This window comes from Natronococcus sp. CG52 (assembly GCF_023913515.1).
Classification (GTDB): domain Archaea; phylum Halobacteriota; class Halobacteria; order Halobacteriales; family Natrialbaceae; genus Natronococcus; species Natronococcus zhouii.
The window spans coordinates 3,546,728-3,601,766 of record NZ_CP099391.1; the positions used below are offsets into that span (position 1 = coordinate 3,546,728).

The 55,039-nt window shown below is 64.7% G+C and carries 59 protein-coding genes (2 of these 59 cut by a window edge); 32 read left to right on the plus strand and 27 right to left on the minus strand.

Annotated elements, in window-relative coordinates; all coding sequences use genetic code 11:
* The 7 genes from NED97_RS17770 to NED97_RS17800 all read left to right on the plus strand — a co-directional run.
* Positions 1-213, plus strand: the 3' portion of a protein-coding gene (locus NED97_RS17770; protein WP_252488349.1) for a PIN domain-containing protein. It extends 174 nt beyond the left edge of the window; 213 of the gene's 387 nt are visible here — the last part of the coding sequence; its start codon lies beyond the left edge, outside the window; the stop codon is at positions 211-213.
* Entirely contained in the window at positions 214-783 is a 570-nt protein-coding gene (locus NED97_RS17775) for a DNA-directed RNA polymerase (protein WP_252488350.1), read from the plus strand. It begins immediately after the preceding gene.
* A 2-nt stretch (positions 784-785) separates the two neighbouring features.
* Positions 786-983, plus strand: coding sequence for a transcription elongation factor subunit Spt4 (gene spt4, locus NED97_RS17780; protein WP_252488351.1), 198 nt, complete (start codon positions 786-788; stop codon positions 981-983).
* A 2-nt stretch (positions 984-985) separates the two neighbouring features.
* A complete protein-coding gene (locus NED97_RS17785; protein ID WP_252488352.1) occupies positions 986-1,570 on the plus strand; it encodes a GTP-dependent dephospho-CoA kinase family protein in 585 nt (194 codons plus the stop codon).
* 143 nt (positions 1,571-1,713) lie between these two features.
* Complete coding sequence (locus NED97_RS17790; protein ID WP_252488353.1) at positions 1,714-2,430, plus strand: DUF5828 family protein; 717 nt, start codon at positions 1,714-1,716, stop codon at positions 2,428-2,430.
* A gap of 137 nt (positions 2,431-2,567) precedes the next feature.
* Entirely contained in the window at positions 2,568-3,659 is a 1,092-nt protein-coding gene (locus tag NED97_RS17795; protein WP_252488354.1) for a geranylgeranyl reductase family protein, read from the plus strand.
* A gap of 94 nt (positions 3,660-3,753) precedes the next feature.
* Positions 3,754-5,184 (plus strand): MATE family efflux transporter, encoded by a 1,431-nt coding sequence (locus NED97_RS17800; protein WP_252488355.1) that lies wholly within the window; start codon positions 3,754-3,756, stop codon positions 5,182-5,184.
* Between the two features lie 17 nt (positions 5,185-5,201).
* On the opposite strand, the gene NED97_RS17805 is transcribed toward NED97_RS17800, so the two are convergent.
* Positions 5,202-6,626 (minus strand): FAD-binding oxidoreductase, encoded by a 1,425-nt coding sequence (locus NED97_RS17805; protein WP_252488356.1) that lies wholly within the window; start codon positions 6,624-6,626, stop codon positions 5,202-5,204.
* Positions 6,627-6,816: 190 nt separating this feature from the next.
* Between NED97_RS17805 and NED97_RS17810 the strand changes: the two genes are divergently transcribed.
* Positions 6,817-8,214, plus strand: a complete 1,398-nt coding sequence (locus NED97_RS17810) for an FAD-binding oxidoreductase (RefSeq protein WP_252488357.1) — start codon at positions 6,817-6,819, stop codon at positions 8,212-8,214.
* A gap of 71 nt (positions 8,215-8,285) precedes the next feature.
* On the opposite strand, the gene NED97_RS17815 is transcribed toward NED97_RS17810, so the two are convergent.
* The 4 genes from NED97_RS17815 to NED97_RS17830 all read right to left on the minus strand — a co-directional run bounded on the left by NED97_RS17815 (position 8,286) and on the right by NED97_RS17830 (position 11,917).
* On the minus strand, positions 8,286-9,650 hold the full coding sequence (locus NED97_RS17815) for a TIGR00341 family protein (RefSeq protein ID WP_252488358.1): 1,365 nt from the start codon (positions 9,648-9,650) through the stop codon (positions 8,286-8,288).
* A 126-nt stretch (positions 9,651-9,776) separates the two neighbouring features.
* Positions 9,777-10,202, minus strand: a complete 426-nt coding sequence (locus tag NED97_RS17820) for a hypothetical protein (protein ID WP_252488359.1) — start codon at positions 10,200-10,202, stop codon at positions 9,777-9,779.
* Positions 10,203-10,447: 245 nt separating this feature from the next.
* Positions 10,448-11,575 (minus strand): CAF17-like 4Fe-4S cluster assembly/insertion protein YgfZ, encoded by a 1,128-nt coding sequence (ygfZ, locus tag NED97_RS17825; RefSeq protein WP_252488360.1) that lies wholly within the window; start codon positions 11,573-11,575, stop codon positions 10,448-10,450.
* A 39-nt stretch (positions 11,576-11,614) separates the two neighbouring features.
* On the minus strand, positions 11,615-11,917 hold the full coding sequence (locus NED97_RS17830) for a DUF6432 family protein (protein ID WP_252488361.1): 303 nt from the start codon (positions 11,915-11,917) through the stop codon (positions 11,615-11,617).
* 173 nt (positions 11,918-12,090) lie between these two features.
* Between NED97_RS17830 and NED97_RS17835 the strand changes: the two genes are divergently transcribed.
* From NED97_RS17835 to NED97_RS17845, 3 genes are all read left to right on the plus strand, one after another.
* The gene (locus NED97_RS17835; RefSeq protein WP_252488362.1) at positions 12,091-12,993 is read left to right on the plus strand and encodes a DUF7093 family protein; all 903 of its coding nucleotides are present in this window, start codon (positions 12,091-12,093) and stop codon (positions 12,991-12,993) included.
* 185 nt (positions 12,994-13,178) lie between these two features.
* The gene (locus NED97_RS17840; RefSeq protein WP_252488363.1) at positions 13,179-13,562 is read left to right on the plus strand and encodes a DUF5611 family protein; all 384 of its coding nucleotides are present in this window, start codon (positions 13,179-13,181) and stop codon (positions 13,560-13,562) included.
* Positions 13,563-14,130: 568 nt separating this feature from the next.
* Positions 14,131-14,334: a hypothetical protein gene (locus NED97_RS17845; RefSeq protein ID WP_252488364.1), complete on the plus strand. Its 204-nt coding sequence runs from the start codon at positions 14,131-14,133 to the stop codon at positions 14,332-14,334.
* On the opposite strand, the gene NED97_RS17850 is transcribed toward NED97_RS17845, so the two are convergent.
* Complete coding sequence (locus NED97_RS17850; protein WP_252488365.1) at positions 14,318-15,646, minus strand: dicarboxylate/amino acid:cation symporter; 1,329 nt, start codon at positions 15,644-15,646, stop codon at positions 14,318-14,320. The two genes, NED97_RS17845 and NED97_RS17850, sit on opposite strands and share 17 nt — an antisense overlap.
* Before the next feature lie 80 nt (positions 15,647-15,726).
* Positions 15,727-17,232, minus strand: coding sequence for a heme-binding protein (locus NED97_RS17855; RefSeq protein ID WP_252488366.1), 1,506 nt, complete (start codon positions 17,230-17,232; stop codon positions 15,727-15,729).
* 105 nt (positions 17,233-17,337) lie between these two features.
* On the opposite strand from NED97_RS17855, the gene NED97_RS17860 reads away from it, so the two are divergent.
* Complete coding sequence (locus NED97_RS17860) at positions 17,338-17,862, plus strand: PadR family transcriptional regulator (RefSeq protein WP_252488367.1); 525 nt, start codon at positions 17,338-17,340, stop codon at positions 17,860-17,862.
* Positions 17,863-18,169: 307 nt separating this feature from the next.
* On the opposite strand, the gene NED97_RS17865 is transcribed toward NED97_RS17860, so the two are convergent.
* Complete coding sequence (locus NED97_RS17865) at positions 18,170-18,439, minus strand: DUF7571 family protein (RefSeq protein ID WP_252488368.1); 270 nt, start codon at positions 18,437-18,439, stop codon at positions 18,170-18,172.
* 181 nt (positions 18,440-18,620) lie between these two features.
* Between NED97_RS17865 and NED97_RS17870 the strand changes: the two genes are divergently transcribed.
* A complete protein-coding gene (locus NED97_RS17870) occupies positions 18,621-18,827 on the plus strand; it encodes a cold-shock protein (protein WP_121822023.1) in 207 nt (68 codons plus the stop codon).
* Positions 18,828-19,121: 294 nt separating this feature from the next.
* On the opposite strand, the gene NED97_RS17875 is transcribed toward NED97_RS17870, so the two are convergent.
* The 4 genes from NED97_RS17875 to NED97_RS17890 form a co-directional block, all read right to left on the minus strand.
* Positions 19,122-20,954 (minus strand): site-2 protease family protein, encoded by a 1,833-nt coding sequence (locus tag NED97_RS17875; protein WP_252488369.1) that lies wholly within the window; start codon positions 20,952-20,954, stop codon positions 19,122-19,124.
* Between the two features lie 61 nt (positions 20,955-21,015).
* The gene (gene lysS / locus NED97_RS17880; protein ID WP_252488370.1) at positions 21,016-22,713 is read right to left on the minus strand and encodes a lysine--tRNA ligase; all 1,698 of its coding nucleotides are present in this window, start codon (positions 22,711-22,713) and stop codon (positions 21,016-21,018) included.
* On the minus strand, positions 22,710-23,435 hold the full coding sequence (gene pyrH / locus NED97_RS17885) for a UMP kinase (RefSeq protein WP_252488371.1): 726 nt from the start codon (positions 23,433-23,435) through the stop codon (positions 22,710-22,712). Before pyrH ends, lysS begins: the two co-directional genes overlap by 4 nt.
* Before the next feature lie 90 nt (positions 23,436-23,525).
* Positions 23,526-24,566, minus strand: coding sequence for a CapA family protein (locus tag NED97_RS17890; protein ID WP_252488372.1), 1,041 nt, complete (start codon positions 24,564-24,566; stop codon positions 23,526-23,528).
* 82 nt (positions 24,567-24,648) lie between these two features.
* Here NED97_RS17890 and NED97_RS17895 point away from each other — a divergent pair, with 82 nt between their 5' ends.
* The 3 genes from NED97_RS17895 (at position 24,649) to NED97_RS17905 (ending at position 27,504) form a co-directional block, all read left to right on the plus strand.
* On the plus strand, positions 24,649-25,467 hold the full coding sequence (locus NED97_RS17895; RefSeq protein ID WP_252488373.1) for a molybdopterin synthase: 819 nt from the start codon (positions 24,649-24,651) through the stop codon (positions 25,465-25,467).
* A gap of 320 nt (positions 25,468-25,787) precedes the next feature.
* A complete protein-coding gene (locus tag NED97_RS17900) occupies positions 25,788-26,033 on the plus strand; it encodes a DUF7123 family protein (protein WP_252488374.1) in 246 nt (81 codons plus the stop codon).
* Positions 26,034-26,346: 313 nt separating this feature from the next.
* Positions 26,347-27,504: a site-2 protease family protein gene (locus tag NED97_RS17905; RefSeq protein ID WP_252488375.1), complete on the plus strand. Its 1,158-nt coding sequence runs from the start codon at positions 26,347-26,349 to the stop codon at positions 27,502-27,504.
* Between the two features lie 30 nt (positions 27,505-27,534).
* Here NED97_RS17905 and thiL read toward each other — a convergent pair whose 3' ends face one another.
* Positions 27,535-28,434 carry a thiamine-phosphate kinase gene (gene thiL / locus NED97_RS17910; RefSeq protein WP_252488376.1) on the minus strand — a complete coding sequence of 300 codons (900 nt, stop codon included), beginning with the start codon at positions 28,432-28,434 and terminating at the stop codon, positions 27,535-27,537.
* Positions 28,435-28,557: 123 nt separating this feature from the next.
* On the opposite strand from thiL, the gene NED97_RS17915 reads away from it, so the two are divergent.
* The 4 genes from NED97_RS17915 (at position 28,558) to hisS (ending at position 31,475) form a co-directional block, all read left to right on the plus strand.
* Positions 28,558-29,013 carry a 30S ribosomal protein S19e gene (locus NED97_RS17915; protein ID WP_252488377.1) on the plus strand — a complete coding sequence of 152 codons (456 nt, stop codon included), beginning with the start codon at positions 28,558-28,560 and terminating at the stop codon, positions 29,011-29,013.
* Between the two features lie 105 nt (positions 29,014-29,118).
* Positions 29,119-29,469, plus strand: coding sequence for a DNA-binding protein (locus NED97_RS17920; protein WP_252488378.1), 351 nt, complete (start codon positions 29,119-29,121; stop codon positions 29,467-29,469).
* Positions 29,469-30,059 (plus strand): DUF7411 family protein, encoded by a 591-nt coding sequence (locus NED97_RS17925; RefSeq protein ID WP_252488379.1) that lies wholly within the window; start codon positions 29,469-29,471, stop codon positions 30,057-30,059. The genes NED97_RS17920 and NED97_RS17925 overlap by 1 nt, the downstream gene beginning before the upstream one ends.
* Before the next feature lie 117 nt (positions 30,060-30,176).
* Positions 30,177-31,475, plus strand: coding sequence for a histidine--tRNA ligase (gene hisS, locus NED97_RS17930; protein WP_252488380.1), 1,299 nt, complete (start codon positions 30,177-30,179; stop codon positions 31,473-31,475).
* A 315-nt stretch (positions 31,476-31,790) separates the two neighbouring features.
* Here hisS and NED97_RS17935 read toward each other — a convergent pair whose 3' ends face one another.
* The gene (locus NED97_RS17935) at positions 31,791-31,955 is read right to left on the minus strand and encodes a hypothetical protein (protein WP_252488381.1); all 165 of its coding nucleotides are present in this window, start codon (positions 31,953-31,955) and stop codon (positions 31,791-31,793) included.
* Positions 31,956-32,070: 115 nt separating this feature from the next.
* Between NED97_RS17935 and NED97_RS17940 the strand changes: the two genes are divergently transcribed.
* Together NED97_RS17940 and NED97_RS17945 are read left to right on the plus strand one after the other, a co-directional pair.
* Positions 32,071-33,525: a sulfatase-like hydrolase/transferase gene (locus NED97_RS17940; protein ID WP_252488382.1), complete on the plus strand. Its 1,455-nt coding sequence runs from the start codon at positions 32,071-32,073 to the stop codon at positions 33,523-33,525.
* 101 nt (positions 33,526-33,626) lie between these two features.
* Positions 33,627-34,076, plus strand: a complete 450-nt coding sequence (locus NED97_RS17945; RefSeq protein ID WP_252488383.1) for a hypothetical protein — start codon at positions 33,627-33,629, stop codon at positions 34,074-34,076.
* A 22-nt stretch (positions 34,077-34,098) separates the two neighbouring features.
* Here NED97_RS17945 and NED97_RS17950 read toward each other — a convergent pair whose 3' ends face one another.
* The 5 genes from NED97_RS17950 to NED97_RS17970 all read right to left on the minus strand — a co-directional run bounded on the left by NED97_RS17950 (position 34,099) and on the right by NED97_RS17970 (position 38,567).
* Positions 34,099-34,521, minus strand: coding sequence for a desampylase (locus tag NED97_RS17950; protein ID WP_252488384.1), 423 nt, complete (start codon positions 34,519-34,521; stop codon positions 34,099-34,101).
* Positions 34,522-34,523: 2 nt separating this feature from the next.
* On the minus strand, positions 34,524-35,495 hold the full coding sequence (locus NED97_RS17955; RefSeq protein WP_252488385.1) for an ABC transporter substrate-binding protein: 972 nt from the start codon (positions 35,493-35,495) through the stop codon (positions 34,524-34,526).
* Between the two features lie 54 nt (positions 35,496-35,549).
* Positions 35,550-36,155 (minus strand): hypothetical protein, encoded by a 606-nt coding sequence (locus tag NED97_RS17960; RefSeq protein ID WP_252488386.1) that lies wholly within the window; start codon positions 36,153-36,155, stop codon positions 35,550-35,552.
* Positions 36,156-36,222: 67 nt separating this feature from the next.
* Positions 36,223-36,963 (minus strand): SDR family oxidoreductase, encoded by a 741-nt coding sequence (locus tag NED97_RS17965; RefSeq protein ID WP_252488387.1) that lies wholly within the window; start codon positions 36,961-36,963, stop codon positions 36,223-36,225.
* Positions 36,964-37,037: 74 nt separating this feature from the next.
* The gene (locus tag NED97_RS17970) at positions 37,038-38,567 is read right to left on the minus strand and encodes a carboxypeptidase M32 (protein WP_252488388.1); all 1,530 of its coding nucleotides are present in this window, start codon (positions 38,565-38,567) and stop codon (positions 37,038-37,040) included.
* Positions 38,568-38,895: 328 nt separating this feature from the next.
* Between NED97_RS17970 and NED97_RS17975 the strand changes: the two genes are divergently transcribed.
* The gene (locus NED97_RS17975) at positions 38,896-39,654 is read left to right on the plus strand and encodes a DUF7344 domain-containing protein (RefSeq protein WP_455429863.1); all 759 of its coding nucleotides are present in this window, start codon (positions 38,896-38,898) and stop codon (positions 39,652-39,654) included.
* The gene (locus NED97_RS17980; protein ID WP_252488390.1) at positions 39,647-40,036 is read left to right on the plus strand and encodes a DUF7521 family protein; all 390 of its coding nucleotides are present in this window, start codon (positions 39,647-39,649) and stop codon (positions 40,034-40,036) included. Before NED97_RS17975 ends, NED97_RS17980 begins: the two co-directional genes overlap by 8 nt.
* Before the next feature lie 200 nt (positions 40,037-40,236).
* On the opposite strand, the gene NED97_RS17985 is transcribed toward NED97_RS17980, so the two are convergent.
* A complete protein-coding gene (locus tag NED97_RS17985; RefSeq protein ID WP_252488391.1) occupies positions 40,237-41,766 on the minus strand; it encodes a carboxypeptidase M32 in 1,530 nt (509 codons plus the stop codon).
* 203 nt (positions 41,767-41,969) lie between these two features.
* Here NED97_RS17985 and NED97_RS17990 point away from each other — a divergent pair, with 203 nt between their 5' ends.
* From NED97_RS17990 to NED97_RS18000, 3 genes are all read left to right on the plus strand, one after another.
* Positions 41,970-42,326 carry a hypothetical protein gene (locus NED97_RS17990; protein ID WP_252488392.1) on the plus strand — a complete coding sequence of 119 codons (357 nt, stop codon included), beginning with the start codon at positions 41,970-41,972 and terminating at the stop codon, positions 42,324-42,326.
* Between the two features lie 263 nt (positions 42,327-42,589).
* Positions 42,590-42,946 carry a hypothetical protein gene (locus NED97_RS17995; RefSeq protein WP_252488393.1) on the plus strand — a complete coding sequence of 119 codons (357 nt, stop codon included), beginning with the start codon at positions 42,590-42,592 and terminating at the stop codon, positions 42,944-42,946.
* Positions 42,947-43,138: 192 nt separating this feature from the next.
* Positions 43,139-43,453, plus strand: coding sequence for a zinc ribbon domain-containing protein (locus tag NED97_RS18000; RefSeq protein WP_252488394.1), 315 nt, complete (start codon positions 43,139-43,141; stop codon positions 43,451-43,453).
* A 7-nt stretch (positions 43,454-43,460) separates the two neighbouring features.
* On the opposite strand, the gene NED97_RS18005 is transcribed toward NED97_RS18000, so the two are convergent.
* Positions 43,461-44,582, minus strand: a complete 1,122-nt coding sequence (locus tag NED97_RS18005; protein ID WP_252488395.1) for a M20 family metallopeptidase — start codon at positions 44,580-44,582, stop codon at positions 43,461-43,463.
* Positions 44,583-44,695: 113 nt separating this feature from the next.
* Between NED97_RS18005 and NED97_RS18010 the strand changes: the two genes are divergently transcribed.
* A complete protein-coding gene (locus NED97_RS18010; protein WP_252488396.1) occupies positions 44,696-46,579 on the plus strand; it encodes a PINc/VapC family ATPase in 1,884 nt (627 codons plus the stop codon).
* Positions 46,580-46,839: 260 nt separating this feature from the next.
* Positions 46,840-47,745: an NAD+ synthase gene (locus tag NED97_RS18015; protein WP_252488397.1), complete on the plus strand. Its 906-nt coding sequence runs from the start codon at positions 46,840-46,842 to the stop codon at positions 47,743-47,745.
* 15 nt (positions 47,746-47,760) lie between these two features.
* Here the strand turns inward: NED97_RS18015 and NED97_RS18020 are convergent, their stop codons facing one another.
* From NED97_RS18020 to NED97_RS18045, 6 genes are all read right to left on the minus strand, one after another.
* Positions 47,761-48,168: a hypothetical protein gene (locus tag NED97_RS18020; RefSeq protein WP_252488398.1), complete on the minus strand. Its 408-nt coding sequence runs from the start codon at positions 48,166-48,168 to the stop codon at positions 47,761-47,763.
* A 46-nt stretch (positions 48,169-48,214) separates the two neighbouring features.
* On the minus strand, positions 48,215-48,508 hold the full coding sequence (locus tag NED97_RS18025) for a MarR family transcriptional regulator (RefSeq protein ID WP_252488399.1): 294 nt from the start codon (positions 48,506-48,508) through the stop codon (positions 48,215-48,217).
* 267 nt (positions 48,509-48,775) lie between these two features.
* Positions 48,776-49,909 (minus strand): DUF5305 domain-containing protein, encoded by a 1,134-nt coding sequence (locus NED97_RS18030; protein ID WP_252488400.1) that lies wholly within the window; start codon positions 49,907-49,909, stop codon positions 48,776-48,778.
* 165 nt (positions 49,910-50,074) lie between these two features.
* Entirely contained in the window at positions 50,075-51,244 is a 1,170-nt protein-coding gene (locus tag NED97_RS18035) for a S26 family signal peptidase (protein ID WP_252488401.1), read from the minus strand.
* Positions 51,245-51,307: 63 nt separating this feature from the next.
* Entirely contained in the window at positions 51,308-52,477 is a 1,170-nt protein-coding gene (locus NED97_RS18040; protein ID WP_252488402.1) for a CARDB domain-containing protein, read from the minus strand.
* An 88-nt stretch (positions 52,478-52,565) separates the two neighbouring features.
* A complete protein-coding gene (locus NED97_RS18045; protein WP_252488403.1) occupies positions 52,566-53,162 on the minus strand; it encodes a hypothetical protein in 597 nt (198 codons plus the stop codon).
* 272 nt (positions 53,163-53,434) lie between these two features.
* Here NED97_RS18045 and NED97_RS18050 point away from each other — a divergent pair, with 272 nt between their 5' ends.
* The 3 genes from NED97_RS18050 to NED97_RS18060 form a co-directional block, all read left to right on the plus strand.
* Complete coding sequence (locus NED97_RS18050; protein ID WP_252488404.1) at positions 53,435-54,028, plus strand: DUF7344 domain-containing protein; 594 nt, start codon at positions 53,435-53,437, stop codon at positions 54,026-54,028.
* 6 nt (positions 54,029-54,034) lie between these two features.
* Positions 54,035-54,901 carry a hypothetical protein gene (locus tag NED97_RS18055; RefSeq protein ID WP_252488405.1) on the plus strand — a complete coding sequence of 289 codons (867 nt, stop codon included), beginning with the start codon at positions 54,035-54,037 and terminating at the stop codon, positions 54,899-54,901.
* A 98-nt stretch (positions 54,902-54,999) separates the two neighbouring features.
* Positions 55,000-55,039: the 5' portion of an EMC6-like membrane protein gene (locus NED97_RS18060; protein ID WP_252488406.1), read on the plus strand. 287 nt of this gene lie beyond the right edge of the window; only the first 40 of its 327 coding nucleotides appear in the window; it begins with the start codon at positions 55,000-55,002; the stop codon falls past the right edge of the window.

Here is a 55,039-nt window from a genome sequence, read left to right on the forward strand (position 1 = left end):
GCGAACGTCGGCCACGACTTGGCGACCGAACGCTGTCTCGTCGTCGACACGGAGGAATCGTACGCCGACGACGCGCTGGTCGAACTCGCCCGCGAGGGCGTCGTCGACTACGTCGTCACGAACGACCGCCCGCTGCGCGACCGGGTGCTCGAGACGAGCATACCGGTAATTGCATTACGCGGGAGAAACAAGTTGGCAATCACTCAACCATAGATGTACAAACGGGTCAGACTAAAGGATACGGTCGAAGTACCGCCGGAAGCGCTCGGCGACGTCTCGCCGAAGCTCGTCAAGCAACTGCTGCAGGACAAACTCGAGGGACGCATGGACGAGGAGGTCGGCAGCATCGTCTCCGTCACCGAGGTCCACGACATCGGTGACGGGGCGGTCCTCCCGAACCGTCCGGGTGTCTACTACGAGGCAGATTTCGACGCCGTCACGTTCGATCCGGAGATGCAGGAGGTCATCGACGGCACGATCGTCGAGGTCGTCGAGTTCGGTGCCTTCGTCGGAATCGGCCCCGTCGACGGGCTGCTCCACGTCTCGCAGATCAGCGACGAATACCTCGCCTTCGACGGCGAAAACCAGCAACTCGCCTCGAACGAGTCCAATCGGACCCTCGGCGTCGACGACGCCGTCCGGGCCCGCATCGTCACCAAGAGTATCGACGAACGGAACCCGCGCGACTCGAAGATCGGCCTGACGGCCAAACAGCCGGGACTCGGCAAGCACGGCTGGCTCGAGGACGAACACGAGAAGCGCGAAGCCGCTACGGGTGAATAACCATGGCCTCCGATCGCCTCGTCTGTCGCGAGTGTCACCGCGTCAACGAACCGACCGCCGACACCTGCGACTCCTGTAACTCCTCGTCGCTGACCGAGGACTGGGCCGGCTACGTCGTCATCGCCCACCCCGAGGACAGCGAGATCGCCACGGAGATGCAGGTCACAGAACCGGGTGCGTACGCGCTGAAGGTCCGGTAGACGTGACTCGCGACGACGTTCGAGACGCCGAAATCGGAGACGACCAGCTACTGATTCTGCCCGACGAACTCCGTCACGAACTCAAGGAGCCGATGGGCCCGATCGAAACCGACGCCGAGCGGTTGCTCGAGACCGTCGAGGGACCGCTGATCGCCGTCGGCGACGTCGTTACCTACCACTTTCTGCAGGCGGGACGAGCGCCCGACGTCGCGCTCGTCGACGAGCGAACCAAACGGCAGACGGTCGAGGAGGAGATCCGCGAGACCGTCGCGAAGCGGGCCAACGTTGGGGTGACGAACCCGCCCGCGGAGCTCACGACCGACGTCGTCCGCACGCTCAAGGACGCACTCGAGCGCGACGAGCCGACGACGATCCTGGTCGACGGCGAGGAGGATCTTGTCGCGCTGCCGGCGATCGTCGTCGCGCCCGACGGCGCGAGCGTCGTCTACGGCCAGCCCGACGAGGGGATGGTCCACGTCGTCGTCGACGAGGAGGTGCGCGCGGAGGTCCGCGCGCTGCTCGAGCGCTTCGAGGGCGATCAGGACCGGTTCTGGGAGCTCCTCGAGGCGTCCGACGGCGACGAATAACGCGCACCGCGGTCCGGTCTTCGATCGCGGCCGGATCGACCGGGCGGGTCGTCCGGCCGACAGTCCCGCCTCGATACCAGTATCGTCCGGTCCTACGCTCTTTGGCGGCGAGATCATATACGCGCTAGCGCCTATTCTTGTCAATGGAAGAACAAATTTCCGGATTCAAGGAAGTCGGTGACTGGGGGACGATCGTCGAGCACGGCGAGCGAATCACCGAGGCGCTCCGAGAGCTCGGCGTCCGGAGCGACGACGAGTATCGAGACCGGTTCGCCGGCGCGTTCGACGAGTGGGACGAGTGGCGCCCGAAAGCCCACGAGAGCTTCGAGCGAGACGTCAAGGAGAAGACCGCCGAAAAGGCGGTCGAGAACGGAAACGAGGACGAACGGGACGAAGCGAAACCGAGCGAAAACCTGCACGCTACCGGCGAGAAACTCTCGGAATCGTACGGCGCGCTCGAGGACCGCGACGTCGAAGAGGCGGTCGAGAACGGAACGGAGGCCCTCGACCACGCGGCTCGAGCGGTCGACTCCGCGAGCCGAAAGGCGTTACAAACCGTCGAGAAGGGCGTCTATCGGCACGTGATGACGCAGCTCGCACCGTGTTACTTCGACAACGAACTCGTCAGCGCGAACGTCGAGCGACCGCTGACCGAGGACGACGACGATCGGTTCAGCTTCGAGGTGAACGTCAACGACGATCACCTCAAGGCGGACGTTTCGACCGTACTCTCGCGGTACGAGGACGAGATCGACCGCTGGCACGTCGACACCGAGAAGAACACCGCCCCCGTCGAAACGATCGAGGGCGTCGAGGTGCCGCCGGAACTCGACGACGAGTCGCGCCCGACGAAAACGTGAACCGTCGCCGTACCGCCGTCTCCCGGAGAACTGATTCGAACTCTCGTCTCCTTTCGGGCTCCCGTCGACCGGTACGCGCCGGCTGATCGACGCTACCGTTCGCAGTATATTTACCGAACCGCGCGAACCTGTGTGATATGTACGACTTCGTCGTCGTCGGCGTCGGTCCCGCCGGCGCGCGGTTCTCCCGTCGGGCCGCCGAGAACGGCTACGACGTGCTCGCACTCGAGCAGGGAACCATCGGCACGCCGCTGGCCTGCTCGGGCCACGTCAGCACGGATATCTGGAGCTTTACCGGCGACGGCGCCCGCGACGAACTCTTTCAGAACGAGATCTACGGCGCGCGGTTTCACGTCGGCGGGCCCCGTAGCGACGCCTACCCCTTCTACAAGCGGGAGGTCGCCTCGAACGTCATCGACCGCGTCGGGCTGGACCGCCACCTCGCCGACCTCGCCCGCGGGGCCGGCGCCGACGTTCGCGAACGACACACCGTCACCGGCGTCACCGAACGCCGTGACCGCGTCGAGGTCGTCGCCAGCGGTCCCGACGGTCCCGTCACGCACGAGGCGAAGATGATCGCCGGCTGCGACGGGCCGCGATCCCGGGTTCGCGACGAACTCGGGCTGCCGGAGCCCGACGAACTCTTACACGGCGTCCTCGCGTTCTCCGAGGAGGAGGACCACCAGAACTTCGTCGACGTCCACCTTACGGCGCCGACGTTCTTCGCGTGGCGCATCCCCCGCGGCGACGCCGGCGTCGAGTACGGCCTCGCGGCCCCGCCGGGCGTCGAAGTGAACAAGCACTTCGAGGAACTGATCGACGGCTACGAGGTCGACGTCTCCCGCCGCTGTTCGGGGGCGATTCCGATCGGCCCCGCAGATCGCGTGACGAGCCGTCGCGGCTTTCTTCTCGGGGACGCGGCCGCTCAAACCAAGCCCTTCACCGGCGGCGGCATCCTCTACGGGATGACCAGCGCCGACCACGCCGCCCGCGAGATCGACCCCGACCGGCCGACCAGCCTCGCGGCGTACGAACGCGCCTGGCGCGAGGACCTCGAGCGCGAACAGCAACTCGGCCACTACCTGCGACGAGCGTACTCCCTGCCCGAACCCGTTCAACGGATCGGCCTGAGTTCGGTGTCGGGAGAGATCGGCGTCCACATGGACCGGCCGACGTCGGTGATTTCGCCCGCCCACCTCAAGGCGATGCTCTCGCGGCTTCGTCCGTGAGAACCCCCTCGAGGCCGCACAGTCGCGCGGACCGCAGCGCGTTTCGTGAGCCCAGACGACAGACCGAAGGCGCGGTACGCGAAACGACCGGTAGATGACGGATCGACTGACGACAGCAGTGAGGGTCGTCGCGAGCGCGTTCGAGCGCGCGGGAATCATCGACGCCGAGCGGTTCCGCCCGACGATGGATCTCGCCTGGCCCCGGATCGTCACCGGATTCGCGATCATGTCAAAACAGACGGCCGACCTCGCGATGGTCGGGATCGCCGTCGGCACGGCGGGAACTGCGGGGCTCGCGTTCGCGCTGGCGTACTGGGAGGTCGTGACGATGCTGGGGCTGGGTCTGGCGGGCGGAACCGTCAGCCTCGTCTCGCAGAACTACGGCGGCGAGGAGACCGAGCGCGCGTCGCTCGTCGTCACCCAGAGCGTCCTGCTCGCGGTCGCGTTCGCGATCCCGCTCGTGATCGGCTTCGTCGCGTTCGCCGACCGGTTGATCGGCGTGTTCGGCGCCGGATCGACGTCGCTCGAGCACGGGAGCACCTACCTCGTCTTCGTCGCGCCGGCCGTCCTCTTCGAGCTGCTCAATCTCATCGCCAGCCGAACGTACACGGGCGTCGGCGACACCTTCACCGAGATGATGGCCCGGGCCGGCGGCGCGGTCCTCAACGTCCTGCTCAGCGCGCTCCTCATCTTCGGGTTCGGGCTGGGCGTCGCCGGGGCGGCGATCGGCACGACCCTCTCGACCGGCTTCGTGACGCTCGTCCTGGCGTGGGGGATGGTCGGTCGGTCGTACGGACGGCTGGGCATGGAGCCGAGTCCGGTGCCGATCACCCGCGGGGGAACGCGGCTCGAGCCGACGGTGATCCGACAGTTGATCGAGATCTCGACTCCGGAGATCGGCCGACGGCTCGCTCAAGGGATCGTCGTCTTCCCGCTGCTGTGGATCGCCGCCTCGTTCGGACCGGTGATCGTCACGGCACTCGAGGTCGGTCGACGGGTCCGCAGTCTGATCAACAGCGTCAACTGGGGGCTGTCGCTGGCCTCGAGTTCGCTCGTCGGACAACACCTCGGCGCGAACGAGGAAGCCGAAGCGAGCGCCTACGGTGCGGCGATCATCCGGCTGTCGACCGTGCTCTACGCCGGTATCGCCGTCCTGGTCGTGGCGTTCGCCGAACCGATCGCGAGCCTGTTCGTGAGCGATTCCGCCGAGGTCGCCCGGGCCGCGCCGTTCGTCGCCGTCGGCGCCGTCAGCGCGATCGGCTTCGGTCTCGACGGGGCCGCGACCGGCGCGCTCCTGGGCGCCGGCGACACCCGCTGGCCGTTCGTCGCCGCGCTGGTCGGACGGTACGGGTTCGCGCTGCCGGCCGCCGCCCTGGGGCTCGTCACGCCGCTCGGGATCGGCGGTCTCTACCTCGCGCTTCTGCTCGAGACGTACGTCCCGGGCGGGATCAACTACTGGCTGTTCAGGCGGGGGCGCTGGAAGGTCGTGAGTCGGCGCTATCGACCCGACGCTGACCCCGGCTGAATCCGTTCACGATCGGTTCAGTCGCCGGTTCGTGGCGCAACCGTCCCCCGGAACAGGTTCTCCGGGTCGTACTGCGTCTTCAGATCGACCAGGCGCTCGTAGTTGCCTCCGTAGAGGAGTTTCGCGGGATCTTCGTTCATGCCGGGGAAGTTACCGTACCGGCCCGACGCGACCGACAGCTCCTGCGCTTCGGCGATTCCGTCGCGGGCCCAGTTCACGTTCGCGTCGTCGTCGGCCGGGCCCTCCCAGTTCGCTTCGAAGGTGAGCATGTGCGGCTTGTCGCGGTGCCAGAACGCGGTCGCGTCCTTCGGGACCTCGGCGACCGCGCCGCCGAGGTGCCAGAGGTCGATCGTCGAGAGGACCGAGGGCGCCGATTCGTTGTGTCGGATCATGAGGTCGACGACCTCGTCGGTCAGTTCCTCGAGGTAGATCGACTTCCAGTAGTACCGGAGCCCGTCCGGGTAGTCCTCGTCGAGCATCGACTGCAGGTCGACGTAGCCCATCGAACCGCTGAGATCGGCGATCGGCGTCGCGCTCGCGAGCAGCGGACGGAAGACGTCGCCGGCATCCTCGAGGTCGCCCCGGTAGGAGCCGAGGAAGGCGAGGGCCGGCTCACCCCACGACTCCTCGGGGAACTCCTCGAGTTCGGGGACGCGGGCCGTAAACGCGAGGACGCCCGCGTCTCGAGGGGGGTCGACGGTCCACTCGCGGAACCGGTCCATCACCGCGGCCGCGTCGTCAGCGTGGAACCACGCGAAAAACGCGTACACTTCCGGCCCGACGTCGCGGAGGCGGTACTCGAAGGACGTGACGATCCCGAGAGCGCCACCGCCGCCGCGGATCCCCCAGAAGAGGTCCGCGTTCTCGTCGCTGCTCGCGGTGTGGACCTGACCGTCGGCCGTCACGACGTCGACGCTGACGAGGTTGTCCAGTGCCAGTCCGTACCGGCGACTCAGGTGGCCGTAGCCGCCGTTGAGCGTCAGTCCGGCGATCCCGGTCTGCGAGACGGCGCCGAGCGCCGTCGCGAGGCCGAACAGCTGCGTCTCGCGGTCGACGTCGCCCAGCGTCGCGCCGCCCTCAGCGCGAACCGTCCGCGCCCTTCGATCGACGCGCACACTGTTCATTTCCGAGAGATCGACGACGATACCGGCGTCGCAGACGGCCGTCCCGGCGACGTTGTGTCCGCCACCCCGGACCGCGAGCCGCAGGTTCTGTTCGCGGGCAAACGTTACCGCCGCGACGACGTCTGCGACGCCGGAGCAACGGGCAATGATCGCGGGATACCTGTCTATCATGCCGTTCCAGAGCCCTCGAGCATCGTCGTACGCCGGATCGGACGGGAATAGTACGTCGCCGTCGAATCCGTCCGAGAAGGAGCGAACGGCGTCGCTCGAGAGTTCATCGAACGATTTCTCACCTGGTGACCGACCTGTCGTTCCCATACAGAGCGTACACCCCCGGACGAGATATGGTCGTAGTACGCCTACCCTTGACGATCACTCGTCCGGAGATGTCGGTTCGCGAGACGCCGGAAACTTCCGGATCTCGAGTGCGTCCCGGAACGGAACACATCTTAACTATTAATTGTGGATAATTATATCGCGGATCGCGACCTACGATCACCGAGGAACAATGTCAGTGACAACCACGCCCACGGACGACGGAGCAGTACGCGAACTCGAAGAACAGCTCCGTGGTAAGCTGGTGCGCCCCGACGATCCGGGGTACGACGAGGCGCGATCGGTCTGGAACGGAATGATCGATCGATCGCCGGCGATCGTCGTTCGCTCGCGGGGCGTCTCGGACGTGATCGCCGCGGTGACCTTCGCCCGCGAGCACGACCTGTTATTCGCGGTGCAGGGCGGCGGGCACAACATCGCCGGGAACGGGGTCTGCGACGGCGGGCTCCTGCTCGACCTCTCGGCGATGCGGTCCGTTCGGGTCGAGCCGGAGCGGAAGATCGCCCACGTCGAACCCGGCGCGACGCTCGCCGACGTCGACCACGAGACCCAGTCGTTCGGCCTCGCGACCCCGCTCGGCATCAACTCGACGACCGGCGTCGCGGGCCTGACGCTCGGCGGCGGCTTCGGGTGGCTCACGCGCAAATACGGCATGACCGTTGACAACCTGCGCTCGGTCGACGTCGTCACCGCGGACGGAGAGCTCCGCCACGCGAGCGAGACGGAGAACCCGGAGCTCTTCTGGGGGATCCGCGGCGGAGGCGGCAACTTCGGCGTCGTCACGTCCTTCGAGTTCGATCTCCACGAGGTCGGTCCGGAGGTGCTGGCGGGACCGATCGTCTACCCCGGCGAGGACGCGACCGAGGTACTCCGACGCGTCCGGGACTTCAACGAGGACGCGCCGGACGAATCCTCCGTCTGGGTCGTCCTCCGCAAGGCGCCGCCGCTCCCGTTCCTTCCCGAGAGCGTCCACGGCGTCGGCGTCGCCATCGTCGTCGCGTTCTACGCCGGCGAGATGGACGTAGGCGAGGAGGTCCTGGCGCCGATCCGAGAGTTCGGCGACCCCATCGCCGACGGCGTGGGTCCGCACCCGTACGCGGAGTTCCAGCAGGCGTTCGATCCCCTGCTCACCGAAGGCGCCCGGAACTACTGGAAGTCGCACAACTTCCGGGAGCTCCCGGACGAGGCCATCGACACCGCCGTCGAGTACGCGGAAACGCTTCCGTCACCGCTGTCGGAAATCTTCTTCGGGCAGGTTGGCGGCGCGATGGCACGCGTGCCGGCGGACGCGACGGCGTACCCGCACCGCGATCCCGAGTACGTGATGAACGTCCACACCCGGTGGGAGGACCCCGAGATGGACGACCGGTGCATCTCCTGGGCCCGGAAGTTCTACGACGAGATGGGGCAGTACGCGACCGGCGACGTCTACGTGAACTTCATCAGCGAACGCGAAGGAGAGGAGATCCTCGCCTACGGCGAGAACTACGAGCGCCTCGTCGAACTCAAGACCGAGTACGATCCGGAGAACCTGTTCCGGATAAACCAGAACGTCGAGCCGACGGCCTGATCCGGTATTTTCGAGCCATCCGCCGAAAAGCGAGCCCCGAGACGAAGCCAGCGTGACGATCTCCCGGTTGGTCAGGGGCCGGCATCGGCAAGGGTTGCATCGCCGCTCGAGGCACGAACACTCCCCCGCGGATCGTCGGCGTCGCCCCGTCGTTCGGACACGACGTACTGGACTTCGACGACCAGCGACTCGTCGCCGTGGGGCCGGATCTCGTCGTAGAGCCGATCGGCAAGGCCCGGTTCGGGACCCGTCTCTCGTCCGGAGACCGTGACGACGACTCGCTCGACCGACTGGATCGGGTAGTCGCCGTCGAGTTCGACCACGACGTCCTCCGCCTCGAGGTGGTCGTACCGTGACTCCGCGAGCACCGTTTCGACCTCGTCCTCGGCGGACGACTCGAGTTCCGTCGTGTGGAAGTCGAGCAGCGTGACGCCAGCGAGCGGCGCGGCCAGCACCAGCAGCGCAACGCTGAAGATCGCCGCGTAGGTGTACGTCGGCTTCCGGGTCGGCGACACCTCGAATAGTCCCTGCGGGCGATAGCCGGCGACCCACAGCGTCGCCAGCGCAGCGAGGTTGATCGACAGGACGTTCACGATCACGAGGATGGTCGCACCGATCGCCGCACCGTACATCCCCCAGGCGACCGTGATCCCGACCGCGGCCGACGGCGGAATGAGCGCCGCGGCGATCATCACGCCGACGATGGCCTCCGAGAACCCCCGCGTGAGACTCAGGATACCGGCGATCCCGGCACCGAGTGCGACGGCGAGCGAGAACAGGTTCGGAGCGACCCGCTCCTGGAGTTCGGTGGCGACGACGATGTCGACCCCCGCGGGTTCGAGCCCCGCCAGTCGGGCGAGGGTGGCGAGCCCGATAGAGGCGACGATGACTATCGTGACACCGACGACCTGGTAGGTGAACCCGGTCGACTTGAGACGGTCGTCGCCGGTGACGATGCCGACGTTGGCGGCGAGCGCGGGCCCGATCAGCGGGGCGATAACCATCGCCCCGATCACGACCGCCGGCGAGTCGGCCAGCAGCCCGGCGGTGGCGACGACGGCACTGATGAGCAACATCGCCGTGTAGATTGGAAACGGGGGCGTGAGTTCGTCAGCCTTCGTGCGGAGAACCTGTCTCGAGGTTCGCGACCCCTTCTTCCCACCCTGGCTGTACTGGTCTCTGAGCGTCGCGAACTCCTCCGAGATGACCGTCTCCGCGTTGATGACGACGACGCTGGCGTCGTCGCTGAGCCCGGCTCGCCGCAGCCGGTCGAGAACCGGCTCGACGGCCCGGGTCGGGATCGGAAACCGGACGACTGCGGTGTAGCCCCTACCGCTGGTTTCGTCGCTGACGACGTAGTCGATCCCTTCCTCCTCGAGGATGTCGAGAACGGGCCGCCGCTTCCCCTCCGGCACCGTAATCTCCAGATAGCGCATACTGGGGCCACACCCGACCGCTGGATAGTATCAGGGGGTGGCGTGGACAAGGTCTGCGACGGTCGGGCGAAAACGGGCGCACGACTGGCACGTTAGCCGAGCAACGGCCCTGCCGCAACGGAACCGTCAGTGGTCGGCGCCGACGATTCCACACGCGATCGCTTCCGGCTCGAGCAGTTCCTCGCCGTCGACCGCGTCCGGATCCAGCAGCAGAATCGTATCGTCCGGCATCCCCTCTTCGACCCGCACCTCGCGGCCGAGTTCGTCCTCGAGTTCGGCGACGTCCTCGAGATCGTACTCGCGCTCGAGCAGAAGCTCGGCGTTGGCCCGGGAGAGCACGAAGACGAGCGAGCCCGGTTCGTCGGCCCCGGTCTCGGCGGCCTCGAGCAGTTCTGACAGCGCGTCGGGGTTGAGCTCCTGGAACGAGCGGATCGTCACTCGGTCGGTATCCGATCCGGCGGCGTCTTTCGACTGCGTGCGAACGCGTGAAGCCAACTCCTCGAAATCAGTGCTCGTGTCCATGGTGGAGGGACCGTCGGCGGCGTCCTTCATGCTGTGCCCGGCCAGTTCCGGCCGATACCAATTGGCCTGCGTATCGGCCGGCGTGGCTGCGACGGCTGCGTTCTGAACAGCGTCTTCGAGGGGGAACGACTGAAGCGGCGCGTCCTGCTATCGCGGCAACGCGGAGTCGCCACGTCCACCCGCGCCACCGTGTGTTGGAGGCCAGCTCGAAGTGGGCGTCGTTCTCCCCGGCCGTCGTGGCTTCAGAAGCGGGGGGAACGATAGAACGACGACTGCTACTGGTACTCCGGCAGTCGATCCGAGCGGTCCGACCCGTCGACGAACGGCAGGTCCGTGCGCGTCGCCGGCACCTCCTCGCCCTCGACGCGGACGGTCACCGAAGCAGCCTCGAGACCGTAGTCGACGACCGCGAGCGCGATCACGTCCTCTAGCAGCGGGCTGGTATCGGCGCGGGTCACCTCGCCGACCGAGGCGTCGCCGTCGAAGACCGCGGCACCGGCGTCGGGAATCGCTCGCTCCGCGTCCCCATTCCCGTCCCCGTCCTCGTCCGTCCCCTCGAGCGTGATCCCCACGAGCTGCCGGCTCGGCTGGCCCCGGTTCTCGACGCGGGAGACGACCTCCTGGCCGACGTAACAGCCCTTCTCGAAGTCGAGCGCGTTGCGAAGGCCGAGCACGTTCGGAATACGTCCCTCGAGTTCGGTCTCGAACAGCGGCGATCCCGCCTCGAGGCAGAGCGTGTCCCAGGTCCGGTAGCCGAAGGGTGCGGCGTTCAGCCCCTGGTTCAGGAGCACGTCGTAGACGTCCTCGGCGGCGTCGACGGCGCAGATAACCTCGTAGCTCTCCTCGCCGGTGAGCGCGTCGGTCCGGATGACGGTGACGCCCGCGTCGCCCATCGTGCCGCGAACGAAGGAGAACCGTTCGTCGGGAGAGGCGGCGCCGTTGAGGACGCTCGCGATCTTCTCCGTCGCGTGCGGACCGTGAACCCCGAAGATCGCGTAGTCGTCGGTCGCGACGCTGATCTCGACGTCCTGGATGAAGACCTTCTCTGACCAGTCCTCGGCGAGCGGGTCGGCGTGGGCCGGCGGCGTAAAGAGCAGCAGTCGCTCGCCGGCGTTGTAGACGTAGAGTTCGACTTCGATCCCGCCCTGGGGGTCGAGCACCAGCGCGTAACAGCCCCGTTCGTCCTCGGCCGGGACGCGGTTCGAGACGACGTTGTCGACGTACTCGAGTCGGTCGTCGCCCTCGACGACGATCACGCCGTAGGCGGCCTCGAACAGACCGACGCCGTTGCGGACGGCGCGGTGGGCGCGCTCGGGTCGCCCGTAGTGTTCGGCGACCGTTCTGCCGGCGCGCTCGCCGAACGTCGCGCCGAGATCCGTATGAATGGCCTCGATAACGCTCATGACTACGCTCAGGAGCCAGATCCCCTCAGGCGTTTCGATTCAAAAGGGCATTCGCTCGCGAATCCAGTCGCCGATCGACTGCTCGTCCTCGTCGTCGACCGGGGCGTCGGGGACGACGCGCTCGTCGGGCTTGATTACCGCACCGTCGCTGCCGCCCGTCTCGACGACGATCAGGTCGTCCTCCTTGAGCGTCGAGAGGGCCCGCTCGAGTTCGTCGATCTCGACCTCGACCGCGGCCCGGAGTTCGAAGACCGTCATCCCGTCGTCGATCCGGTCGACGAGCGCGTCGAGTACCGCCACCTCCGTCTCCGCGCGGTCCCGGTACTCCCGCTTTGCTTTCATCCGTCTCCCTATTCGTCGACCCGGGATTTGACGTTTGTCGTTCGCCATCGCCGGCTCACCTTCGGATCCGAGGACGGGCGCCCCCCGGACGGGAGGTTCGCCGAGGAGACGTCACAGTGCGGACACAACCCAGGCAGTACGTTTTTTATGGCGTGAATTGATACGGTGAGACAATGGTCCTGCGATGTTCGCTGCTCGGACACGACTACGGTGACACCGATGTCGAACGCGAGCGCGAAGAACGGGGCAGCGAAGTCGTCGTAACCGTCCGAGAGTACGAAGAGTGTGCCCGCTGTGGCGAGAGACACGTCATCAGCGAGAACACCGAAGTGCGGAGTATCTCGACCGAGACGGGCGTCGACCCGCGTCCCGACGAACCCGAACCGACGCCGGCACGCGAACCAGCATCCGAACCGGACGGAACGGACGCTACGTTTATCGATGCCGACGAGACCGAACCGGGCGCGGCCGCGGGCGGTGCATCGCCGGCCGAAGTCGAGACACCGACGGCTGACACACCGGCCGACGACATCGAGATCCCGACCGACGAGAACGGCGATCCGGTCACTGACGACGGAGAGATCCTCGAAGACGACGGGACGACTACGCGCGACCGCGAACACGGCGAGTGGCCCGACTCCGACGACGTCGGCCCGCCGGTCGAAGCCGAGCGCGGGCCGACCGACTGGCCGGACGACGAGTCCGAGCCGATCGAAGACGACGACTCCGAACTGATCGACGGCTCCGAACCGATCGACGACGACGCCGTCTTACTCGACACCGGAACGACCGACGACGCCGCGACCGCGATCGAGACGGAACCCGCACCCGAAGCGGCGGCTGGCGGCCCTCCCTCGGCCGAGGAGACGTCCGCCGACCCCGGAAGCGGCATCGAGCGCGCCGGATCGGCACCGACACCCGGCAGCGAGGGCGGAACGCGGGCGGACGACGGCTCGTCGGAACTGTACTGTCCGCGCTGCGAGTTCGCCGCGGGGAGCGACCGGAGCTCGCTTCGCACCGGCGACATCTGTCCCGACTGCCGGAAGGGGTATCTCAGCGAACGAGGATATCAGTAGCGTCCGACGGAGTGTCCCCGCAGCAGCGTCGCTTCTCGAGTGCGTCGAAGTCTTCCTCACTCGTAGATCGACCGCCCTCGGTAGTGGCCGGACAGCGCGCTGTTCCGCTCACCGGCGTTCCCACTCGTTCTACGGCGACGACGTCTATGAAAAGAGGTAAACACTCCCCCGTGTATCACCAATTCATGAAGGAGTACAAGATGCGCCGCGGTGAGTATCTCGAGGAGCGAATCCCCGACATGGAGGCCACTGTCGAGGAGTACTTCGGCCCCATTACGGAGACCGAGGAGTACAAGGGAAGTGACCTGTTCGTCATCGGCGAGCCGGACAACCCCGTCTTCGAGAAAGTCGTCGTCGGTACCATCGAGTACTCGGGCAAGAAGGACAAACTCGGCGTCGAGTTCTACGAGCGCGACCCCACCGAACTCGGCCCCGACGAACTCGAGGCCGCCGGTGACGCCGTCGACGCGAAGAACGACTTCCTGCTCGAGGCGACCGGCCGCGACGCCAAATCCCGTCGCGAATCGATGAAGCGGACCGTCGAGGACGACCCGGACCACGACTTCTGAAGAACGAACTTTTACGCTGTCGTTCGGAAGACGCTCGGCGTCTTCCGTGACTGAGCAAATCGGAGATTTGCGAGGTCCGCGAAACCTTCGGTTTCGCTTGATGACGAGACGCCTTCGGCGTCTCGAACCACGTGCGGTCGCTTCGCGACCGCACTCGGTGAAATCTCGAGAGAGCGCAAAGCGCTCTTTTCGACTGGGAGATTCCGGAGGAATCGCTTGCAGTCGGCGCGAAGTCGTTCGAAACGGCTTCGCCGTTTCGTGATGCCAAAAACCGGAGATTTTTGAGCACGCCGACGACCTCGCGGGATCTTCGATCCCGCTCAGCTTCGATGAAAAGCACACCTCCCTCCGTTCCGAACGCGTAACGTTCTCCACACCGATCGTCGGCTCGCTCGCGGTAAGTATCGTATAGCCGCCTGCCCTTCCCCGGGTCAGGCGGCTCACCGCATTTCTCGGTGAGCCGCCTCCCGGCCATAGCGGATGTCCGGTTACCGATTCTTGAGCGAGTTCGAGCAGCCGGCGGCGAGGTTCGAAACGGCTATTGGAGGGTCGTCGAACTAGACAGGTAATGGATCTCTACGCGTTTCTGCTCGCGACCGCGGTAGCGCACGTCGGGTTCTCGATCTTCATCGCCGGGCACGCGTTCCTGACGGACCGGGAGGCCGGCAACTGGCCCTACATCACCCTCGCGTTCGGACTCGCGGGCATCGCCGGCTACTTCTTCTACGACGAGGCGGACGACGGCCCGATTCGACTCAGTCGTCCGCGGTGATGCCCTCGTCACCGCCCTCCGGCGCCGGTGCGTCCGTCCAGACTCCCTCGGTGAAGTCGATTGCATCGGTCCACTTGCCGACGACTGAAGACACCGCGAGATCGCCGGTGACGTTGTTCATCGTCGCGATGCGACCCAGGATCGGATCGACGCCGGCGACGAAGCCGACGATCGCGAGCGGCAAGCCGAGCGCGCTCAGGATGACCGTGAGCATGATGAGTCCGGCCCCAGGGACGCCGGCGGTGCCGATACTGATCAGGATCACGGTGAAGAGGACGAGGACCTGCTCGCCGAGTCCCAGCGAGACCCCGACCAAGTTAGCGGCAAACACTGCCGTCACCGCCTGCCGAATCGCCGCCCCGTCCATGTTGATCGTCGCGCCGAGAGGGAGCCCGAAGCCGTAAACCGACTCGTCGATCCGGAGGTTCTCCTCCGCGTTCGTCACCGTCACCGGAAGGGTGCCGCTCGAGGAGCGGATCGTGAACGCCGTCAGCATAGCGTCTTTCGCGCCGTTCAGGAACGCGATCGGGGACTGACCGAGAATGCCGACGGTCATCACGCCGAGGTAGGTGACGGTCATGTGGATCGCGATCCCGATCGCGATGACGGCGACGAGCGAACCGAGCTGGACGATCGCCCCGAGCCCTTCGGTGCCGATCGAAGCGGCCATCAGCGCGAAGACGCCGATCACGCCGTACTCCATCACGCCCCAGACGATCTTGAACAGCGCTTCCGTGCCGGCGTCGACGAACGCGAAGAAGCCGTCGATCGCGTCCTCGATCGACTCCTCGCTCGTCGCCTCGCGGACCATCGTGAGCGCCAGTCCGAACACGATCACGAAGAAAATCGTCGCGAGGATATCGCCCTCGACCATCGCCGCGAGCGGATTCTCGGGGACGATCCCCAGCAGAACTTCCGCGACCGTCGGCGGTTCGGCTTCCTGGGCCTCGCCGCCGGTAAACTCGACGGCGCTCCCGGGATCGAACAGGTTCGCGACCGCGAGTCCGATGACGGCCGCGATGGTCGTCGTCACGATGTAGAGTCCGACCGTGAGTCCGCCGACCTTCCCCAGTCTCGAGGGCGTCAGCTTGCGCATTCCGCCGAGCAAGGTGAAGACGATGATCGGGATGATCAGCATCTCGAGCAGTCGCAAGAAGAGGTCCCCGAACGGGCTGAGAACCGCCGCTTGTTCGCCGATCGTTGCACCGAGCGCGGTCCCCAGAACGAACGCCGCCGCGATACGGTAGATGATCGGTACCGACCGGTATCGACGCCACGTTCGCCCCGGAATCGACCCCTCTGTCTCGTTCATCGATTGATGTGTAGAACGGAGGGTATCAACCGGTGTCGATATCGGAGAGGCTAACCGTCACCCGCGACGGGCGGGCGGCCTCAGGCGAGGAAGACGTGTCGCGGACGGTCCTCGAGCACGTCGCGACCGAATTCGACGGCGTCGGCGAAGGCGTCGCTGCGGAAGAACGCCATCGCGTCCTCGCGGGAGTCCCAGCGGCTGGCGATGAACATGTCGTTTTCGTCCTCGCGGTTGACGAGCAGGTCGGTCTTGCGGTGGCCATCCATATCCGCGAGCAGCGATGCGGCGTCGCCGAACGTATCGACGAAGTCCTCGCGGTGTTCCGGCTTGACCGTGTAGAACATCCCCATCGTCCCCCAGGAACCGTCGTCATTATCGCCCGCCTGTCGAACGATATCCGGCAGGTCGGCGAGGAAGCCGGCGGCCGTGTTGGCGGCGCGCTCGGTCTCCCAGAGGCTGACGACCGCGTTTTCGCTGTCGTCGTCTCGGGTGCCGTACACCGCCGTCTTCACGTGCGTGTCGTAGTGGTCGAAGTTCGTCCGCAGTCCATCGACCTCGTCGAAGAGTTCGTCTTCGTCGGCCGCGGAGTAGAGCACGACGGCGTGGACGTCCTCGCCGTGGGGCTGGCCCGCGTAGACGCCCATCTCCTCGAGTTCGCTGCGGACCTCCTCGCCCTCGTCTTCGTCGTCGCCGTGCGGGTCGTCCGAGCCGCTGGAGTCGCCGTGGTGGCGGCTTCCCGAATCGCCGTGTGCGGACTCGCCGTCTCCGTGGGGGTGTCCGCCGTGAGGGTCGGCGTCGTCCTGCGGAATCGGCTCGCCGGCGAGGAAGGCGCCGAGTTGCTCGGGCGGGAACCGCCGCGCGGAGAGAAACCGGCCGAACTCCGCGAAGCGGGAGCTCGAGGGGTCGAACCGCATCTCGTAGAGCAGTTCCTTCACGTCGGTCGGATCGTCGGCGAACAGCGTCACGCCCCACTCGAAGTCGTCGAGGCCGATACTGCCGGAGATAATCTGGGTGACGCGCCCGGCGTAGTCGCGGCCGATGTCGCCGTGACTCGAGAGGTGCTCCGCGCGCTCGTCGAACGGCAGATCGTACCAGTTGTCCTCGGGACCGCGGCGCTTGTCCATCGGGTAGAAGCTGACGAACTCGCTGTCGGGGATCTCCGGTTTGAGCCGGGACTCGATGTAGCGTTTCATCCCGGTGTCCTCGACCTCCGCGTCGTCGTCGAAGAACTCCTCGGACATGTAGCCCGAGACCTCCGTTACCGAGAGGTAGGAGTCCGCCCGTTCGGTGAACTCGGCGAGCGCCGTCTGCTCGAACCGGCGCTCGAGGGCGTCGATCTCGGCCAGCGTCGGCCGCAGGTGGAGGACCAGCAGGTCCGCCTTGTGGCCGAGCACCGCGAACGTCGCGGAGTCGCCGGCCTCGGCGTCGTCGACGCGCTCGGCGGCGGACAGATACTCGATACCCTCGTCGATCGCCCGCGAGCGACGCCGCTCGGGGGCGTCCCGCCAGGCATCCCAGTCGATCGACCGGAAATCGTGCAGGACGTACCACCCCTCCTCGGTCTGTGGCGGTTTCCGTCGTTCCATGAGCGCGGGTTGGACCGGCGTCGCCAAGAAGGAACGGGTTTCGCGACGAACGGGCGGTCGTCCGACCGAAACCCTTTACGCGCGTCCGTTTAAATCTCGGGCCACATGCGGAAGAGTGGACCGCCGAAGGGTGTGATCGCCTATCTCGTTCTCGAACTCCTCGAGGAGAAGCCCCGATACGGCTACGAGATACTGAAAGAGATCCGCGACATCAGCGGCGGCCACTGGGAACCGTCCTACGGCTCCGTCTACCCGATACTCTACAAGTTCGAGGAGAAGGGGTGGACCGAGCGCATCGAACGCGAGGACGAACCCGACCGGAAGTACTTCGAACTCACCGACGACGGTCACGAGGAACTCGGAGAGCGCAGAGCGTCCGGCGCGGAGAAGGCCAGGGACTTCGGCGACGTCATCCTCGGCTTCTTCCACGTCTACGCCGCGTTCTCGACGGACGAGCGCTTCGAGATCCCCGAACAGGAGGGCGAGTGGCACTTCAACGAGGAGTTCAGCGCCTGGATCGTCGAACAGGTCGTTCGTCACCACGAGCACTACTTCGACACCGACTTCGAGCGCATCGAGGAGACGCCCGAGGAGTTCTACGAGCGCCACGGGATCGACGAAGAGAACTAGCGCCGCGGACGGATCGGATCTCGAGCGCGTGCGACTACTCGAGACGCGTTCGGTCCACAGTTGCCGTTTGGAATCACCACTTTTGTCGGTGATACGTATCCGTAAGCCGCGTTACGTACAGGTCAAGCAGGTAACGGAGAGACGATCAATCTCTCCGATAGCTGTCAAAAACCGCCTGCTGAATACCGAGAGTGTAGTCAGCACGACGACTCCATTTCTTTCAGACGTTCCTCGCTGAACCGACGCTCAGCATGCGTGCCTATCGAAGGGCTACCTTGACGAAATATTGTTCGAGAGCGACTACCGTTCAGGTAGACACGTGGCCATGCGTCCAGCCAGGGTCGTGGCCGGTGCGGTCTATGAAATCGGACCGACACGCCGGACAGTAATCAGGGGTGACGGATTCGCTTCGGGGAACGTACACCGCGCCGCCACACTTTACGCACGCATCCGCGACGATGGTCGCGCAGTCCGCACAGACGCTGAAGTCGTCAGCCGTGAGTTCGCGCAGAGGTTCGAGCTGTTTATCGAGGAGATACTCGTCGATGACCGTCTGGCAGTTATGGCACGGTTTCATGGCGATGCATGCTACACTCGTGACCGCCCGGTAAATATCTGGCCTCCGAAACCGAACTGATTGCCGAAATCTGAACGAACCGTACGCGCGACCAACCGTTCCACGTGTGTAATAAAACAGGGGCCGTGGTACCGCGACGCTCGGAAGTGTTATCCGTCACTGGAGACAACGTTTGTTTGTAATGGCAAACGGAAAGGTTGATTTCTTCAACGACACTGGCGGCTACGGTTTCATTTCGACTGACGACGGCGACCTCGACGACGACGAAGACGTTTTCTTCCACATGGAAGATGTCGGCGGAGAGGACCTGACGGAAGGTACTGAGGTCGAGTTCGACATCGAGTCCTCACCGAAGGGGCCTCGCGCATCGAACGTCGTCCGGCAGTAATACTGAGACACACTCGTCGCTCACAGCGACAAACAATACCACGGATTTTTCAGACGGTTACACGTTCCAGCTGAGGCTATCTGCACCTCCAGAAACACCAACATCGAGAACGTTGCGTGACCGATACGCGCTCTGTATTCAGCACGGCTCTCTAAAACCCCTATTATCTGATGGAAGTGATCGCGTTAGGTTCGCACATCGACGTAACGGCTGGGCCGGACAAGCCCGCGTCCGAAGAACCCGAGTATCCGACGGTAGATCGCCGTGTATCCGGGAAAACCGTCCGTCGACGGCTCAGTTCAGCAGCTGCGGGCCGAACAGCATCAGCACGAAGCTGGTGAGCATCGCCAGGCCGACGGTCGTCGTTACGACCCGGACCATGCCGCGGGTCGCGTCGAACGGCAGCCGCGAAACGATCGCCTCCGTACTCGTTCGGAGGATGTGCCCGCCGTCGAGGGGGAACGCCGGAATGCAGTTGAAGAAGCCGAGCTGGACGTTGATCCAGCCGGTCCAGAACAGCAGGTTGGCGGCCATGAAGATCGTCCAGTCGCCGACGATCGAGAGCGGCCCCTCCACCTGATAGAAGTTCTCGATACCGCCGGCAAAGCCCGTAAAGTTGTACGGGAGCACCTCGAGAATGCCGGCGAGCGGGAGGAACAGCGCGAAGCCGATCTTCCCGAGGAACGAGTCGGCGAGCGGACCGAGATCGGTGTCCCCGTCACCGCCGAGCGCGGTCAGGTACGCCTCCGCGGGGTAGTACTGGATACCGAGTGCCTCCGCGGAGATGCCGGAGATGCCCGAGATCGGGTGGTATCCGGCACTGCCGCCGCCGGTCACCTGGCTCCGTTCGCCGAGGGTGACCTCGTACTCGACGCGCTCGCCGTCGAGATAGCCGGCGACGGTGACCTCGTCGTCGGGATCGGTCGTTCCGATGCGGTCTTGGAGCGTCTCCTGTGACTGCGTTCGCTCGCCGTCGAACTCGGTGACGACGAGCATCTCACCGGCCGGTGCGCCGGCATCAGCGAGCGGTCCGCCCTCGGCGATCTCGACCGCCGCACCGATCGGTAGGTCCCGTTCCGCGGTCTCGCCGTCGGCACCGATCGTCAGCGTGGCGATCTCCTCGTCGCCGACGGCCTCGAGCAGTTCGCCCTCGGTCGCGACCGACTGGCCGTTGACGGCGAAAATCGAGTCTCCGGTGTCGAGGTCGGCCGGGTTCTCCGAGACGGCGGCCGTCACCACGAGCGAGCGCTGGACGGATACCGTCTCCTCGCCGTTTCGTTCGACCTCGATCTCCTCGTTGTCGGCCGCCTCGAGTTGCTCGCGGAAGTGGTCGTCGTCCTCGATCTCCTCGCCGTTGATCGCCGTGATTCGATCGTTTGGCTGGAGACCCGCTTCGGCGGCCGGCGAGTCGGGGGCGACCCCGCCGACGGCAGCGCCGGGGGCGACGGCGATCGAGCCCGCGACCGGCCCGAACAGGAGTGCGAACGCGAGGATCGTGATCGCGAAGTTGTTCGTGACGCCGGCGGCGAACATTCGGGTCTGGCCGCCGCGGGAGGCGTTCTTGCTGCTCTCCTGATCGGGTTCGACGAACGCGCCGATCGGGAGAAACGCGAGCATCGCGACGCCCATCGAGTCGATCTCGATGTCTTCGACGCGACAGAGCAGCCCGTGGCCGCCCTCGTGGACGACGAGGCCGACGAGCAGCCCGAAGACGATCCCGGGCGTCGCCGAGAGCGGCAGGAAGTCGTTGACGCCGGGGATGATCAACACGTTACGCGGCTGCTGGACGGACGACGTCGGCTGGGGCGACGAGAGAGCGGCGATCGCTGCAAAGAGCAGAAAGACGAACATCGCCACCATCACGACGATGGCGATACCGATTCCGAGATTGGCCCACGCTCGCCAGAATCGTTTGGGACTCGCGAGCCAGTCGAGGAAGTCCCGCCCGCGCTTCGTGTGGAACGTCAGGATCGGGCCCTGCGTCCCGATGTATTCGGGTAGCAGGCCGGCGTTTCGAACCGAAATGATCGCAAACCAGTAGATCGCGAGCCCGATGAGTACCCACGTGAGCGCCGACGAACCGAAGAGCTCCGGCACCGAGACGAAAGCGGGAGAGCCGTAGTGCATCTACACTAACTCCGGGTGGCGCTGTCAAATGGTTTTTGTTGCCGGGAACGGTCGGGCGGGGTTAGCGTTCTCGGCGAAGCCGCGCGACGACGAACTCCCGGTCGACCTTTCCGAGGAACGGGCCGAGCTTCGGCCCCTGCTCCTCGTCGAAGAACAGCCGGTAGCCGGCGCCGAAGAACTCCCCGACGTCGACGTCGTGGCGCCTGGCCGTCTCGTAGATCTCGCCCTGGATCTCGTCGGGTTCGTGTCCCTCCTCGACGAAGTCGGCCAGCTCCGCGAGCGCCGTCTCCGTCGCGTCGTCGAAGTCGTGAGCCGGGATCTCGCTGCGCTTCAGTTCGTAGTCGAACTCGTTTTCGGTCCGTCGGGCCCAGTTCCGAGCCTGTTCGACTCGCTCGAGCGCCCCCTCGACGGCCCACTCGGGTGCGTCGTCGGGAACGTGGCCCTCGCGACGGGCGATCTCCTCGCGCAGGTCGGGATCGTCGGTCATGCCGAGTACTGCGGCGAAGGTGTAGGGAAGGCGAACCCGCTCTTCTCGAGGCTCGTCAACGACGAGCGGATAGACCCGATCGGCAAACGCCTTCTCGTCCTCGCCGACCTCGATCTCACCGAAGTAGACCGCCTCGAAGCGGTCGAACTCGTCGACCAGCTGATCGAGCCGCTCGATGCTGAAGTCTCGGGCCCGCGAGGGATCCTTCGCGAAGAAGTACCGGAGCACCTCGGGCTCGAGCAGTTCGAGCACGTCCGAGACGAGGATGACGTTCCCCGCCGAGGAGGAGAACGGTTCGCCCTCGAGGGTGAACCACTCGTAGACCATCGGCACCGGCGGCTCGATCTCGAGGACGTTGCGCGCGACGTCCTGGCCGCTCGGCCACGACCCTTCCGCGTGGTCCTTGCCGAACGGTTCGAAGTCGACGCCCAGCGTCTGCCACTGGCCCGGCCACTCGAAGCGCCAGGGCATCTTTCCCTCTCGGATCGTGGCCGTCCCCTCGTGGCCGCAGCCCTCGATGGTACGGTCGCCGGCGTCCATGTCGGTACAGCGGTAGTCGACGGTCGGCGGCTCACTCGCGAGGTCGACGCTCGTGACGGTCTCGGTGATCTTTCCGCACTCCTCGCAGATCGGGTTGAACGGGACGTAGTCCTCGTCGACCTTGTCCTGGTATTCGGAGAGAACCTCGCGCGCGCGGTCCTGGTTGGCGAGCACGTGGCGGGTGACGTCGTCGAGTTCGCCCGACTCGTAGAGTTCGGTGGTCGACACCATCTCGATCGGCACGTCGACGGCGTCCGCGCTGTCCTGGATAATCGTCGAGAAGTGGTCGCCGTAGGAGTCGCAGCAGTCGAACGGGTCCGGAACGTCCGTGTACGGCGTCCCGAGGTTCCGTCCGAGAGCGCCCGCGTTCACGTCCCCCAGATCGACGAGGTTGCCCTCGAGATCGCAGAGCGTTCGGGGCAGCTTTCGAAGCGGGTCGCGGTCGTCCGCCGTGAAGACCTGCCGGACCTCGTGGCCGCGCTCGCGGAGCACCTCGGCGACGTAGTAGCCCCGCATGACCTCGTTGACGTTCCCCAGGTGCGGGACGCCGGACGGCGAGATGCCGCCCTTGATGACGATCGGCTCGTCGGGCTCCCGGGCCTCTACGCGGTCAGCGACCGCATCCGCCCAGAAGACGTGGCGGGCCTCGTCTCCCTCCTCTCGTTGCAGGGTGTAGGGACTCTCGGCGTCCGGCCCGCTCGGCCCGTTCGCGTCGTCTCCGTCGGCACTCATTGTTCGTCGTTCGCCCAGTAGGTCGGTTCCTCCCCGACGGCGTCGGGGATGATGTCCGTCCCCTCGTGGTCGCCGTGGCGGATCGCGCGGGAGATTCGTTCGGGGTCGGTGCCGTCGAGGACGATCGTTCGCATCCCCGATCGCTCGATGATTTTGGCTGCAAGCAGGTCGACCGGCGCCGACGCGCCGGCGTTCATCTCGAGGCCGGCGATGACGTCGACGAGATCCGCCGCACTGAGTCGATCGAACTTCGTCGCCCCGTCGACCTCGTTCGGGTCGTCGCTGTAGACGCCGGGGACGCTCGTCGCGTAGACGAGGAGGTCGGCGTCGACGTACTCCGCGAGCGCGGCGCCGACGGCGTCCGTCGTCTGTGCGGGCGCGACACCGCCCATAACGGAGACGTCGCCCCGTCGGAGCGCCTCGCTGGCCTCCTCGTAGTCCTTCGCCGGCGCGGTTACGGCGTCCTCGCCGAGCGCGGCGATGAGGAGTCGTGCATTGAGCCGGGTGACGTCGATCCCCAGCTTGTCGAGTTCGATCTCGTTTGCCCCCAGATCCCGTGCGGCGCCGATGTACTCGCGGGCGACGCCGCCGCCCCCGACGACGACCCCGACCCCGCAACCGTCCCCGACGAGGTCCTCGACGACCGCGGCGTGTTCAGCAACCCGATCGGTCCCGAGCTGGGGAACGAGTACACTCCCGCCGATAGAAACGACCACTTTCATCCTAACCCGGTGTAACGGGGTTGCTATCTTAAGGATTGCCAACTGGGCGGCGACTGTGACGGCGTACCGCTCGTCCGTCGCACGAACGATCTATTCTTCGAACGACAGGACGAGCGCTGCACCCTCTCGCTCGAACGCGGTTCCGAACGCCGCCGACAGCTCTCGCATCCGGTTTCGAGTCCAGGCCGCCGCTTCCGGCCCCGCTTCGTGGACGGCGCAGTCGTCGATCTCGGTTGGATGGAGCCGAAGTTCGGTCGGTTCGCCGTCCTCGGTTACCGCGAGCACGAACAGGAAACTCCGGTCGTTTCGCAGACGGGAGTCGACCGCGTAATCGTCGACGAAGTCGCCCGCATCGTAGATGATCGGGGACCCCTGGTGAACCTCGATTCCGTGGAAGACGTGGGCGCTGTGGCCGTGGACGACGTCGACGCCCTCTTCGATCAGCCAGCGGCCGAACTCCCGAAACGACTCGGGCGGCTCCTCGACCATGTTTGGCCCCCAGTGCAGCGAGGCGACGAGCAGGTCGGGATCCGACTCGCGTGCGCGCTCGAGGGCGTCTCGAACTCGCCGCTCCGTCGCCGCGCTCTCGACGGCGTCGTCGGACTGCGTCCGACCGTTCGAGTCGCGTCGCGACTCGCTGATCTCGATCCAGGCGGTCCCCGGCGACTCCGCGTCGGCCGCGAACTCGGGCGTGTTGTCCGTGAATGCGACGACCGCGATCTCGAGGCCGCCGACCGAAACGACCGCCGGTTCGAGCGCCTCGTCGAGCGTCTCGCCCGCACCCGTGCGTGCGATTCCCGCTTCGTCCAGACGGTGTAGCGTGTCGCGCAACGCGATCGCCTCGTAGTCGAGGACGTGGTTGTTCGCCAGCGCGCAGGCGTCGACGCCGGCGCGTTCGAGGGCGGGCACCGCCCAGTCGGGATCCGCGCGGAAGTGAAACGGTCGGTGAGTTCGCTGCCACCGCCGGCCCCGCCTCGAGAGCACGCACTCGAGATTGATGACCAGCGCATCCAACTCGCGAAGTCGCTCGAGAACGGTCCCCCACACCGCGTCGGCGGGACGGCGTCGCTGACGGTCGTCGACGACCCGTCCGAGCATGACGTCGCCCGTGAAGCCGATCCGACGGGACATATCCGACCTTCGCGCCGCAGGACCAAAGTGTATACTCGCCAGCGGCGACAGCTACAAACCGAAACCCGACCAATCGTCCGACATGTACGTACTCGGCTGTTTGAACGGCGACGAGAGCCGTACCGGACTCGAGCGGGTTGTCGACCGCGTCGTCGACCGACTCTCTCGCGAGGGACGCGTCGGCGTCATCCGGTACGATGCGACGATCGCGGACGGGACGCACGAGTCGCTCACGATCGGCGGCGACGTCACCTACGGGCTCGGTGCCGACGGCGACTGGACCGCCTCGGGAACCGGGATGTCCGTCACGAGCGCGCTGGACGCGCTGGCGACCGATTGCGACTACGCGGTCGTCGTCGGCGTCTCCGGACTGCAGTATCCGACGCTCGTCGTCGGCGATTCGGTCGACGAGCGCGAGGAGGTGATCGCGACCGTCTCCGGTCCCGGCGATCTCGACGAAGACGGCCTCGTGACGGCGCTCGAGTCCTCGGAGCCCTACGAGACACTCGAGTCGCTGGTCGCGCGGGTCAAACGGTCGCCCGACGCCGACCGCGCGGGAGCGATCGCTACCTTCACGGGCCGCGTCCGCGCGAAGGACGATCCCGACGACGCGCGCACGGAGTACCTGAAGTTCGAGAAGTACGAGGGCGTCGCCGACCGGCGAATGGAGGCGCTCGAGGCGGATCTCGAGGCTCGCGACGGCGTACTGGACGTCGAACTCTACCACCGTACGGGTATCGTCGCGGACGGCGAGGATATCGTCTTCGTCGTCGTGCTCGCGGGACACCGGGAGGAAGCGTTCCGGACCGTCGAGGACGGGATCAACCGGCTGAAGGACGAAGTTCCCCTCTTCAAAAAGGAAGTCACCGTCGAGGACGAGTTCTGGGTACACGAGAGGTAATAAATGTTTCTCCAACAATTGTAGGTAATATCGGAACAGCGACGACCACAGTTCCGAGTTCGCTAACAGTGCTACCGTCAGAACCTGCTATTGCAAGCACGGCCGAAACAATACTACACACCAACACATATATCGTTCTGTATTATATATGGTGAACTAATAAGTTAGAAGTGATTTTAAAACGTCTCGAGCTATTTTAACAGCCCGTGAAAGGTATCGCGACCACCGGTAAAATGCCGATTATTTCACGAAAGGGTGAACGCAATCGAAACGCCGCTAACCATCCTCTCTTTATAACATATCCCCACCACAAGAGGCTGATGTCGATGAGCACGACAGCCCAACCCTCCACGGAAAGCAAAGAACACCGCCTGAAGAGCTACCTGCGCGAACGCGCAAAAGACGGAGAGCTGTACTTCAAGGGGAAGTTCATTGCAGACGATGTCGGCATGTCCCCGAAAGAAATCGGCGCGCTGATGGTCAAGCTCTCGGAGTCCGCGACCGACCTCGAGATCGAGAAGTGGTCGTACACGAGTGCGACCACCTGGCGCGTCGCACCCGCGTAGCTGTCTCGCCATCGACGCAACTCACACGGTGCCGACCACACCGGATTACATCCGATTCACCCACCCGCGCCGGCGCGTCATCGACGCCATCCGGTGCGCCCATCCCCCCTGACCGACGAATCGCTAACGACTACCACAGCCAATTACGGTACCGACGTACCCGCAGTTGTCTCACGCGTGCCCGCACCCACTTCGGGCACGCGATTCCCCATTCATTGCGCTCAGCGCTGGCTCGAGTGCGACCGTTCTCGACCGCGAGCAGCAGTCGCCGAGAGGGAAGCCGATTTATACGAGCGGCTGATGAACACCGATAATGGACGACGTCGATTCGTCCGGATTCCGTGCGACCGCCGACGAGACGGCGTCGCTCGAGAACGGCCCGCCGCTCGAGCGCATCGAGTCGGTGTTTACCGTCTACGAGGTCCGAGTCGAGGACGAACAGCTCCTGTACTACGGTGATCCGCTGGTCACCCACCAGCCGCTGCTCCAGGAGCTGTGGCCGGTGTTTCGCGAAGCGGGTTACGACGTCGAACTGATGCAACGCCGCGGGGAGTACGTCCTCGTCGCTGAACCGACCACCATCGGTATCGACGGGGTTCCGTGGATGAACATCCTCTTGCTGCTCGCGACGGTCGTCTCGACGCTGTTCGCCGGGTCGATGTGGTACCACATCGATCCGTTCGCGGATCCGCTGGCGATGTGGGAGGCCTGGCCGTTTATGGTCGCGATCCTCGGCGTGCTCGGGGTTCACGAGATGGGACACTACGTGCTGAGCCGCTACCACGGAGTCGACGCTTCGCTGCCCTACTTCATCCCCGTCCCGACGCTCATCGGGACCATGGGCGCGGTGATCAAGATGAAGGGCCGGATGCCCGACCGGAAAGCGCTGTTCGACATCGGCGTCGCCGGGCCGCTCGCGGGACTGGTCGCGACCGTCGTCGTGACGATCATCGGACTGCACATGCCTCCGGTTACCGCCCCGGACGACGTCGTCGCCGACCCCAACGCGATCCAGATCGAGCTGGGCTACCCGCTGTTGCTCGAGTGGCTCGCCCTCGCGTTCGATCAGCCGCTGTACAGGGACGATCCTGCGACGGCGGTGCACCCTGTCGTCATCGGCGGCTGGGTCGGGATGTTCGTCACGTTCCTCAACCTGATCCCCGTCGGCCAACTCGACGGCGGGCACATCCTCCGGGCGATGGCCGGCGACCTCCAGGAGACGATCGCGGCGCTCGTTCCGGGCGTGCTGTTCGCGCTCGCCGCGTACCTCTACTACGTGAGCGGCTACAGCGGTAACTCGGTGTTCATATGGGTGTTCTGGGGGATCTTCACCGCGGTGCTCGCGTCGGTCGGCCCGGCCCGGCCGATCTACGACGAGCGACTCGGTACCGGACGGTTCCTGCTCGGCGTCGTCACGTTCGGGCTGGGCGTCCTCTGTTTCATGCCGGTTCCGATCGCCATCGTCGGATGATCGGCCCGCGAAACTCCGTTCTCCGTCCGTTTACTCTCCGTGCGTGTAGCCGCGGTCCTCGAGTCGCGCTCCGTCGAGCGTAATCCCGTCTTCCCTGTCGACGACCGACCCGACCACCGAGAGGGGAACGTCGGTCGCGTCGCGAGCCGCCTCGAGTTCGGTCTCGGGGATCGTGACCACGAGTTCGAAGTCCTCGCCGAACGTCGTTCCGACCTCGAGCGCCTCGTCGTCGCTGTCGGTGACCGCACGGACCGCGTCGTCGATCGGGATCGGATCGGCGTCGATCGCGAACCCGCAACCGCTCGCCTCGCCGAGCTGGTGCAGCGAGCGAGCGAGACCGTCGCTCGAGTCCATCATCGCGCTCGCGTGGGGTGCGAGCGCGCGACCGGCGGCGACGCGCGGCTCGAACTGAAAGAGCGCGTTCGCACGCTCGAGTGCATCTCGGTCGCCGTCGGCGGCTCGGTCGAAGTACTCGAGGGCCGCCGCACTCCCTCCGAGCGTGCCGGTGACGCAGATCCGGTCGCCGGGTCGCGCGCCGCTGCGCGGAACGGGGTCGTCGGTACGACCGATCGCGGTCGTCGCGACGGTAAACTCGTCGTGCCCGTCGAGGTCGCCGCCGACGTACTCGGCGCCGACGAGTTCGCAGACGTCCGTCGCGCCGCGAACGAACGCAAGCAGTTCCGCCTCGACGAACTCGGGTGCGGCGTAGGCGGCGACCGCCGCCGTCGCGTCGGCTCCCATGGCGGCCACGTCCGACAGCGAGGCGGCGACGGATCGCCAGCCGGCGGTGTATCGGGTCGTCCCCGCCGGAAAGTCCGTCCGCTCGTGGAGCATATCGGTCGTCACGACGAGTCCGTCGACGACGGCGGCGTCGTCACCGACCGGCTCGAGTTCCCCCTCCAACAGCGCCAGGGCGGCGCGCTCGTCCATACCGGCTATTTCGCCCCCAGGACGAAAAACGACCCGAACCGCGATCGGCGCCAGACCGGGCCACGGGATCGATCTCGGGGAACAACGATGGCCTTAAATGCCGCGGAAGGAAACCCAACGCCAATGGCTACGATGTACGACGTTCCGGCGGACGACCTCATCGAGGCGCTCGCCGAGGACCTCGCCGACCGACTCGACGAACCGGACTGGAGTCAGTTCACCAAGACTGGCGTCGACCGAGAACTGCCGCCCGAACAGGAGGACTTCTGGGCGACTCGGGCCGCGAGCCTCCTGCGCAAGGTCTCCGACCGCGGTCCCGTCGGCGTCGAACGACTCTCGACCGAGTACGGCGGCGGCAAGAACGGCTCGAACCGCTACCGCGTCGCGCCCGACCAGCGCACCGACGGCTCGCGAAACGTGATCCGCACGATCCTCCAGCAGCTCGAGGAGGAGGACCTCGTCGAGACCGCCGAGGGTGAGGGCCGCCGCATCACCCCGGAGGGACAGAGTCTGCTCGACGACACCGCCGGCAACGTTCTCGAGGAACTCGACCGACCGGAACTCGAGCGCTACGCGTAAGACGGAGACCGGAAGCTCGTTTTCGCGGCGCACACCGCACCAGCGGCGTCGCTGCTGTCGTCCGTAATCATTTTCCGCGTTCCCAAGCAAGGAGTTACTATAGCTATGAGTGGCTCACCAGACGAGGAAAAACTCGAGGAGCTTCGACAGAAGAAGATGGAGCAGCTTCAGGACCGCGCCGAATCTCAGGGAGGCGAGGGTTCCCAGGAGGCTGCCCAGCAGCAGGCCGAAGCGCAAAAGAAGGCGGTGCTTCGCCAGCACCTGACCGACGACGCCCGAAAGCGGCTCAACACCGTCAAGATGAGCAAGCAGCAGTTCGGCGAACAGGTCGAACAACAGGTCGTCGCGCTGGCCCGCAGCGGTCGCATTCAGGGCAAGATCGACGACGAGAAGATGAAACAGCTCCTACAGGAACTCAAGCCCGACTCGAAGAGCTTCGATATCAAGCGCCGGTAATGGAGCTCGGACTGCTCTACAGCGGAGGGAAGGATTCGACGCTCGCGGCGCTCTTGCTCGAGGAGTTCTACGACGTCACGCTGACGACGGCCCAGTTCGGCATCAGTGACGACTGGAAACACGCCCGCGAAACCGCCGAGACGACGGGGTTCGAGTTCGACCGCCTCGAGCTCGACTCCGACGTGGCCGGCGAGGCGGTCGAGATCATCCGCGAGGACGGGTTCCCCCGAAACGGGATTCAGCACGTCCACCTGCACGCGCTCGAGCAACTCGCCGAGCGGGAGTTCGACGCGATCGCCGACGGAACCCGCCGGGACGACCGCGTGCCGACCGTCTCCCGGGCGCAGGCCCAGAGCCTCGAGGACCGCCACGGCGTCGACTACATCGCGCCGCTGTCCGGCTTCGGGCGGACGGCGGTGGATCGGCTCGTCGATTCTCGCCTCGAGGTGACCGTCGGCCCGACCGAGGCGATCGACCGGGCGGACTACGAGGCGGAGCTGCGGGCGCTCATCGCCGAGGAAGACGGTTCGGAAGCCGTCGAAGACCTGTTCCCGGACCACGAACAGACGTACGTAACCGGCATCCGGTAGGCGACTCGACGGACGATTCGCAGCCGCTTTGGCACACGGGTTTCTTCCGACGCTCGGGTCGACGGCGCCGGCTTCCAAACGAAAGGTTAGAAGGCCGCCGTCGCCGAACGGTGTCGTATGTACGACGGGATCAAGGGCTTTCGTGATTTCTACCCCGGCGAGATGTCCGCCAGGCGGGCGACCATCGACGTTCTGGAGGATACCGCCCGCCGGTACGGCTTCCGCGAAATCGGAACGCCGGCCTTAGAGCGCGCGGAAATGTGGACCGACAAGAGCGGCGACGAGATCGTCGAGGAGCTGTACGCCTTCGAGGATCAAGGCGGGCGCCACGTCACGCTGACGCCGGAGCTCACCCCGACGGTGGCCCGGATGGTCGTTGCGAAACAACAGGAACTCTCGAAGCCGATCAAGTGGTTCTCGACGCGACCGTTCTGGCGCTACGAGCAGGTCCAGCAGGGCCGTCAGCGCGAGTTCTACCAGACCAACGTCGACATCTTCGGTTCGACCGAACCCGAGGCCGACGCCGAAATCCTCGCGTGGGCCGCGGACGCGCTGACCGGACTCGGTCTGACCGGCGACCACTTCGAGTTCCGGATCTCCCACCGGGACATCCTCGGCGGCGTGCTCGAGACCTACGAGGCGGACGTCGACGTCGACGAGGCCATTCGCGCGGTCGACAAGTCGGACAAGATTTCGCAGGCCGAGTACCACGACCTGCTGTTCGAGGCCGGCCTCACGTACGATCAGGCGGCCGAGTTCGACGACCTCGTCGCGAGCGGCGACCTGGAGGCCGTCGAGTCCTTCGCCAGTACTGAGCGCGTCACCGCGGCCGTCGAGAACCTCCAGAACGTGCTCGCGGCCGCCGAGGACTTCGGCGCTCGAGAGTACTGTACGATCTCGCTCGAGACGGCCCGAGGACTCGACTACTACACGGGCGTCGTCTTCGAGTGTTTCGACTCCGCGGGCGAAGTCTCGCGGTCGATCTTCGGCGGCGGCCGCTACGACGACCTCATCGAGAGCTTCGGCGGCCAGCCGACGCCCGCCGTCGGCGTCGCCCCCGGCCACGCGACCCTCCCGCTCCTGATGCAGCGGGCGGGCGTCTGGCCCGAGGAAGAAGTGACGACCGACTACTACGTCCTTCAGGTCGGCGACACGCGCTCCGAGGCCGCCCGGATCACGCGAGCGCTGCGCGAGCGCGACCACGTCGTCGAGACCGACGTCGCCGGCCGATCGTTCGGCTCGCAGCTCAACTACGCCGACTCCATCAACGCCGAGACGGTCGTCATCGTCGGCGAACAGGACCTCGAGAACGACGAGGTGACGATCAAGGACATGGAGTCGGGCGACCAGGTCCAGACCGCCGTCGACGAATTCCCCGGCGATATCGAGCGGCCGACGTTCGAAGACTTCGCGTAACGGGAGTCGGAAGCCGCTCTCCTGGCCCGTCCGGTGCGGATCTCCGGGCGACTCCTTCAGGACGCTCCCGTGCGACCCGAGTAATCAGCACGCTTTTTGTTAGACGCTCTTCGGACTGCCGTTTCTCGCCGCTGTCGTGCCCGCATCGTACGCCGGAACGACGATGGCACTACAGCGGTTTTTCGAGAAGAACACCGAGAGCGACAGGCGGTGAGCACCGAGAACGAACCGTCTCGCCCGTAACAGCTGATTTCGAACGGTGAGATGGTTCTACGGCCGAAAGGCGACCCGCACGAGCGGGCGAGATATCACCGTCTACGACTCGAGCTCGCGACTCGCCCGTCGCTCGTCGGCATCCTCGCGCTGTTCGACCGAGTGGCCGGTCTCGACGTGGTGGTCGATCATCGCCTGGTTGAGTTCGGCACTCGAGTCGTCGTCCCGGTGGGTCCAGTCGCACTCCTCACAGTACGCGATCGGCACACGGAGAATCTCGAACAGAGGGCTCTTGAACGGTACGGTTTGTGCCGGGGGAGACGTCTGACCTCGACGGACGGCGAGGACCACCGTTAACTACGCCCCTGCCGTACGTCGTCCGATGGCTGACGCTGACGGTCGCCCGAACGTACTGTTCGTCCTCACCGACCAGGAGCGCTACGACTGTTCCGCACCCGACGGCCCGCCCGTCGAGACGCCCGCGATGGACCGCCTCTCGAGCGACGGGATGCGCTTCGAACGGGCCTTCACGCCGATCAGTATCTGTACGAGCGCCCGCGCGTCGCTGCTGACCGGGCAGTTCCCCCACGGCCACGGCATGCTGAACAACAGTCACGAGGCCGACGCGATTCAGGCGAACCTCCCCACGGAGCTACCGACGTTCTCCGAGGCGCTCGCCGAGGCGGGCTACGATCTCACCTACACCGGGAAGTGGCACGTCGGCGACGACCAGACGCCCGAAGACTTCGGCTTCTCCTATCTCGGCGGCAGCGACAAACACCACGACGACATCGACGAGGCGTTCCGCGAGTACCGGGAGGAACGCGGCACGCCGCTCGAGGAGACCGAACTCGAGGACGAGATCTACACGCGCGGCGGGAAAGAGGACGGCACGTTCGTAGCGGCGACGACGACCGTCGACGTCGAGGACACCCGGGCGTACTTCCTCGCCGAGCGGACGATCGACGCGATCGAGTCCCACGCGGACGCCGCCGCCGGGCCCTTCTTCCACCGGGCCGACTTCTACGGCCCGCACCACCCCTACGTCGTCCCCGAGCCCTACGCCTCGACGTACGATCCGGCGGACGTCGAGCGCCCCGAGAGTTACGCCGAGACCTACGAGGGGAAGCCGCAGGTTCACGAGAACTTTCTCCACTATCGAGGCGTCGCCGATTTCGACTGGGAGATCTGGGCCGAGGCTATCGCGAAGTACTGGGGCTTCGTGACCATGATCGACGACCAGTTCGATCGAATCCTCGCGGCGCTCGAGGAGAACGGCCTCGCGGAGGAGACGGCCGTCGTCCACGCCTCGGATCACGGCGACTTCGTCGGCGCACACCGCCAGTTCAACAAGGGGCCGCTGATGTACGACGATACCTATCACATTCCGCTGCAGGTGCGCTGGCCCGGCGTCGTCGACCCGGGATCGGTCTGCGAAGCGCCCGTCCACCTGCACGATCTGGCGGCGACGTTCCTCGAGATGGGCGACGTCCCGGTACCGGACTCGTTCGACTCGCGGAGCCTCGTTCCGCTGCTCGAGAACGGCGGCGACGCGCCCGCGGAGCGGCCCGACTCCGTCTTCGCGCAGTACCACGGCGACGAGTTCGGACTCTACACCCAGCGGATGGTCCGCACGGATCGCTACAAGTACGTCTACAACGGGCCGGATATCGACGAACTGTACGATCTCGAGGACGATCCGGCGGAGCTACAGAACCTGATCGACCACCCCGACTACGAGGACGCTCGCCGGGAGATGCGGGATCGACTGATCGACTGGATGGACGAAACCGGGGATCCGAACCGGAAGTGGGTGCCGGACGTCCTCTCCGACTGAGGGATCGCCGACCGGCATCGGGTGTGGAAGCGTACGTTTACAGTTCCGAGGCGGCTACCATCGATCATGACTGTCGACGCAGCCAAAACGGAGGGGAGCTGATGACGGGTATCGGGAGCGACGATCCGGACCCGGAGGAGCTTCGCGAGCGGGCGGACGAGTACGAGGCGATCGCCGACGCGCTCACGGACCTGGTTATAGAACTGCGGGACGAACCCGTCAGAGAGTCGCGACTCGAGGGGCTGTTCGACGAGGCGACGACGAGCAACCCGCAGATCTGGAACATCGTGACGGCCTTCATCGACGTCGAGGACGGCGAGGCGGTCGTTACCGACGAGTCGAAGCTCGCGGAAGGCAAGTGGGCGCCCGAGATCGTCGAGGGCTGCGACGCGATGGTTACGGTCGACGTCCAGCGCGGGTTGATGCCGGACGATTTCAAGTACCTCGTCGGGAGTAAACTCGAGGACGAGATCACGGAGTTCGGCGAGCGAGCGGCCGAGGCGAGACAGCGGGCGGCCGAACTCGAGGGAACTGAAGATTCGGTAGAGTAACCGGGCACCGAAGCGCCCTGAATTACTCGAGCACGACGTCTTCTCGTTCGAATCGTCTGTCACCGTCCTCGGACTCACGCCAGCGCCAGGACCCGATCTCGAAGGGGCCGAGCGAGACGATCAGATAGGAGCGATCAGGCCACGTCGCATTGGCCGCGTCGGTCTCGCTCGGCCGCGTCGGGCCGCGCGGGTGGGAGTGGTAGAAGCCGACGATCTCCTCGCCGCGGCCCTCGAGGCGCTCGAAGATCTCGAGCTGTTCCTCGGGGTCGATCCGGTACCGCGTCCGGGGGGTCTCGGCGACGTTCGCGGCGGGGTACTGCGAGCGAACGATACTCCGGCCCGTCTTCTCGTACTCGCCGCCGAAGATCCCGGAGATTTCCTCGGGCCGCCCCTCTCGAGCGCGACTCACGATCGCGTCCCGAACTTCGGGTGGGAGGACCAGCACGGCTACGGCGTCGGATCGGCTCGCGATCCGGACGGGGAGGCGTCACTCGACTCGAGCGCCTCGAGTCCGTCGAACGGCACCGCGACCGATTCCGGCGGCCCCTCGAACAGATCCGGCTGGACGATCGGTGCGAGCGCCTCGAGCGTGTCCACGAGCCGCGGCCCGGGTCGGTTGAGGTAGTGGTGGCCGTCCATCGCCCAGACTCGGTCGTTTCGAACCGCTGTGAGGTCGTCCCAGCCGTCTCGGTCGGTGAGATCGGCGCGGTTCGCGGCGGTTTGCTCGAGGTCGAACCCGCAGGGCGCGACGATCGCGAGTTCGGGATCGTACTCGCGGATCTCCTCCCACTCCCGCGGCCGCGACGGTTCGCCGACATCGGCCAGCCCGTACGCGCCGCCGGCCCAGTCGACGAGTTCGGCGGTCCAGTGGCCCGCGATCATGACGGGGTCCGTCCAGTCGAAGATCGCCACCCGCGGCCGATCGTCGGCGTCGATGTCAGTGGTCCCCTCCCGGACGGTGGCGATCCGGCTCTCCAGCTCCGACCGAACCTCCCGAGCACACTCTTCGCGGCCCGTCGCGCGCCCGAGGCGCTCGAGGTCTTCGAGAACGTCCTCGACGGTGTGAGGATCGACGGTCAACACCTCGGGATCGGCTTCGATCTCTTCGAGCGCCGCACCGATAACGGCCTCGTCGACCGCGCAGACGTCGCACATTCCCTGCGTGACGATCAGGTCCGGCTCGAGGTCGTCCAGGAGATCGACGTCGACCTCGTAGACGCCGTCGTCGGTTTCGCCGATCTCGAGGACCTGCCGGTCGATCTCGCCGCTCGAGGCGTCGGCGTCGACGCGCGAGCGCGTGATCGAGGGGATCGACTCGGCGCCGGGGGGGTAGTCGCACTCGTGGGAGACGCCGATCGGCTCGAGGCCGAGCGCGGCGACGAGTTCCGTCGCCGAGGGGAGCGTCGTAACGATTCGCATACCTGCCGTAGGAGCGGCAGGGCCAAAAACAGCAGCCTCTGGACGGGCGCTCCGTCAGAGTTCGTCCGGCTGGAAGTCGTCCGTACTGTCGAACTCGTCGGAATCCGGCTCGTCGGACTCGGAGTCGTCTGCGTCCGACTGATCGGTGTCCGGCGTTTCGTCAACGGGGCCCTCCTCGATCTCGATCGTCGTTTCGGTGCTCGAACCGGTCGAACCCGGTTCATCGTCGATGTCGAACTCGTTCGTCTCGAGTTCCGATCCATCGACGCCGACACTGCCGTCGGTAATCTCGATGGTGACGCCGTCGTGCGTGCGCTCCTTGCCGACGAGTTTCCCGGTCGCCGACTCGACCTCGTCGTTGACCGCCCAGACGAACTGCAGGACGGATTCGAGTTCGGCGCCGGCCTGCCGGATCCCCCGCTCGGCGGGGAGTTCGGCCAGGCTCTGTGCGCCCTCCGGGTGAAGGTACTGGATCGGATGATCGTTCGGCACCTCCCGCAGGTCGACGTCGAACGACCAGAGGTACGGAAGCAGTTGGACGGCGTACCCTTGCGGTTTCGGCGCTCGTCGGCCGGCCGCAGTCAGGGCGACCGTCACGGCGGGCGATTCCGCGTCGGTGTCGTAGTAGAGGCCCCTGAAGCCGGGAATCGAGATACGCATACTCGAGCGGTGGCACGCGCCGGGGGTGAGTCTGCACCCGGCACTCCCATCCTCCTTTTAACGGGGGTCAGAAACTGTCGGCGAACTTGTCCCGGCGGTTGATGTCGAGTTCGCTCACGCTCGAGTGGTCCCGGCTCGCGGCGAAGACGATCGCGTCGGCGACTTCCTCGGGTTCGCTGGCCTCGTTCGCGTCGAAGGCTTCGGCGAACGTCCGGCCATCGGTCGTCTCGAACTCCGAACGGACCTCCGCCGGATTGATTACGGTGACGCCGACGCCGTCGTCGCCGACCTGGGCCGCGACGCTCTTGGCGAATCCGCGCACCCACCACTTCGTGGCGGCGTAGATCGGGTTGAACGACCGCGGGTACTGGCCGGCGAAGCTCCCGACGAAGATCAGGTGACCGCCGCGCTCGCGAACGTGGGGGATCGCCGCCCGCGTCGCGTAGAAGACGCCGTCGACGTTGGTCTCCTGCATCGTCTCGTACTCCTCGGTCGTCATCTCCGCGATCTCGCTGCCGCGAGAGAGCCCCGCGTTGTTCACCAGGACGTCGAAGCCGCCGAACCGGTCGACGGCCGCCTCGATGAGGACGTCGACGTCGTCCTCATCGCGAACGTTCGTCGGCACGACCAGCGTCTCGACGCCGTGGTTCCGCTCGATGTCGGTCGCCAGTTCTTCGAGGTCGTCCTCGCTGCGAGAGGCGAGGACGACGTTCGCTCCCTCGCTCGCGAGCGCGCGACAGGTGGCCGCGCCGATGCCGGCGCTCGCACCGGTGACGATCGCGGTCCGTTGCTCGAGTGAGTCGGTCATCGTGTACTGACGGAGGATCGCTCGCTCCTAAGCGTTTCTGCAAGCGGTGATCGGAGACCAACGGACGGTCGGTCTCAGTAGCCCTCGAGGTCGTACAGATCGCCGTACTTCGACTCGACGTGCTCGAGGAAGTAGTCGGCGGTGAGCGGTTCCCCCGTCGCGACCTCGATCAGTTCTTCCGTCGGATAGCGCTGTCCGTGACGGTGAACGTGCTCGGTCATCCACTCCCAGAGCGGTTCGAACTCGCCCTCGCGGATCAGGCCGTCGACGTCCAGGTCCTCTCGGATCGCGGCGTCGAGCTGTGCGGCCAGCACGCTGCCGACGGTGTAGCCCTGGAAGGCGGCGAAGCTGGCCGACCAGTGGGTGTCCTGGAGACAGCCGTCCGCGTCGGTCTCGGGGGTGACGCCCAGGTAGTCGCCCATCTTCTCGTTCCAGACGCGGGGGACCTCGGAGACCGGAAGATCGCCCTCGACGAACGCCCGGTCGATCTCGCACCGGAGGATGATGTGGAGGTGGTAGGTGAGTTCGTCGGCTTCGACGCGGATCAGGTTCTCCGGGTAGATCCGATTCGCCGCGGCGTAGGCTTCGTCGACGGTGACGTCCTCGAGGTGGGGGAAGTGATCTTTCATCGTCGGGAGGAACAGCTCCCAGAAGGCCTTCGTGCGACCGACGTGGTTCTCCCAGAACCGCGACTGGGACTCGTGGACGCCCGAAGAGCGGGATGCGCCGAGGGGGGTTCCGTACTCCTCCGCCGGCAGTCCGAGCTGGTAGCTCGCGTGGCCGAACTCGTGAATCGTCGCCATCAGGGCGTCGATCGGATCGTCCTCCCTGAACCGGGTGGTAATCCGAGCGTCGAACTGGTTGCCGGACATGAACGGGTGCGGGGCGGTGTCGAGGCGGCCGTGCTCTCGAGGGTACCCGAGCAGGTCGACGACCTCCTGAGAGAGGGCCATCTGGTCGTCCTCGTCGTAGCTGTGGCCCGTGAACACCGAGGGGAGCTCCCGCCCTTCCGTTTTGATCTCCTCGATCAGCGGAACGAGACCCTCGCGAAGCTCTTCGAAGATTCCCTCGACGGTCTCGAGCGGGAGGTACGGCTGGCCGTCCTCGTAGAGCACCCGGTAGGGGTTCGCGTCGGGATCGATGGCTCCCGCCCGTTCGCGGTGGAGGTCGACCAGCTCTTCCAGGGCGGGCGCGAACTGCTCGAAGGCGTCCTCGGCTTTCGCCTCCTGCCAGACCTGCTGGGTTTCCGCCTGGTGGGCCGCCACTCGCTCGATCACGTCCGAAGGAACCTCGGCGGAGCGGTCGTACTCCCGGCGGAACTCCCGGACGACGGCCGCCTGTTCGTCGGTCAGATCAGCCGATTCCGATTCACTCAGCCACTCTCCGACCTCCTCGTCGACGAGGAGCTCGTGACCCAGCCCGGAGAGCGTCGAGAGCTGTCCGGCCCGGGCGGGCGTCCCGCCTTCGGGCATCATCACGCGCTGGTCCCAGCCCAGCACCATCGAGGCCATCTGTACGTCTGTGAGTTTCTCCGATCGCTCGAGGAGGTCGCGATAGGCGCCGGGGGCGTCGTCGGTGTCGTGGGGCTCGTCAGCGGTTGCCATGTTTCGGTTCGAAATATGTAACAGGCGGTACTAAAGCCTCGGGTCGAGGCGACGACCGAACCGTACGGTGTCAGCAGTCGAGTTCGAAAACAGTCTGTTGGGGCAGTTCGTTACGCAGAGGGTGCGTATGTAACGCCGTGGATTCTATCAGATATCGGTGATGGTGGCAGAGCCGTGCTGAATACACAGCGCGAATGTCGCATGAGATCGGGCACGATTTGTGAAGGTGGTGATCGCTCAGTACAGGAGAAACGACGAGTGATCCAGCGTGAAGGTATAGTTAGCCTGTGACAACGCTATTTAGCCGTCGGAACTGAGTGGTGGAGTGATGGCAGAGAGTGACACCTGTTTGCGGAATCCGACGCTGGAGTGTATCGCGTCCCGTCACCGACGCGAGTGCCTTCTCGCCCTAAACAGGTGGGGATCGACGCTCCCCGTGAAGCAACTTGCCGCCTACCTTGCTGCCGCGGAGCGGGGGACGTCGTCGCTCGGTACAACAGAGATCGAGGCGATGCAGATGCAACTCTCCCATGTTCATCTGCCAGCACTGGAGGCTGCAGGCTTCATTTCGTGGGAGGAAAATGATGGCGTCGTTCAAATCGCGACGCACCCGGCGCTCGATGATCCACGGTTTGAACGGTTGCTCAAGATCAACGCCGACGATGTGGATGCGATACTCTCAGCGCTTTCCCACGAATATCGTCGGATCACGCTGACCGTTCTCGAAGCCGAACAGACGAAGTCGCGAACCGAACTGGCACACGAGATTCGCCACCGTCTGCCAGTAACGGTTCGTCGTGAGTTACCGTCAGCCGAGGAGATCGGCCTCTTGCTGTACCACGTGCATCTTCCGAGCCTCGACGAGATCAACGTCATCAATTTTGACCCCGCCACTGGTGACGTCTCCTACATCGATCATCCTGTTCTCGAGCGGGTCTTCACGATCATCTTCGAACGTGACGACTCCGCTGTTGAGAAGCTGGACGGATTCTTAAACGGGCTTGCTGACTCCTACCAAGAGGCGAGTCGGGGAACGAATAGCAAGGCGGACTGGCCGCACTTCTGGAACGATCCGTACTATGGATAGCACGCTGGAATTGTGGGCGTACGTCTTCAGTAACATCGGGGCAGTCGCGGTCGGGAGTCTCTTGACCGCGCTGAGTTTCCTCGCGTATCGACGAAACAGCGATCAGGCGTCGTATTGGTTTGCCACCCTGGGATTCGGCCTGCTCGTCCTAGGGACGCTCGTTGACCCAGTCTACTTCCTCTGGATGTCGATCGACTATCGCTTGACGTTCACCGAGATCTTACTCCTTCAGGTCAGTGAAGACCTCTTGTTCGCGGCTGGACTCGGACTGCTCTTCTATGCAATTCTCCGGTTCGACACTTCGACTGATTCGACGGCGGATAAACCTGCTCCATCCGAGGACGAGTTACTTTGGGGCCAGCAGTCCCAGAATGATAATTAAGCAAATCTACGGGACGCCTGATTCATTGAATTCAGGCTGAAATAAATAGGTCCATTGTGCTGGACTCATCCTCTGTATTCAACACACCGCTCCTGACAGCTTTCAGTGAAATCAAACGCCGTTCCGTTATCTCTTTGACCTGTACGTAACAGTCGTCCCACACGAAAGAACAGAGAACCGGTATCGGCGACCGGCCGATTTCAGTACTCGTCGAGGTCGTACAGCTCGCCGTACTTCGATTTCGCGTACTCGAGGAAGTAGTCGGCCGTGTACGCCTCGCCGGTCGCGTGCTCGACCAGGTCGGGGGTCGTGTAGCGCGCGCCGTGCTGGTGGATGTTCTCGCGTAGCCAGCCGTTGAGTTCACCGAACTCGCCCTCTCGGACGTTCTCGTCGATATCGCCGAGTTCGTCCTCGGCCGCGGCGTACAGCTGTGCGGCGAGCACCGATCCCAGCGAGTACGTCGGGAAGTAGCCGAAGGAGCCGTGGGACCAGTGGATGTCCTGTAGACAGCCCTCGGCGTCGGTCTCGGGCCGGACGCCCAGGTACTCCTCGTACTTGTCGTTCCAGACTTCGGGAACGTCCTCGACCTCGAGGTCTCCCGAGATCAGGTCGCGCTCGATCTCGAAGCGGATCACGATGTGGAGGTGGTAGGTGAGTTCGTCCGCCTCGACCCGGATGAGGTTGTCGTCGTAGACCTGGTTCGCGGCCTCGTAGGCGTCCTCGGGCGTGGCGTCCTCGAGTTCCGAGAACCGGCCGGCGACGGTCGGCAGGAACTGCTCCCAGAACGGCTGCGAGCGGCCGACGTGGTTCTCCCAGAGCCGAGACTGAGACTCGTGGACCGTCAGGTCGCGCGAGTCGCCCAGCGGCGTGCCGTAGGCCTCGTCGGGGAGCCCGAGCGTGTAGTTAGCGTGGCCGAACTCGTGGACCGTCGAGGTGAGCGAGCCGAGCAGGTCGTCCTCCTCGAACCGGGTGGTGACGCGGGCGTCGAATTGCGTCCCCGAGGAGAACGGGTGGGGCGCAGTGTCGAGGCGGCCGCGGCCCCAGTCGTAGCCCAGCGAGTCGAGGACGTCCCGGGCCAGCGCCTCCTGGTCGTCGTCATCGAACTGGCCGGTGAACGTCTCGGTGGCCAGATCGGCGTCGCTGTTCTGGATCGCGTCGATCAGCGGGACGAGCTCCTCGCGCAGCCGCTCGAGGACTCGTTCGGCCGTCTCGAGGTCGAGGTACGGCTCGTAGTCGGCGAAGAGCACGGCGTACGGGTCGGCGTCGGGGTCGATGTGGTTCGCGTACTCGCGTTTGAGTTCGACCAGCTTCTCGAGGGTCGGCGCGAACTGCTCGAAGTCGTCCTCCTCCCTGGCCTGCTTCCACGTCGGGTGGGCGTTGGCGGTCGTCTCGGAGATCTCCTCGACGAGTTCCTGCGGGACGCTGGTCTCGCGGTCGTACTGTCGGCGGATCTCGCGGACGACGGCCTGTCGCTCCTCGGGGAGCTCTTCGGATTCGAGCCGCTCGAGCAACTCGCCCGTCTCGTCGGCGGTCAGCAGTTCGTGGCTGATCGAGGACAGCGCCGAGAGCTGCTGTGCGCGGGCCGGCGTCCCCTCTTCGGGCATGACGACCTCCTGATCCCACCGGAGGATGCCGGCGGCGTTCCCGACGTTCGTGATCCGCTCGATTCGGTCTTCGAACTGTTCGTAGGCATCGGTGCGCTGCTCGCTTTGCGCCTGGTCGGTTGCCATTGGCTGGCAATACTTACGGAAGCGACATCAACGTCGTGGTTCTGGTAGCACGGCGAGTCCGGAAATCGAGCGCGCACGTACCGCGAACCGCGGTCGATTCTCTGGGCCTCGGTTCGACCGTCGTCGAAAGCCGGACAGATGATAGAATTGTGGAACGTGCAAGCCACGAACTGTTCGCTTCCGCCGAGAGATACTGTGACGAAATGGTCCTGGCATCACTCGTCGTATTCCTCGTCAGCCTGCTGATCGGCGCGGTCGGCATCTTCGTCGGCGCGAAAGTCGTCGTCGACACCGAAGACTACACGTACGCGCTAGTGACCGCGCTCATCGGTGCGATCGTCTGGGCACTTGTCGGATTCTTCCTCGGCTGGATTCCGTTGTTGGGCCCGATACTGGTGTTCCTCGCGTACCTCGCGGTCATCAACTCCCGGTACCCCGGCGGCTGGATAGAGGCGATCGCGATCACCGTCATCGCCTGGCTGTCGGTGCTGGTCGTCCTCTACGTGCTCGCGCTCCTCGGCGTCACCGGGTTCGAGGCCGTCGGCGTCCCAGGAGTCTGACGCCTCGACGCACCGGCACCCGCTGCGCGGCGAACGGAGGATCCGTACTCGCCGTTTCACCGAGTACCGCGGAGCGCCGGTAGCGTTGGCGTCGCGGTTCCGGTATCCCGAACGAGGAAGGCATCTCGAGAGAGTTACCGTTCGAGATCGGGAACTGTAGTCTGTCTCCGCCCCGAACGGGAGCGAGAAAGCCGACCCGTGATAGGAATCTGGAACGTGCAAGCGATGGGCTGTTCGTCGGGACCGACGAGAATCGTCACGCAATGGTCCTAGCATCAGCCGTCGTGTTCCTCGTCAGCCTGCTGATCGGTGCGCTCGGCATCTACGTCGGTGCGCGAGTCATCGTCGGCGCAGGAGACTACGACCACGCCATCGTCACGGCGTTGATCGGTGCGATCGTGTGGGCCGTCGTCGGCTTTTTCGTCGGCTGGATACCGCTCCTCGGCCCCGTGCTGGCCCTGCTCGCGTACATCGCCGTGATCAACTTCCGGTACCCGGGCGAGTGGACGGCCGCCGCGATGATCGGTCTGCTCGCGTGGGTCACCGTGCTGATCGTGCTGTACGTCCTCGCGGCGCTCGGTATCACCGGGTTCGAGGCCGTCGGCGTCCCCGGCGTCTAGCGTCGGATCGACGGATGGTCAGCGATCGGTCGCTCGCCGGTCGCGTTTCGCGATCGGTAGAGCGACCTGCGGCCCGTTTTCACTCGAGACGTCGCGTTCGACGGAGAGAGCCTGACCCGGGGCCGTTCGCGGTACGATCACGCCGGAGAGCGTGGTGAAGAGTTATCCGATTCGATCGTCAACGTATCCCAAATGGGATTCTTCGAGAACCTCGGTCGGAAAGTCGGGCAGTTCACGCACGAGGCCAAGGAGGCCGCCGCCGACGAGGCTGGATACGTCTGCGAGGACTGCGGAACGCAGTTCTACACGGAGCAGGCGTGTCCGGAGTGCGGAAGCGAGAACGTAACCGAGCGCGAGGAGACGGCGGACGCGGGCGGCGACGGTCCGGAGACGCAAGATGCGGTGGAAGCCGACGACACCGCCGAATCAACCGAGCGCGGGGAACCTCCCGAGACGACCGAATCGAACGACGCGGCCGACGTTGACGGCGAACCGAAACGCGAATGAGAGTCTCTTACTGCGGCCAGCGCTCCGCCGCTCGCCGATAGAGCTCCGCACAGCGCTCGAGCACCGCGATCGAAACGCTCTCGTCGTCCGTGTGCGCCTCGCCGGGCTCCGCGGCTCCACAGACGACGCACTCCGTCCCGGCCGCCGCGAGCCAGCCGGCGTCGGTCGCGTGCGGCTTCGTCACGAGCGCCGGCGAGTCGGGCTGGACGGCGGCGGCCGCCTCGAGCACGGTCCGGGCGAAGCCCGCGTCCTCACACCGCATCGGCGGTAGATCCTGATCGATCACCCACTCCACGCCCGCGAGATCCTCGACGGACTCGAGGGCGACGCGCTCGCCGGGGACCGTCCGTTCGTCGACGGTGATCTCGCAGCGATCGGGAACGACGTTCATCGCCGTTCCGCCCTCGATCTCCGTGACGACGACGCTGCCCTCGAGCGTTTCGCCGCCGACCTCGACGGCCGGCGGCTCGAGCTTTCGGACGACGTCGACGGCGTCCGTCGCGCGGTAGATCGCGTTCTCGCCGGCCTCCTGCTCGCTCGCGTGGGCGCGCTCGCCGCGGGCCGTGATCGTGCTTCCGCGGCGTCCCTTGTGGGCGACGGCGACGTCGGTGACGCCGGGCGCCGAGTACCCCGTCGATCCCTCGCCGACGATCGCGTAGTCGGGCGCGAATCCCTGATCGATGGCGTGACGAGCGCCGACGCCGCCGACCTCTTCGCCGACGAAACTCGCGAAGACGAGTTCTCCCGCCGGCCGTTCGTCGCCGGACTGCGTCCGGCTGCTCGAGGTGCGTGGCACCTCGCTGTCCCGGAACGCGAGCGCCGCCGCGGCGACTGCGCCCTTCATGTCCGCCGTGCCGCGTCCGTAGAGGCGGCCGCCGCGCTCCTCGAGGGCGTACGCGTCGCCGGCGTCGAGCTGCGACGCGGCCGGTTCGACGACGTCGTGGTGGCCGACGAGTGCGAGGGTTTCCGTCCCCGCTCCCTTCCGGGCGATCACGTTTCCGGCGCCGTCTCGGGTCACTTCGGCCGCGGTCTCGCGGCGAAGCCACTCCTCGAGGAAGTCACCCGCAGCCGTCTCGTCCTCGTGGCTCGGAATCGCCACGAGTTCACGCGTTAGATCGGTAACCGACATGCCGGAACGATCGACCGCAACCGAGTTGAGTGCACCGCAATCGGCGAACCCGACGACGTCGACCCTTAATATGCTTGAACATCCTTATTGCCGTTCGGGATCCAGTGTGAGGTATGAATGTCGTGCCGGATACGAGCGTGGTCATCGACGGCCGCGTCTCGGCGACGATCGAAGACGGGCAGTTCGAGGGAGCGACGATCTCCGTACCGGAAGCCGTCGTCGCGGAACTCGAGGCGCAGGCGAACGACGGGCTCGACAGCGGCTGGGACGGCCTCTCGGAGCTCCAGCGACTCGCCGAGCTGGCCGACGAGGGCGTCATCAGCCTCGAGTACGTCGGTGAACGACCCAGCGCGATCGAGCGCGGACACGCCTCCGAGGGCGAGATCGACGCGCTGATCCGCGACCTCGCGGAGGAATTCGACGCCACCTTCCTCACCAGCGATATCGTCCAGTCCGAGGTCGCCCAGGCCAAGGGACTCGAGGTCGAGCACGTCTCGCCGGAGATCCGAGAGGTCGGAACGCTGACCGTCGAGGAGTTCTTCGACGAGGACACGATGAGCGTCCACCTCAGGACCGACGCCGTCCCGATGGCCAAGCGGGGCGAACTCGGCGAGATGCGCTACGAGGAGATCGCCGACCAGCCCCTGGACGAGGAGACGATGGACGAGTACGCTCGCGAGGTCGTCGACGGCGCCAAGGAGGCCCCCGGCGGCTTCATCGAGCTCTCGGAGCCGGGCATGAAGATCGTCCAGTTCCGGGACTACCGGATCGCCATCGGTCGACCCCCGTTCTCGGACGGCATCGAGATCACCGCCGTCCGACCCATCGCCCAGACCGACATCGACGACTACGAGAACGCCGAGGAGCTGAAGGACCGGCTCCTCGAGCGCCAGCGCGGCGTCCTGATCTCGGGTGCGCCGGGCGCCGGGAAGTCGACGTTTGCGCAGGCGGTCGCGCGCTTCATCTCCGATCACGACTACGCGGTCAAGACGATGGAGAAACCGCGGGACCTGCAGGTCGGCCCCGAGATCACTCAGTACACGGAACTGGCCGGCGAGATGGAGAAGACCGCCGACGCCCTGCTGATGGTCCGGCCGGACTACACCATCTACGACGAGGTCCGCAAGACCAACGACTTCGAGGTGTTCGCGGACATGCGCCTGGCCGGCGTCGGCATGATCGGCGTCGTCCACGCGACGCGACCGATCGACGCGCTCCAGCGACTCGTCGGCCGCGTCGAACTCGGGATGATCCCGCAGGTCGTCGACACCGTCGTCTACATCGAAGCCGGCGAGGTCGAGACCGTCTACGACGTGCAGACGGAGGTCAAGGTCCCCGCCGGCCTCACCGAGGAGGACCTCGCCCGTCCCGTGATCCAGGTCACTAACTTCGAGACTGGCGAGCCGGAGTACGAGATCTACACCTTCAACCGACAGGTCGTCACCGTCCCCCTCAAGGACGACGAGGGCGGTCCCGGAACCGAATCCGGCGTCGACCGCATCGCCAAACAGGAGATCGAACGCGAGATCCGTTCGATCGCGCGCGGATACGTCGACGTCGAACTCAGGAGCCAGGACAAGGCCGTCGTCTACGTCGAGGACGACGACATCTCGAGCGTGATCGGCAAGGGCGGCGGTCGCATCACCGACGTCGAGAACCGACTGGGTATCGACATCGACGTTCGCACCCACGACGAGAATCCCAACTACGGGGCGAACGCCGGAGCGGCTGGCGGCGGCGGCGGTGCCGGTGGGAACACCGACGGCGGCTCCCAGCCCGGCCAGATGGTTCAGCCGGAGATCACCTCGAGACACATCGTCATCCCCGTCGACGGCAATCAGGGGGAGACCGTCGAGGTCCAGGCCGGCGGCGAGTACCTCTTCACCGCGACGGTGAGTCGCGGCGGCGAGATCCAGGTCTCGAGAGGGAGCGCCATCGCGGACGACCTCGAGCACGCCATCGACCGCAAGGATCCGGTTACGGTTGTTCCTTCGTAGGGAAGCGGCCGCGAGCAAAGGGAGCAACCGCGAGCGAGTGAAGACGAGCGATAGTTCATTTTCCGTGTCTTCTGCGAGCGACGCGAGCAACGGCGACGAGAGAATCGCGTTTTGTTACGGCAGGTGTCGCGACGAGAATCGTCTGATCGGCTCTACAGGGTCGACGATGGGATCGATACCCACACCGAGAGTACTAGTTGTTTAACCAAAAGTCACTTATCTCAGACAGATATAGCGATATCTATGAGGAATGTGCAGGAATGAGTGGAAGTATCGGAGATGGGAAGACATTCGTATACTCGAGTGTGGGGCAAGAGAACGGCTCCTTTATCACGAGCGATAGCGGGGTCGAGACGATCCGCGAGCGCATCGTCACAGAGATACAGCGGCTCGTCGCTACCGCGGATGCAGACGGTGTCGTCGTCGCGATGAGCGGCGGCATCGATTCGACGGTGACGGCGGCACTGGCAGTCGAAGCGCTGGGAGGAGACCGCGTGCTCGGACTCGGTCTACCCTGTCACAAGGCCGACCAACAACACGTCAACGACGCCCGTACGATCGCCGACGGACTCGGCATCTCGTTCCACGAGATTCAGCTACGGCCGTTGCTCACCGCGTTCGAGGAGACGATCACGGCAGAACTCGAGCCGGAATCGGACGATCGTCCGAACGAGCGTAACCGAACGATCGGCAACGTGATCGCTCGACTGCGGATGTGCTGTGCGTACTACGCGGCGAACCGCCAGTCTCGAGTCGTGCTCGGTACCGCGAACCGCTCGGAGTTGTTGCTCGGATACGTTACGAAGTACGGGGACGGCGCGGCCGACGCCTATCCGATCGGAGACCTGTACAAAACTGAGGTCCGCGCCCTCGCGAAACGACTCGGCGTTCCACGACGAATCGTCAGCAAGGATCCGACGGCGGGCTTCTGGGCCGACCAGACGGACGCGGCCGAACTCGGCGCCACTTACGACGTGATCGATCCGCTGTTGCAGCGACTCGTCGACGAGGGCGAATCGATCGCGGAAGTCACCGCTGCGCTCGAGGTCGATTCACGAACCGCTCGCGCGATCGCATCCATGTACGTCGAGACGGCTCACAAACGGACGATGCCTCGAACCCCCGGAGTCGCGGGTCGTGAGAACGTCACCGAGAGAGAGCCCTGACCGTTCGACGGTCTCTCAGTCGAGACCGCGGTAGACGTCCGGATTGCGCCACCAGAACAGCCCCCACGAGAGCATGAAGCCGACGGCCATCGCGACGATGTCCTGTAACATCGGCCAGAGGCCCGTATCGACGATCGCGACCAGCGTGATCGCCGAGCCCAGCGCTGCGCTAGCGACGATGAAGACCACGTCACCGACGATCTGCTCCTGCGATTGCTCCCAGTAGTGCTGGCGGTCCTCGTCGTACCAGACGCCGATGTAGATCAACACCGGCGACATGAGCGTGATGACCGTGATCGACTGGTACGCCCTCGGCAGTCCGGCCGGATAGAGAACGAGTTGATTGATCAGCTGTGCGATAAGTGACATCGCAAACAGCCCAGCCAGCAGCCAGCCCCACCGTGGTAACCGTTCCTTGTCCATGTAGGAGGGCGGTCACCACTGGAAAATAATCCTGCCGCTTTCCCGACTACTCCGCGCAGCAGGCGTCTTTCTTCGGCGACTCCTCGACGCCGCTGCCGTCGGCCGCGACGGGTTCCTCGAGTCGGTAGAGGCTCTGGCGAGCGTCTGCAAAGTAGATATCCTCGTCGACGATGCCGATCTCCTCGAGCCGTTCGAGCGCGTAGCGAACGGTTCGAGCCGAGAGCATCGACTCCTCGACGATCTGTTTTTGAGTTAGCGGGCCGTCATATTCGAGGACCTTGAAAACGAGTTTCGCGCTCGGTGGCAAGTCTTCGATGTTCTCCCCGTCAGTCGCATCCATACTACGATTCGAAAGCACCCAACAGTATAAAAGTTGAGCCTTACTGGGTGGGTAACTAGCATATTATTCACATCTAATGAAAATGAAAATTGTGCCTTTACCGGTCAGAACTCCGATACCGACACGTTTTGACCAGTCAGTCAGTTCGCGACGAACGAAAGCGATGAGCGCGGATCATCGACGGTCGCGTTAGATTCGAACTACCGGGAGTAGCCGTTGGTTACCGCACTCGAGGATTCGAACGATCGAAACGACTCGTCTACCGGGCTAGATCTGCTCCCACGCATCGTCGTCGTCCGGATCCGGAAGGTCGTCCGCGAGCTCCTCTCGAGGCGTCGGGACCGTCGGTGGCTCGTCGGCCTCGTCGCTGGCGGACTCCCCGAGTTCCAGCTCCGGCCAGGCGGTCTGCTCCCACTGACCGCGCTCGGCGTAGTAGTAGACGACCTCGCCGTTGACGACCGCGAACAGCCGCCGCTGTTCGTCGTGAACGACGCGCTCGTTCGTATCGATCGCGACGTCGACGACGTCCTCGAGGCTGTCGAGCGCGACGTGGTAGTCGCCGACCCACATCGGGATCGATCCGCGGGAGATCCACTCTGCGTAGCGGTGTTCGTGTATCGACCGCCGGGCCGCCTCGACGTCGACCGGGCCGCGCGCAATGACGACGGCGGCACCCGCGAGTGCGAGCGCTGCAGCCAGCGAGAGTCCGCCGATCACCGCGGTGTTCGGTGACTCCTGTACCTCGATCTGGGCGGTCTGGCTGTGCTCGGCCGAGTCGGCAAGTGGCCCCTCGAGCCAGTAGGCCTCCTCGGTCATCTGAAGCGACGTCTCCAGTACCTGTTCGTCGGTGTAGGTCCCCGTCTCGTACTCGACGACGACCTCGACGACGGTTCCGATCGTTCCGATGCCGTCGAACTCCTCCTTAAGTTCCGTCTGCCGGTCGCGGGCGGCCTCGACGTCGATCGTCGTCTCGGAACTGGCGACACCGTCCTCGACGGACGCCGACGTCCGTGACCGCTGGTCGGTTTCCTCCCAGAAGACCGACCCGTCGCGTTCCGCCTCGTGATGGACTCGTACTTCGTGTGTAACCGTCGTCTCGTCGGTCGGGACGGACGTCTCGGGCGTGAGCGTCAACTCGGGTGTCGCAGACAGGACGTAGACCGGGCTATCCTCGAGTTCCGTCCCCTCGTCCCAGGGGCTGTCCTCGACGACGACGGCGCTCGTCGTCGTCTCGGTCGCGATCGACTCCCGGTCGACCTCCTGGGTAGTCATCGATGTCGACGGCGTGGCGGCGACCCAGCCGGTCGCGACGAGCGCGAGGATGCCCATCCCCACGAGTAAAATGGTGAGCGCGCGGCCGTGCTCCGCGATCAACAGATCCAGCCGCGGGTTCTCGATCACGCCTCTCCCCCCGGAGTGTGATGCCGTTTGCTCGCATACCCCCTCCCTCGAGCCGTCTCCGAACGGAAAGTTCGGATGACGGAACAGTTCATACGAACATTCAGTATATCAAATACTATAACAGTAGTGGTTCCACCCCGTCTGTGTCGCCGTTACACGCCCCTCTCAGCGCCACCGTCGAAGTCGCCGCCGAATTCGTGTCGAGAAGGGGACGTGATCACCGGCGGTGCGGATCCGGAAGTCGCTCCGTCCGAACAGGAGGAGCGTCGTCCCGACGACGAGACCGACGACGACCAGGTCGACGGCGGCGATCGCGAAGAGGGGGTGGACGCCGTGCAACCAGACGAGCACCGACGGCGGGAGCACGGCGAGATACCGATACTCTCCGAGGTGACGACTGTACTCGCCGGTCGACTCCGGCGCGGACAGCGACAGCGTCGTCTCGCTACTGTCACGAGGACCGACCGTCTGCCAGTGCAGGTCGCTCTCGACGCCACTACTCTCGGCCTCGTGGACGACGACGACCGGAACGTAGCCCGCGTTGTCGACGGTTCGAGTCAGTTCGGCGGTCTCACCCGGGGCGAGGACCTGCGGATCGTCGGTCGGTGACTCCGTGCTCACGACCGCGTACTCGTACGTACCCGCGGGAACCACCATCGCCGCCGTCGCGAGTCCCACGACCACGAACAGCACCAGCGCGATCGTCCCCCAGAAGGCGTAGACGTTCTCTCGAGACGTCGACCGCGTCGTGTCGCGTCTGTGCGGTCCCGCGTGATCGAGGAGGAACCCGACCCCGAACAGCGAGATCCCCAGCGCGACCAGCATCGCTCCGAGGTTGTCGCCCTCGAGCGCCGTCGTGATGCCGAGGGCCGAGGCGACCAGTCCGTACCCCGACTCCATCGCGCCGTGGACGGCCATGATTGCGGTTCCGAGGTGGGGAATCGTCACGACATCGCCGTTCACCTGCCAGGCGGCGGCGACGATCTGGCCCTCCGTCACCGGCGGCTCGCCGCCGTCCTGGTCGGTGAACGGATTCGCGTCCCCTTTCGTGACGTACCCCGCGTCCGTCTCGCCGACGATCCGGTGGGTCGTGAGCCCGCCGTCGTGGAGCTCTCGAGCGTCGAACACCGCGACGTCGCCCTCGCTCGGCGAGCCGGTCACCGCGCTCGGAATCGCGACGAAGCCGTCGCCGGCGTCCATCGCCGGCTCCATGCTCCCCGTCGCGACGTAGCCGAGCAGGATCGGCTGGCCGAGTAGCTGGCCGAGAACGAGCAGGAGGACGGCGAGCGCGACGGCGACGGCTAGCCCCCGTTTGACGAGCCCCGTCGTTGTCATGTGTCGCCTCGAGAGAGTATCATGGTCGAATACCGGTACGAGTCTCGAAATGAATTCGAACCATTATAAATTCCGCCGCCGCCTGACGGTTCCCGCGGCGAACAGGAGCCCGACCAGTGCGGGTGGCCCGACGACAGCGGCCACGGCGGGGTCGAGCTCCCGGTTCAGCACCTCGTACCCGGCGGATTCGTCGACGCTGACGGTGCCCGCCTCGAGTCCGCTAACGGCAACCGCGTACGTTCCGGGCTCGTCGAACTGCCGCTCGAAGCGTACCGTCCTCGATTCGTTCGGCTCGAGTTCGACGTACCGATCCTCGACGACGATTCCGCCGACGGCGAGTTCGGCGAGGAACTCGCCGGACGCGTTGCCGGCGTTCTCGACCGTGGCGATGACGCGCGTCGATTCGCCCTGGGCGATGGTGTCGTCCTCGAGATGGGCTTCGGTCACGTCGAAGTCCGGCGCGGGTTCGTCGAGTGGCTGGACGGTGATCGTCGTCGGGTTGCGGTCGTCGACGCCGACTCCGAACGTGCCAGCCCGCTGCATCGTCCGTTCGAAGGTGACCGTTTCGGTCTCGCCGACCCCGACGTAGACGACCTTCTCGTCGACGACGACGCCGTCGACGGTCAGTCGAGCGACTGTCGTTCCGCCCGTGTCGCCGTGATTCTCGTAGGTCGCCCGCACCGTCAGCGTCTCGCCGGCGGTGACGGTCCGATCGACGGTCGTCATTTCGACGAGTTCGATGTCGGCGTTCCCTTCATCGTCGTCATCTTCGTACTCGACGTGAACTGAGAAGGTCTCGCTCGAGGGCGTCTCGGCGTGGGTGTCGATTTCGACGCCGACGGTTGTTGTTTCACCTGCGGTTGGCTCGAGCGGCGTCGTCTCGTCGATTACGACATCGGGATCGCTATTCTGGTAGAACTGCACGCCGGTGGGGCCGTCGGTCAGCCATACCTGTTCGACCGAATCGTCGGTAACAGTAATCGCGAAGACGTCCTTGAAGGTTGACTTCGCACGGTCGTTGAGGCCGTCGAAGTCGAGGACGAGTTCGCCGTTTTCGACGCTTGCATACTGGCCGTTCCCAAAGGATGTGGGGGCGAGTTCAACGTGGTCCGTTCGGTCAGGTTCGGAACCTGTGTCAGTGATGCTGACAGCCCCTGTAGGGATGACAAGAAAGGCGGTTAGGGCGATTGCCGTGATCGCAGGAATTGCGGCGGCGATAAGGGGATGTCGCATTTGCGGTTACTTGTCTTATCTCTTCTTCCCTGTTATCCAACGATTGAAATCGATTGTCGATGATTCGGTGTCAACTGTTCTACTGAAGTTACACCCCATCAGTTCCGTTCGCTGTAATAGTGATACTTGCATTTACTTCACCAGCGGTATCGAGAGTGTGATTCTGTAGATCTATCGCGATACCGAACGCAACAGTTTCACCTGGGGCGAGAAGTTCTGAATTGGTAGCACCATCGCTTATCGTATTATTCTCTGTCGGAAATGGGTCTTGATTGCTACTGGATCCAAATCCATTCTCAGGGATGGCTGTAATCGCATCTTTGTCGTCCCCAGAATAATTGAATTCGATGTTTCTAATGTCAACACCATTAGTGCTATCGGTGTTGTTGGTAATGTTAATCAATTCAACAAACCTCGTCTCCGCATTCGCATTGATACCATCCTCACCATCCGTCCCGATATCAATGTCAACTGTTGCTACTTCCTGTTCAGTAGTTGTTGTCACGAATTGGTTGTCGTCCCCCGCCTGTGAAAGGCCCAAGTAAGCCGAACTATCGCCCTCTATATTGACGTCTATAGACCGATTAGCATCCACCTGACTAAACGCCCCCGTTCCGAGCGCGGCGCCGCTGCCCACGACGATCGTTCCCAGTCCGACTAACACGTTGCGTCGATTCAATTTCATTGGTTCTTTCTCCGTTGTGACCCGCACCGCGATCGTAGGCGTCGATTACGATCTGCGGCCGGTTCTTACTCACACCCTGTTATGCCACCCCCTTTGTATTAGGCCACCAGAACGACTACACGCCGACCGATACCTACGTTCAAGCTCGGTGTGAAAGACTCGAATCGTGGATAGTGGAGCCAGGAACCGAATCATGAACGCTTCTCTCGGTCATTCGCGGCAACAAAGACTATATATCAGAGATTATTACATTCATGAATAAGGACATCTGAATGGCGACAGAACAACACAGTAGCAGTGCTCCTACCAAGACTCTTGAAGATGACGTGGACAGTGGCGACAGCGGTAGTCGAACTGATCGAGGTGAAATTTTCGACCTCCTCAGTAATCACCGCCGCCGTTACACCATCCACTACTGCAAGCGCGAGAACGGTCCCGTCGAACTTGGAGACCTCGCGGAACATGTCGCCGCTTGGGAACTCGACAAGGAGATCGAGGGGTTGACCTCGGCCGAACGAAAGCGAGTCTATACGTCCTTACAGCAGACCCATCTGCCCACGCTCGAGAAAGCAAATATGGTCGAGTTCGACAACCGGACGATCGAACTCACCGATCAGGCGTCTGACCTCGAAGTGTATCTCGATATTGTCCCTGGCGATTCGATCCCGTGGGGGGTGTACTACCTCGGGCTTTCCGCTATCGGGTTCGCTGTGATGGGCGGACTCTGGATGGAATGGATTCCAACCGAGACGCTCCCTGTACTCGGCTGGGCGACGCTCTCGATTGCTCTGTTCGCCGCGTCTGCAGTCATTCACGTTTTCCAGAACCGGAAGCTTCGGCTTGGGGAGACGGAACAGCCGCCGTAAGTTGTCATGACACGAAACCCGATTCGAACCCTCGCGATCATCTGCCTCGCTCTTGGAGCGGTGCTACTCGCAGGACCAGCGTTCGGGTTCGACACGATCACAGCCGATCGTAGTGTCAGTGTCAACGTCGTCGACGACCCGAATGCGTACCTCGGAATCGATGCGCAGGACAACATCGGTGAACTCGCTGGAAACGACGATCCGACCGAGATCGCCACGCTGACGAATAACATAGACGAGCAAGCTGAAATCGACATTACGGTAGAAGAGATCCCCGACGGAAATGAGAGCGTTCTGTACGCGGACACAGATAACCTCAACCTCAATTCTGGCGAGTCGACGACTGCCAAGGTCGAATGTGCCCAGCCAGAGAGTCTTGGTGAACAGGATGTCGTCTTCCGGACCGAAGCGACCGGCTCCTCGGTTTCGATCACTGACGCCACGTTCACCGTGACAATCGACATACAGTGTGGAAAAGGCGGTGGCAACGTCGAACCGACCGATTCGGGGCTTAGTGGTGTGTCCGTTACCGATATGGATCTCGATGAAACCAATGAGAGTCAGATAATCGAGTTTGCAGTTACGGAAGATCTCCCTACAAATGAAACTGTGACAGTCACACTGGCTCAGGTTAATCAGATAGATTATAGCGGCGCTACGCTGAGCAACAATGCCACCGGAAGTATTCAAGGCGACAGTTACGAAGTTGAATTTAATCGCGAAGAGACGATCTCGGCCCGCGAAACGGTGACGATTGCGATCGACCGAATCGATACGACACACAACAACGCCGACGGAGATTACGACGCAGAATTCGAGCGAAGCGACAAAGACGATCCCGAGCTACTGGAGCCAGCTTTCACAGTCGAGTAATCGCCTAAAACGGAATCGGTAGGACGATTTTACGATATCAGATTACGTCCCTCGAGCAATGCGAACCCCTTTTCACCGCCGAAAACAGAACTCAACCTATGTCGACCGAATCGATTAGTGACCGGCGCGAGCACGTCC

What these genes read in the sequence shown, in the direction of transcription:
- NED97_RS17775 (WP_252488350.1), top strand. Translation starts at nt 214, where the DNA reads ATGTACAAACGGGTCAGACTAAAGGATACGGTCGAAGTACCGCCGGAA.
- spt4 (WP_252488351.1), top strand. Translation starts at nt 786, where the DNA reads ATGGCCTCCGATCGCCTCGTCTGTCGCGAGTGTCACCGCGTCAACGAA.
- NED97_RS17790 (WP_252488353.1), top strand. Translation starts at nt 1,714, where the DNA reads ATGGAAGAACAAATTTCCGGATTCAAGGAAGTCGGTGACTGGGGGACG.
- NED97_RS17795 (WP_252488354.1), top strand. Translation starts at nt 2,568, where the DNA reads ATGTACGACTTCGTCGTCGTCGGCGTCGGTCCCGCCGGCGCGCGGTTC.
- NED97_RS17800 (WP_252488355.1), top strand. Translation starts at nt 3,754, where the DNA reads ATGACGGATCGACTGACGACAGCAGTGAGGGTCGTCGCGAGCGCGTTC.
- NED97_RS17805 (WP_252488356.1), bottom strand. Translation starts at nt 6,626, where the DNA reads ATGGGAACGACAGGTCGGTCACCAGGTGAGAAATCGTTCGATGAACTC.
- NED97_RS17810 (WP_252488357.1), top strand. Translation starts at nt 6,817, where the DNA reads ATGTCAGTGACAACCACGCCCACGGACGACGGAGCAGTACGCGAACTC.
- NED97_RS17815 (WP_252488358.1), bottom strand. Translation starts at nt 9,650, where the DNA reads ATGCGCTATCTGGAGATTACGGTGCCGGAGGGGAAGCGGCGGCCCGTT.
- NED97_RS17820 (WP_252488359.1), bottom strand. Translation starts at nt 10,202, where the DNA reads ATGAAGGACGCCGCCGACGGTCCCTCCACCATGGACACGAGCACTGAT.
- ygfZ (WP_252488360.1), bottom strand. Translation starts at nt 11,575, where the DNA reads ATGAGCGTTATCGAGGCCATTCATACGGATCTCGGCGCGACGTTCGGC.
- NED97_RS17830 (WP_252488361.1), bottom strand. Translation starts at nt 11,917, where the DNA reads ATGAAAGCAAAGCGGGAGTACCGGGACCGCGCGGAGACGGAGGTGGCG.
- NED97_RS17835 (WP_252488362.1), top strand. Translation starts at nt 12,091, where the DNA reads ATGGTCCTGCGATGTTCGCTGCTCGGACACGACTACGGTGACACCGAT.
- NED97_RS17840 (WP_252488363.1), top strand. Translation starts at nt 13,179, where the DNA reads ATGAAGGAGTACAAGATGCGCCGCGGTGAGTATCTCGAGGAGCGAATC.
- NED97_RS17845 (WP_252488364.1), top strand. Translation starts at nt 14,131, where the DNA reads ATGGATCTCTACGCGTTTCTGCTCGCGACCGCGGTAGCGCACGTCGGG.
- NED97_RS17850 (WP_252488365.1), bottom strand. Translation starts at nt 15,646, where the DNA reads ATGAACGAGACAGAGGGGTCGATTCCGGGGCGAACGTGGCGTCGATAC.
- NED97_RS17855 (WP_252488366.1), bottom strand. Translation starts at nt 17,232, where the DNA reads ATGGAACGACGGAAACCGCCACAGACCGAGGAGGGGTGGTACGTCCTG.
- NED97_RS17860 (WP_252488367.1), top strand. Translation starts at nt 17,338, where the DNA reads ATGCGGAAGAGTGGACCGCCGAAGGGTGTGATCGCCTATCTCGTTCTC.
- NED97_RS17865 (WP_252488368.1), bottom strand. Translation starts at nt 18,439, where the DNA reads ATGAAACCGTGCCATAACTGCCAGACGGTCATCGACGAGTATCTCCTC.
- NED97_RS17870 (WP_121822023.1), top strand. Translation starts at nt 18,621, where the DNA reads ATGGCAAACGGAAAGGTTGATTTCTTCAACGACACTGGCGGCTACGGT.
- NED97_RS17875 (WP_252488369.1), bottom strand. Translation starts at nt 20,954, where the DNA reads ATGCACTACGGCTCTCCCGCTTTCGTCTCGGTGCCGGAGCTCTTCGGT.
- lysS (WP_252488370.1), bottom strand. Translation starts at nt 22,713, where the DNA reads ATGAGTGCCGACGGAGACGACGCGAACGGGCCGAGCGGGCCGGACGCC.
- pyrH (WP_252488371.1), bottom strand. Translation starts at nt 23,435, where the DNA reads ATGAAAGTGGTCGTTTCTATCGGCGGGAGTGTACTCGTTCCCCAGCTC.
- NED97_RS17890 (WP_252488372.1), bottom strand. Translation starts at nt 24,566, where the DNA reads ATGTCCCGTCGGATCGGCTTCACGGGCGACGTCATGCTCGGACGGGTC.
- NED97_RS17895 (WP_252488373.1), top strand. Translation starts at nt 24,649, where the DNA reads ATGTACGTACTCGGCTGTTTGAACGGCGACGAGAGCCGTACCGGACTC.
- NED97_RS17900 (WP_252488374.1), top strand. Translation starts at nt 25,788, where the DNA reads ATGTCGATGAGCACGACAGCCCAACCCTCCACGGAAAGCAAAGAACAC.
- NED97_RS17905 (WP_252488375.1), top strand. Translation starts at nt 26,347, where the DNA reads ATGGACGACGTCGATTCGTCCGGATTCCGTGCGACCGCCGACGAGACG.
- thiL (WP_252488376.1), bottom strand. Translation starts at nt 28,434, where the DNA reads ATGGACGAGCGCGCCGCCCTGGCGCTGTTGGAGGGGGAACTCGAGCCG.
- NED97_RS17915 (WP_252488377.1), top strand. Translation starts at nt 28,558, where the DNA reads ATGGCTACGATGTACGACGTTCCGGCGGACGACCTCATCGAGGCGCTC.
- NED97_RS17920 (WP_252488378.1), top strand. Translation starts at nt 29,119, where the DNA reads ATGAGTGGCTCACCAGACGAGGAAAAACTCGAGGAGCTTCGACAGAAG.
- NED97_RS17925 (WP_252488379.1), top strand. Translation starts at nt 29,469, where the DNA reads ATGGAGCTCGGACTGCTCTACAGCGGAGGGAAGGATTCGACGCTCGCG.
- hisS (WP_252488380.1), top strand. Translation starts at nt 30,177, where the DNA reads ATGTACGACGGGATCAAGGGCTTTCGTGATTTCTACCCCGGCGAGATG.
- NED97_RS17940 (WP_252488382.1), top strand. Translation starts at nt 32,071, where the DNA reads ATGGCTGACGCTGACGGTCGCCCGAACGTACTGTTCGTCCTCACCGAC.
- NED97_RS17945 (WP_252488383.1), top strand. Translation starts at nt 33,627, where the DNA reads ATGACGGGTATCGGGAGCGACGATCCGGACCCGGAGGAGCTTCGCGAG.
- NED97_RS17955 (WP_252488385.1), bottom strand. Translation starts at nt 35,495, where the DNA reads ATGCGAATCGTTACGACGCTCCCCTCGGCGACGGAACTCGTCGCCGCG.
- NED97_RS17960 (WP_252488386.1), bottom strand. Translation starts at nt 36,155, where the DNA reads ATGCGTATCTCGATTCCCGGCTTCAGGGGCCTCTACTACGACACCGAC.
- NED97_RS17965 (WP_252488387.1), bottom strand. Translation starts at nt 36,963, where the DNA reads ATGACCGACTCACTCGAGCAACGGACCGCGATCGTCACCGGTGCGAGC.
- NED97_RS17970 (WP_252488388.1), bottom strand. Translation starts at nt 38,567, where the DNA reads ATGGCAACCGCTGACGAGCCCCACGACACCGACGACGCCCCCGGCGCC.
- NED97_RS17975 (WP_455429863.1), top strand. Translation starts at nt 38,896, where the DNA reads ATGGCAGAGAGTGACACCTGTTTGCGGAATCCGACGCTGGAGTGTATC.
- NED97_RS17980 (WP_252488390.1), top strand. Translation starts at nt 39,647, where the DNA reads ATGGATAGCACGCTGGAATTGTGGGCGTACGTCTTCAGTAACATCGGG.
- NED97_RS17985 (WP_252488391.1), bottom strand. Translation starts at nt 41,766, where the DNA reads ATGGCAACCGACCAGGCGCAAAGCGAGCAGCGCACCGATGCCTACGAA.
- NED97_RS17990 (WP_252488392.1), top strand. Translation starts at nt 41,970, where the DNA reads ATGGTCCTGGCATCACTCGTCGTATTCCTCGTCAGCCTGCTGATCGGC.
- NED97_RS17995 (WP_252488393.1), top strand. Translation starts at nt 42,590, where the DNA reads ATGGTCCTAGCATCAGCCGTCGTGTTCCTCGTCAGCCTGCTGATCGGT.
- NED97_RS18000 (WP_252488394.1), top strand. Translation starts at nt 43,139, where the DNA reads ATGGGATTCTTCGAGAACCTCGGTCGGAAAGTCGGGCAGTTCACGCAC.
- NED97_RS18005 (WP_252488395.1), bottom strand. Translation starts at nt 44,582, where the DNA reads ATGTCGGTTACCGATCTAACGCGTGAACTCGTGGCGATTCCGAGCCAC.
- NED97_RS18010 (WP_252488396.1), top strand. Translation starts at nt 44,696, where the DNA reads ATGAATGTCGTGCCGGATACGAGCGTGGTCATCGACGGCCGCGTCTCG.
- NED97_RS18015 (WP_252488397.1), top strand. Translation starts at nt 46,840, where the DNA reads ATGAGTGGAAGTATCGGAGATGGGAAGACATTCGTATACTCGAGTGTG.
- NED97_RS18020 (WP_252488398.1), bottom strand. Translation starts at nt 48,168, where the DNA reads ATGGACAAGGAACGGTTACCACGGTGGGGCTGGCTGCTGGCTGGGCTG.
- NED97_RS18025 (WP_252488399.1), bottom strand. Translation starts at nt 48,508, where the DNA reads ATGGATGCGACTGACGGGGAGAACATCGAAGACTTGCCACCGAGCGCG.
- NED97_RS18035 (WP_252488401.1), bottom strand. Translation starts at nt 51,244, where the DNA reads ATGACAACGACGGGGCTCGTCAAACGGGGGCTAGCCGTCGCCGTCGCG.
- NED97_RS18040 (WP_252488402.1), bottom strand. Translation starts at nt 52,477, where the DNA reads ATGCGACATCCCCTTATCGCCGCCGCAATTCCTGCGATCACGGCAATC.
- NED97_RS18045 (WP_252488403.1), bottom strand. Translation starts at nt 53,162, where the DNA reads ATGAAATTGAATCGACGCAACGTGTTAGTCGGACTGGGAACGATCGTC.
- NED97_RS18050 (WP_252488404.1), top strand. Translation starts at nt 53,435, where the DNA reads ATGGCGACAGAACAACACAGTAGCAGTGCTCCTACCAAGACTCTTGAA.
- NED97_RS18055 (WP_252488405.1), top strand. Translation starts at nt 54,035, where the DNA reads ATGACACGAAACCCGATTCGAACCCTCGCGATCATCTGCCTCGCTCTT.